Source organism: Arthrobacter sp. TRD_SC_6 (genome assembly GCF_055361185.1).
Window position 1 is genome coordinate 676,104 of the sequence record NZ_CM143953.1, and the last position, 54,587, is coordinate 730,690.

55 protein-coding genes (2 of these 55 cut by a window edge) are annotated in these 54,587 nt (G+C 63.2%); 25 read left to right on the top strand and 30 right to left on the bottom strand.

Going from position 1 to position 54,587, the window contains the following annotated elements; genetic code table 11:
* The 3 genes in view from ACWA1U_RS03315 to ACWA1U_RS03325 are tightly spaced (at most 49 nt apart) and all read left to right on the top strand, a layout consistent with a single transcriptional unit that may run on beyond the window.
* Positions 1–935, top strand: partial view of a uracil-xanthine permease family protein gene (locus ACWA1U_RS03315; RefSeq protein WP_463723930.1) — the 3' portion only. It extends 439 nt beyond the left edge of the window; the window shows 935 of its 1,374 coding nt (coding positions 440–1,374); the start codon falls outside the window, past its left edge; the stop codon is at positions 933–935.
* Complete coding sequence (locus ACWA1U_RS03320; RefSeq protein WP_463723931.1) at positions 932–2,362, top strand: amidohydrolase family protein; 1,431 nt, start codon at positions 932–934, stop codon at positions 2,360–2,362. The genes ACWA1U_RS03315 and ACWA1U_RS03320 overlap by 4 nt, the downstream gene beginning before the upstream one ends.
* A gap of 49 nt (positions 2,363–2,411) precedes the next feature.
* On the top strand, positions 2,412–3,122 hold the full coding sequence (locus ACWA1U_RS03325) for a sulfite exporter TauE/SafE family protein (protein ID WP_463723932.1): 711 nt from the start codon (positions 2,412–2,414) through the stop codon (positions 3,120–3,122).
* On the opposite strand, the gene ACWA1U_RS03330 is transcribed toward ACWA1U_RS03325, so the two are convergent.
* The 6 genes from ACWA1U_RS03330 to uraD form a co-directional block, all read right to left on the bottom strand.
* Positions 3,093–4,154: a LacI family DNA-binding transcriptional regulator gene (locus ACWA1U_RS03330; RefSeq protein WP_463723933.1), complete on the bottom strand. Its 1,062-nt coding sequence runs from the start codon at positions 4,152–4,154 to the stop codon at positions 3,093–3,095. The genes ACWA1U_RS03325 and ACWA1U_RS03330 overlap by 30 nt on opposite strands.
* A 69-nt stretch (positions 4,155–4,223) precedes the next feature.
* Positions 4,224–5,570, bottom strand: coding sequence for an 8-oxoguanine deaminase (locus tag ACWA1U_RS03335; RefSeq protein WP_463723934.1), 1,347 nt, complete (start codon positions 5,568–5,570; stop codon positions 4,224–4,226).
* Between the two features lie 185 nt (positions 5,571–5,755).
* Positions 5,756–7,309, bottom strand: a complete 1,554-nt coding sequence (locus tag ACWA1U_RS03340; RefSeq protein ID WP_463723935.1) for a nucleobase:cation symporter-2 family protein — start codon at positions 7,307–7,309, stop codon at positions 5,756–5,758.
* A gap of 144 nt (positions 7,310–7,453) precedes the next feature.
* Positions 7,454–8,395 carry a factor-independent urate hydroxylase gene (gene pucL / locus ACWA1U_RS03345; protein ID WP_463723936.1) on the bottom strand — a complete coding sequence of 314 codons (942 nt, stop codon included), beginning with the start codon at positions 8,393–8,395 and terminating at the stop codon, positions 7,454–7,456.
* A gap of 1 nt (position 8,396) precedes the next feature.
* The gene (uraH, locus tag ACWA1U_RS03350) at positions 8,397–8,738 is read right to left on the bottom strand and encodes a hydroxyisourate hydrolase (protein ID WP_463723937.1); all 342 of its coding nucleotides are present in this window, start codon (positions 8,736–8,738) and stop codon (positions 8,397–8,399) included.
* Complete coding sequence (gene uraD, locus ACWA1U_RS03355) at positions 8,735–9,229, bottom strand: 2-oxo-4-hydroxy-4-carboxy-5-ureidoimidazoline decarboxylase (RefSeq protein ID WP_463723938.1); 495 nt, start codon at positions 9,227–9,229, stop codon at positions 8,735–8,737. The genes uraH and uraD overlap by 4 nt, the downstream gene beginning before the upstream one ends.
* 333 nt (positions 9,230–9,562) lie before the next feature.
* Between uraD and ACWA1U_RS03360 the strand changes: the two genes are divergently transcribed.
* From ACWA1U_RS03360 to ACWA1U_RS03375, 4 genes are all read left to right on the top strand, one after another.
* A complete protein-coding gene (locus ACWA1U_RS03360) occupies positions 9,563–10,192 on the top strand; it encodes a DUF805 domain-containing protein (protein ID WP_463723939.1) in 630 nt (209 codons plus the stop codon).
* 107 nt (positions 10,193–10,299) lie between these two features.
* Positions 10,300–11,313, top strand: coding sequence for a PHP domain-containing protein (locus ACWA1U_RS03365; RefSeq protein WP_463723940.1), 1,014 nt, complete (start codon positions 10,300–10,302; stop codon positions 11,311–11,313).
* A gap of 46 nt (positions 11,314–11,359) precedes the next feature.
* The gene (locus ACWA1U_RS03370) at positions 11,360–12,124 is read left to right on the top strand and encodes an SDR family oxidoreductase (RefSeq protein ID WP_463723941.1); all 765 of its coding nucleotides are present in this window, start codon (positions 11,360–11,362) and stop codon (positions 12,122–12,124) included.
* A gap of 501 nt (positions 12,125–12,625) precedes the next feature.
* Positions 12,626–13,009: a helix-turn-helix domain-containing protein gene (locus ACWA1U_RS03375; RefSeq protein ID WP_463723942.1), complete on the top strand. Its 384-nt coding sequence runs from the start codon at positions 12,626–12,628 to the stop codon at positions 13,007–13,009.
* Here ACWA1U_RS03375 and ACWA1U_RS03380 read toward each other — a convergent pair.
* A complete protein-coding gene (locus ACWA1U_RS03380) occupies positions 12,989–14,200 on the bottom strand; it encodes a PucR family transcriptional regulator (protein WP_463723943.1) in 1,212 nt (403 codons plus the stop codon). The two genes, ACWA1U_RS03375 and ACWA1U_RS03380, sit on opposite strands and share 21 nt — an antisense overlap.
* Before the next feature lie 280 nt (positions 14,201–14,480).
* Between ACWA1U_RS03380 and ald the strand changes: the two genes are divergently transcribed.
* Entirely contained in the window at positions 14,481–15,593 is a 1,113-nt protein-coding gene (ald, locus tag ACWA1U_RS03385; RefSeq protein WP_463723944.1) for an alanine dehydrogenase, read from the top strand.
* On the opposite strand, the gene ACWA1U_RS03390 is transcribed toward ald, so the two are convergent.
* The gene (locus ACWA1U_RS03390; RefSeq protein ID WP_463723945.1) at positions 15,590–16,612 is read right to left on the bottom strand and encodes a Gfo/Idh/MocA family protein; all 1,023 of its coding nucleotides are present in this window, start codon (positions 16,610–16,612) and stop codon (positions 15,590–15,592) included. The genes ald and ACWA1U_RS03390 overlap by 4 nt on opposite strands.
* Positions 16,613–16,764: 152 nt before the next feature.
* Here ACWA1U_RS03390 and ACWA1U_RS03395 point away from each other — a divergent pair, with 152 nt between their 5' ends.
* Both ACWA1U_RS03395 and ACWA1U_RS03400 read left to right on the top strand, forming a co-directional pair.
* The gene (locus ACWA1U_RS03395; RefSeq protein ID WP_463723946.1) at positions 16,765–17,244 is read left to right on the top strand and encodes a MarR family winged helix-turn-helix transcriptional regulator; all 480 of its coding nucleotides are present in this window, start codon (positions 16,765–16,767) and stop codon (positions 17,242–17,244) included.
* A 130-nt stretch (positions 17,245–17,374) separates the two neighbouring features.
* The gene (locus ACWA1U_RS03400) at positions 17,375–17,938 is read left to right on the top strand and encodes an NADPH-dependent FMN reductase (protein ID WP_463723947.1); all 564 of its coding nucleotides are present in this window, start codon (positions 17,375–17,377) and stop codon (positions 17,936–17,938) included.
* 80 nt (positions 17,939–18,018) lie between these two features.
* Here the strand turns inward: ACWA1U_RS03400 and ACWA1U_RS03405 are convergent, their stop codons facing one another.
* On the bottom strand, positions 18,019–18,210 hold the full coding sequence (locus tag ACWA1U_RS03405; RefSeq protein WP_463723948.1) for a hypothetical protein: 192 nt from the start codon (positions 18,208–18,210) through the stop codon (positions 18,019–18,021).
* 49 nt (positions 18,211–18,259) lie between these two features.
* Positions 18,260–19,219, bottom strand: coding sequence for a lantibiotic dehydratase C-terminal domain-containing protein (locus ACWA1U_RS03410; protein WP_463723949.1), 960 nt, complete (start codon positions 19,217–19,219; stop codon positions 18,260–18,262).
* A gap of 609 nt (positions 19,220–19,828) precedes the next feature.
* Between ACWA1U_RS03410 and ACWA1U_RS03415 the strand changes: the two genes are divergently transcribed.
* Positions 19,829–20,797, top strand: coding sequence for a LuxR C-terminal-related transcriptional regulator (locus ACWA1U_RS03415; RefSeq protein ID WP_463723950.1), 969 nt, complete (start codon positions 19,829–19,831; stop codon positions 20,795–20,797).
* Positions 20,798–20,843: 46 nt separating this feature from the next.
* On the top strand, positions 20,844–22,130 hold the full coding sequence (locus ACWA1U_RS03420) for an aminotransferase-like domain-containing protein (protein WP_463723951.1): 1,287 nt from the start codon (positions 20,844–20,846) through the stop codon (positions 22,128–22,130).
* 80 nt (positions 22,131–22,210) lie between these two features.
* On the opposite strand, the gene ACWA1U_RS03425 is transcribed toward ACWA1U_RS03420, so the two are convergent.
* From ACWA1U_RS03425 to ACWA1U_RS03440, 4 genes are all read right to left on the bottom strand, one after another.
* Positions 22,211–23,617: a dihydrolipoamide acetyltransferase family protein gene (locus ACWA1U_RS03425; protein WP_463723952.1), complete on the bottom strand. Its 1,407-nt coding sequence runs from the start codon at positions 23,615–23,617 to the stop codon at positions 22,211–22,213.
* 9 nt (positions 23,618–23,626) lie between these two features.
* Entirely contained in the window at positions 23,627–24,628 is a 1,002-nt protein-coding gene (locus tag ACWA1U_RS03430; protein WP_463723953.1) for an alpha-ketoacid dehydrogenase subunit beta, read from the bottom strand.
* A complete protein-coding gene (locus ACWA1U_RS03435) occupies positions 24,625–25,812 on the bottom strand; it encodes a thiamine pyrophosphate-dependent dehydrogenase E1 component subunit alpha (RefSeq protein WP_463723954.1) in 1,188 nt (395 codons plus the stop codon). Before ACWA1U_RS03435 ends, ACWA1U_RS03430 begins: the two co-directional genes overlap by 4 nt.
* A 118-nt stretch (positions 25,813–25,930) precedes the next feature.
* The gene (locus tag ACWA1U_RS03440) at positions 25,931–27,067 is read right to left on the bottom strand and encodes a histidinol-phosphate transaminase (RefSeq protein ID WP_463723955.1); all 1,137 of its coding nucleotides are present in this window, start codon (positions 27,065–27,067) and stop codon (positions 25,931–25,933) included.
* 122 nt (positions 27,068–27,189) lie between these two features.
* Here ACWA1U_RS03440 and ACWA1U_RS03445 point away from each other — a divergent pair, with 122 nt between their 5' ends.
* Positions 27,190–27,597 (top strand): phage holin family protein, encoded by a 408-nt coding sequence (locus ACWA1U_RS03445; RefSeq protein ID WP_463723956.1) that lies wholly within the window; start codon positions 27,190–27,192, stop codon positions 27,595–27,597.
* Here ACWA1U_RS03445 and ACWA1U_RS03450 read toward each other — a convergent pair.
* Both ACWA1U_RS03450 and ACWA1U_RS03455 read right to left on the bottom strand, forming a co-directional pair.
* Positions 27,594–28,838 carry a hypothetical protein gene (locus tag ACWA1U_RS03450; protein WP_463723957.1) on the bottom strand — a complete coding sequence of 415 codons (1,245 nt, stop codon included), beginning with the start codon at positions 28,836–28,838 and terminating at the stop codon, positions 27,594–27,596. The two genes, ACWA1U_RS03445 and ACWA1U_RS03450, sit on opposite strands and share 4 nt — an antisense overlap.
* Complete coding sequence (locus tag ACWA1U_RS03455) at positions 28,835–29,134, bottom strand: hypothetical protein (protein WP_463723958.1); 300 nt, start codon at positions 29,132–29,134, stop codon at positions 28,835–28,837. The genes ACWA1U_RS03450 and ACWA1U_RS03455 overlap by 4 nt, the downstream gene beginning before the upstream one ends.
* A gap of 168 nt (positions 29,135–29,302) precedes the next feature.
* On the opposite strand from ACWA1U_RS03455, the gene purB reads away from it, so the two are divergent.
* The 3 genes from purB to pntB all read left to right on the top strand — a co-directional run bounded on the left by purB (position 29,303) and on the right by pntB (position 33,943).
* Positions 29,303–30,739: an adenylosuccinate lyase gene (gene purB / locus ACWA1U_RS03460; RefSeq protein WP_463723959.1), complete on the top strand. Its 1,437-nt coding sequence runs from the start codon at positions 29,303–29,305 to the stop codon at positions 30,737–30,739.
* A gap of 175 nt (positions 30,740–30,914) precedes the next feature.
* Entirely contained in the window at positions 30,915–32,471 is a 1,557-nt protein-coding gene (locus ACWA1U_RS03465; protein ID WP_463724935.1) for a Re/Si-specific NAD(P)(+) transhydrogenase subunit alpha, read from the top strand.
* A complete protein-coding gene (gene pntB / locus ACWA1U_RS03470; protein ID WP_463723960.1) occupies positions 32,468–33,943 on the top strand; it encodes a Re/Si-specific NAD(P)(+) transhydrogenase subunit beta in 1,476 nt (491 codons plus the stop codon). Before ACWA1U_RS03465 ends, pntB begins: the two co-directional genes overlap by 4 nt.
* A gap of 16 nt (positions 33,944–33,959) precedes the next feature.
* Here the strand turns inward: pntB and ACWA1U_RS03475 are convergent, their stop codons facing one another.
* The 4 genes from ACWA1U_RS03475 to ACWA1U_RS03490 all read right to left on the bottom strand — a co-directional run bounded on the left by ACWA1U_RS03475 (position 33,960) and on the right by ACWA1U_RS03490 (position 37,210).
* The gene (locus ACWA1U_RS03475; protein WP_463724936.1) at positions 33,960–34,475 is read right to left on the bottom strand and encodes a 2'-5' RNA ligase family protein; all 516 of its coding nucleotides are present in this window, start codon (positions 34,473–34,475) and stop codon (positions 33,960–33,962) included.
* 2 nt (positions 34,476–34,477) lie between these two features.
* Positions 34,478–35,374 carry an FHA domain-containing protein gene (locus ACWA1U_RS03480; RefSeq protein WP_463723961.1) on the bottom strand — a complete coding sequence of 299 codons (897 nt, stop codon included), beginning with the start codon at positions 35,372–35,374 and terminating at the stop codon, positions 34,478–34,480.
* Positions 35,375–35,377: 3 nt separating this feature from the next.
* Entirely contained in the window at positions 35,378–35,623 is a 246-nt protein-coding gene (locus ACWA1U_RS03485; protein ID WP_463723962.1) for a hypothetical protein, read from the bottom strand.
* A gap of 123 nt (positions 35,624–35,746) precedes the next feature.
* The gene (locus tag ACWA1U_RS03490) at positions 35,747–37,210 is read right to left on the bottom strand and encodes a cryptochrome/photolyase family protein (RefSeq protein ID WP_463723963.1); all 1,464 of its coding nucleotides are present in this window, start codon (positions 37,208–37,210) and stop codon (positions 35,747–35,749) included.
* A gap of 51 nt (positions 37,211–37,261) precedes the next feature.
* Here ACWA1U_RS03490 and ACWA1U_RS03495 point away from each other — a divergent pair, with 51 nt between their 5' ends.
* Positions 37,262–37,978 (top strand): AAA family ATPase, encoded by a 717-nt coding sequence (locus ACWA1U_RS03495; protein WP_463723964.1) that lies wholly within the window; start codon positions 37,262–37,264, stop codon positions 37,976–37,978.
* Positions 37,979–37,982: 4 nt separating this feature from the next.
* Here ACWA1U_RS03495 and ACWA1U_RS03500 read toward each other — a convergent pair whose 3' ends face one another.
* Positions 37,983–38,699, bottom strand: a complete 717-nt coding sequence (locus ACWA1U_RS03500) for a response regulator (protein WP_463723965.1) — start codon at positions 38,697–38,699, stop codon at positions 37,983–37,985.
* The gene (locus ACWA1U_RS03505) at positions 38,696–40,291 is read right to left on the bottom strand and encodes an ATP-binding protein (RefSeq protein WP_463723966.1); all 1,596 of its coding nucleotides are present in this window, start codon (positions 40,289–40,291) and stop codon (positions 38,696–38,698) included. Before ACWA1U_RS03505 ends, ACWA1U_RS03500 begins: the two co-directional genes overlap by 4 nt.
* A 190-nt stretch (positions 40,292–40,481) precedes the next feature.
* Here ACWA1U_RS03505 and ACWA1U_RS03510 point away from each other — a divergent pair, with 190 nt between their 5' ends.
* The 4 genes from ACWA1U_RS03510 to ACWA1U_RS03525 are packed head-to-tail and all read left to right on the top strand — an operon-like array spanning position 40,482 to position 43,975.
* Positions 40,482–41,480: a Bug family tripartite tricarboxylate transporter substrate binding protein gene (locus ACWA1U_RS03510; protein WP_463723967.1), complete on the top strand. Its 999-nt coding sequence runs from the start codon at positions 40,482–40,484 to the stop codon at positions 41,478–41,480.
* 5 nt (positions 41,481–41,485) lie between these two features.
* Positions 41,486–42,034: a tripartite tricarboxylate transporter TctB family protein gene (locus ACWA1U_RS03515; protein ID WP_463723968.1), complete on the top strand. Its 549-nt coding sequence runs from the start codon at positions 41,486–41,488 to the stop codon at positions 42,032–42,034.
* The gene (locus ACWA1U_RS03520) at positions 42,027–43,586 is read left to right on the top strand and encodes a tripartite tricarboxylate transporter permease (RefSeq protein ID WP_463723969.1); all 1,560 of its coding nucleotides are present in this window, start codon (positions 42,027–42,029) and stop codon (positions 43,584–43,586) included. Before ACWA1U_RS03515 ends, ACWA1U_RS03520 begins: the two co-directional genes overlap by 8 nt.
* Positions 43,583–43,975: a universal stress protein gene (locus ACWA1U_RS03525; protein ID WP_463723970.1), complete on the top strand. Its 393-nt coding sequence runs from the start codon at positions 43,583–43,585 to the stop codon at positions 43,973–43,975. Before ACWA1U_RS03520 ends, ACWA1U_RS03525 begins: the two co-directional genes overlap by 4 nt.
* Positions 43,976–44,025: 50 nt before the next feature.
* Here ACWA1U_RS03525 and ACWA1U_RS03530 read toward each other — a convergent pair whose 3' ends face one another.
* Entirely contained in the window at positions 44,026–44,610 is a 585-nt protein-coding gene (locus tag ACWA1U_RS03530) for a helix-turn-helix domain-containing protein (RefSeq protein ID WP_463723971.1), read from the bottom strand.
* Positions 44,611–45,023: 413 nt separating this feature from the next.
* On the opposite strand from ACWA1U_RS03530, the gene ACWA1U_RS03535 reads away from it, so the two are divergent.
* A complete protein-coding gene (locus ACWA1U_RS03535; protein WP_463723972.1) occupies positions 45,024–45,512 on the top strand; it encodes an Lrp/AsnC family transcriptional regulator in 489 nt (162 codons plus the stop codon).
* Between the two features lie 29 nt (positions 45,513–45,541).
* Here the strand turns inward: ACWA1U_RS03535 and ACWA1U_RS03540 are convergent, their stop codons facing one another.
* From ACWA1U_RS03540 to ACWA1U_RS03550, 3 genes are read right to left on the bottom strand one after another with little or no spacing between them, the layout of a single operon-like run.
* Positions 45,542–45,994, bottom strand: coding sequence for a DUF2871 domain-containing protein (locus ACWA1U_RS03540; RefSeq protein ID WP_463723973.1), 453 nt, complete (start codon positions 45,992–45,994; stop codon positions 45,542–45,544).
* Between the two features lie 31 nt (positions 45,995–46,025).
* Positions 46,026–46,727, bottom strand: coding sequence for an ABC transporter ATP-binding protein (locus ACWA1U_RS03545; protein ID WP_463723974.1), 702 nt, complete (start codon positions 46,725–46,727; stop codon positions 46,026–46,028).
* A 42-nt stretch (positions 46,728–46,769) separates the two neighbouring features.
* A complete protein-coding gene (locus ACWA1U_RS03550) occupies positions 46,770–47,846 on the bottom strand; it encodes an ABC transporter permease (protein ID WP_463723975.1) in 1,077 nt (358 codons plus the stop codon).
* A gap of 184 nt (positions 47,847–48,030) precedes the next feature.
* Between ACWA1U_RS03550 and ACWA1U_RS03555 the strand changes: the two genes are divergently transcribed.
* Together ACWA1U_RS03555 and ACWA1U_RS03560 are read left to right on the top strand one after the other, a co-directional pair.
* Entirely contained in the window at positions 48,031–49,383 is a 1,353-nt protein-coding gene (locus ACWA1U_RS03555) for a sensor histidine kinase (RefSeq protein ID WP_463723976.1), read from the top strand.
* Entirely contained in the window at positions 49,376–50,020 is a 645-nt protein-coding gene (locus ACWA1U_RS03560) for a response regulator (RefSeq protein WP_463723977.1), read from the top strand. The genes ACWA1U_RS03555 and ACWA1U_RS03560 overlap by 8 nt, the downstream gene beginning before the upstream one ends.
* Positions 50,021–51,181: 1,161 nt before the next feature.
* Here the strand turns inward: ACWA1U_RS03560 and ACWA1U_RS03565 are convergent.
* From ACWA1U_RS03565 to ACWA1U_RS03580, 4 genes are all read right to left on the bottom strand, one after another.
* Positions 51,182–51,682, bottom strand: a complete 501-nt coding sequence (locus tag ACWA1U_RS03565) for an SRPBCC family protein (protein WP_463723978.1) — start codon at positions 51,680–51,682, stop codon at positions 51,182–51,184.
* 36 nt (positions 51,683–51,718) lie between these two features.
* Positions 51,719–52,051, bottom strand: a complete 333-nt coding sequence (locus tag ACWA1U_RS03570) for an ArsR/SmtB family transcription factor (protein ID WP_463723979.1) — start codon at positions 52,049–52,051, stop codon at positions 51,719–51,721.
* 47 nt (positions 52,052–52,098) lie between these two features.
* Positions 52,099–52,638: a dihydrofolate reductase family protein gene (locus ACWA1U_RS03575; RefSeq protein ID WP_463723980.1), complete on the bottom strand. Its 540-nt coding sequence runs from the start codon at positions 52,636–52,638 to the stop codon at positions 52,099–52,101.
* A gap of 62 nt (positions 52,639–52,700) precedes the next feature.
* On the bottom strand, positions 52,701–53,267 hold the full coding sequence (locus ACWA1U_RS03580) for a TetR/AcrR family transcriptional regulator (protein WP_463723981.1): 567 nt from the start codon (positions 53,265–53,267) through the stop codon (positions 52,701–52,703).
* Between the two features lie 51 nt (positions 53,268–53,318).
* Between ACWA1U_RS03580 and ACWA1U_RS03585 the strand changes: the two genes are divergently transcribed.
* Positions 53,319–54,587: the 5' portion of an MFS transporter gene (locus tag ACWA1U_RS03585; protein WP_463723982.1), read on the top strand. The gene runs 261 nt beyond the window's last position; 1,269 of the gene's 1,530 nt are visible here — the first part of the coding sequence; the start codon lies at positions 53,319–53,321; the stop codon falls past the right edge of the window.

A 54,587-nucleotide genomic window follows, 5' to 3' on the forward strand; every position in this document is an offset into this window, starting at 1 on the left:
TCGTGAAGCATTCCGCGTTCCTGATCACCGGCCAGCCCGGCACCGAACAGTTCGGGCGTCTGGACTACCTGACCCTTGGCGTCGCCACGATCGTGCTCATCGTCCTCTTCTACCGGCTGCTGCCGTCCTCCCTGCGGCCCGTTTCGGTCCTACTCGGCATGGTGGCCGCAACACTCCTGGCAGCACCCATGGGGCTGGCAGACTTCTCCGGACTCGGTGAGGGGAACATCGTCTCCTTCCCGCAGTTCCTCCCCTTCGGCCCCCCGGAGTTCGATCTCCTGGCCTCACTTCCGCTCCTCATCTTCAGCATCGCCTCCATGGCAGAAGCCACCGGCCAGACGGTGCTCAACGGAGAAGTGGTCGGCAAGAAAGTGGTTGCGAAACAGGATGCACCCAAGACCATCCGAGGCGATGCCATCATGTCGCTCCTGGGAGGCTTTTTCGGAACGTCCCTGATCGTCACCAGCGGTGAGAACATCGGCATAGTCAAAGCAACCGGGGTGCGCTCACGTTTCGTAACCGTCGGGGCTGGGTTCATCCTCATCCTGATCGGGCTCCTCGCCCCCATTGGACAGCTCATGGCGGGTATCCCCTCAGCTGTGGTCGGTGGGACCGCCGTCGTCGTCTTCTCCATCATCATCGCGATGGGATTCCAGATGCTCCGGCGTGTGGACTTCAACGACCACCGGAACACGATCATCGCTGCGGTGGCGCTCTCAGCCGGCCTCATGCCAATCCTCGTTCCGGGTATGTACGACCAGCTCGCTCCCAACGCCCGCATCCTGCTGGGAAGTGGTGTAGCGATGACCGCCTTCGTCGGCGTGATCATGAACATCGTCTTCCTCCACCTGGGAAAACGCAGCGCTGAACCAGCCGAGCAACCCGAACCCGCCACACTTCCAGAACCTGACCATCAAGTGAAAGACAGCCTGTGAACATTCCCCTTGCGCCCAAAGCCTTCGACGGCGAAACGATGCTGCTCCTCCCGGAGCTGCTGCTTCTACCGAACGGCCCAGTCCGCGACCACGGTGTGGTGGTGAAGAACGGCGTCTTCAGCCAGGTTGGTCCGGCTTCAACCCTCATCGCCGAGAACCCCATGCTGACGCCGGTCAGGCTTGACCACCACCTGTTGATGCCGGGGTTCGTCGACACACATCACCATCTGACACAGAGCTTCGGCAAATCAATGATTTGCGGTGAGCCCTCGGAGATCTTCCGGAGGCTTTGGGTTCCGCTTGAGCAGCATCTTGATGACGAGTCGATCTACGTAGCGTCAAAACTGGCGGCCCTCGAATCTTTGCGGGGTGGATTCACCACCGTGAGCGATGCCGGGACCCGGGCAAACGTGGATGTCGGCACCGTAGCGGCAGCAACGCAGGACGTCGGACTGCGCTGCGTTCTGGGCTACATCTGCAACGATCTCTCCCCGGACGGATCCGTCACCGATCACGGCGACGTGATGCGGGGAGCTGAACGGCACCTCAGCCGGTGGGATGGCGCGTCGCTGGTCCATCCCTCGCTCGCCGTATCGATTCCCGAAGCCGCTACCGAGGAAGTTCTACGGGACACCTCCCTCCTCGCGCAGGAAGCTGCCGCTGTCTATCAGGTGCATTTGAATGAGCACCTCGCTTCCGTGGAGCGATCGATCGAACGATGCGGGTTACGTCCACTTGAGTACATGCACTCGGTCGGCGCCCTGGGTCCCCAGACCCTGGCCGCCCACGCCACGTTGGTGACCCCGCACGAATTGAGGCTGCTCGAGGAAACGGGCGCTGCAGTGAGCTACAACCCGGTGGCGAGCGCGTGGAAGGGAAATGCCGTTGCGCCGGCCCTCCACTTTGCGGAACGCATGATCCGATTTGGAATCGGCACGGACGGAACCCGTAGCGATGCGTTCCGCTTGGTGGACACCGCGGAACTGGCGCAGCGCCTTGCCTTCGGCCTGCAAACCGGTGATTCCTCAAGTGGTGGCGGCTGGACCTGGCTTCACCACGCCACGATGGGTGGGGCGGACGCTGCTGGCATCGGCGAGGTGACTGGAGAGATCGCGGTGGGCAAGTCGGCGGACTTCCTTGTGCTGGATTGGTCGGTCCCGGAAATGCAGCCTTCCTGGGACCCCACCTGGGAGCTCGTCCGGTATGCCAACCGCGACCAGATCAACGCCGTCGTCGTTGCCGGCAAGTTGAGGTTGTGGAATGGGTGGCCAGTGGATTGGGACGCCCGCGCCTTCGTTGACGAGGCAAGGGAGGTTGCACACCGTGTCATGGCCAAAGCCCCGGTCCGGCGCCTCCATGCCACGGCGTCGGAACACCAGGCGCTCAAGCAGCGCACCCGCGTTCCGGTGCCCAGCCCCGTCGGGTGATTCTGAGTGATTCAGATGTACCTGGCGAGACCCCGATTGAAGGAAACTCTTGAGCACTGAAATATTCATCCTGGTTGCTGTCACGGTAGCCATCGCGGCCCTCGTTCAGGGCAGCACGGGCATGGGCTTTGCGCTCATCGTGGCTCCGGTGGTTGGCTTCTTCGAGCCCACGCTTCTTCCCGTGCTGTTACTCATCCTCATGTTGCCGCTCAATGCCTACGTTGTGTGGCGTGAGAGGCATGCGCTTGATCTGCGGGGAGCAGGCTGGATCACGATTGGCCGTGTGGCGGGAACTGCTGGGGGGTTCTGGGTGCTGGTGGCGATCCCGCCATCCGGCCTTAGCCTTCTGATTGGCATATCAACGATCCTCGCGGCCCTGGTGTCACTGATTGTGCCGTCCTTCAAAGCAGGACGCGGCGCGCTACTCGCCGTGGGCACCGTCACCGGCGTTACGGAAACGGCCACCGGAATCGGTGGGCCGCCGCTGGTCCTGGCCTACCAGCACCGGCCCGCGCCCGTCCTGCGTTCGACGGTGGCCTTCTGCTTCCTGGTGGGCGAGCTGATGTCGCTTGCGTTGCTTGCCGGAACGGGGAACGTGCACTTCCCGCAGGTGCAGATGGCCCTCTACCTGCTGCCCGCCCTCGTGATTGGGGCCCTCGCCAGCGCCGCAATTCATCATCGCCTGGGCGGGAAGAGGATGCGCACCATCGTCCTCAGCTTCGCGCTGATTTCAGGAGTGGCGGTCCTCTTCCAGGGTTAGCCGTCCGGGCTCACGGGGTATCCGCACGGAGGATTCCCGCGGGACCAGTTCCGGGAAGGGTCCGGATACAACGTGGCGGCTCTTGTCACCCCTGCGATGTTCGAGGAGCAGGTCCACCGCGAGTCCAGCGGCGGCAGACAGGTTCAGGTTCACGGCGGTCAGCGGGGGCTGACACGTCTGGGACCGAAGGCCGTTGTACCGGGTGACCACCCTGACGTCGTCGGGCACTCTGCGGCCCTTCTCCTTCAGGGCGCGCACAACACCTACGGCGAAGGCGTCAACCAGCGCGCAGATGCCATCGACGTCGGGATGTGACTCGAGGAGGGAGAGCGCCGCGTGATACCCGCCGGCCTCTCCCTCCTCTTCGTCCACCTGAATGACAATGGGCTTCATGCCGTAATTCGCAGTGAACACCCGGTAGGCCTCGGCAACGTCAAGGTAGGAATGCCGGGGACCTGCGCCAATCAGCAGCGCTATCTGCCTGGCCCCCTGCTCGCACAGGTGTTCGAGGAGCAGTTCACCAGTTGCACGCGAGTGCATGTCAACGTACGGGATGTCTTCCTCCGCGCCGGGCTGGCGGCCGAGGCTGACCACAGGAACCCCGAGTGCTCGCAACCGGGTAGTCGCGGGATCGTTTTCCTGAGGCTCGACGACGACGGCGCCGTCGATGTCGAACTGGCCCAGCTCCAGCTGCGTCTCGAGCGGCGGGATAAGAATCATCGCGAACCCGTGCATAAGGGCTGTTTCCGCAGCCGATGCCGCCACTTCCATGAAGAATCCGAGCTTTGACGGCCCGGCAGCAACGGAGGTTGGCATCGACGCGACCAAACCAACTGTCTGGGCACTGCCCGCCCGCAGGCGTTGTGCCCGGACGCTCGGGCGGTACCCAAGTTCCTCAGCAACCTTGCGGACCTTTTCCCTGGTACGCGGGTCGACGTACCCGCGGTTATTGAGCGCGTGCGAGACCGTTGTCGGTGATACGGCAGCAACCCGTGCGACATCGGTAATAGTGGGACGTTTCCCAGTTCCCACTTACCCTCCCGCGGCCGATTTCTGCTCGACACTACCACGGGCCACCACGGCCAACCCGGTCGTTGAGGGCTAGCCCACGAGCTTCCGCGCAGCCGCCGAGTGCTCCGCGATCAACCGTTCCAGGTCAAGCCCGACGACGGCGCCGCTCTCCACGCGCCACTGACCACCGACCATGACCCGGTCTGCCCGGTCCGCGCCGCACAGCAGCAACGCGGCAAGCGGATCGTGGCTGCCGGAGAAGCGAAGGTCATCGAGCCGGTACATCGCGAGGTCCGCCTGTTTACCGACAGCCAGCTCACCGATATCCGACCGCCCCAGCGCCGCCGCAGACCCGCGGGTGGCCCAACCCAGCGCTCGCTCCGGCGTCGCCCGTTCCGCACCGTAGCGAAGGCGCTGGATATAGAGCGCCTGCCGCGCTTCGAGGATCAGGTTGGAGGCATCGTTCGACGCCGAACCGTCCACACCCAGCCCCACCGCAACACCCGCTTCCTCCAATTCCACAGCCCGGCAGAGGCCGGACGCCAGGCGCATGTTCGACGTCGGGCAGTGCGCCACTCCAACTCCTGCGGCCCCGAGCCGCGCAACCTCGGAATCGTCGAAGTGGATGCCATGGGCCAGCCAGGTGCGGGAGCCGAGCCAGCCCACGCTCTCCAGGTAATCGACGGTCCGGAGGCCGAACCGCTCCCGGCAAAAGTCCTCCTCATCCAGGGTCTCAGCCAGGTGGGTGTGGAGACGGACGTCGTGCTTCTCCGCCAACTCAGCACTGGCCCTCATGATGTCCGTGGTCACCGAGAACGGAGAGCACGGCGCCAGGCCGATCTGCACCTGCGCGCCCTCGCCACGCTCGTGGTACCGATTGATCAGCCGCTCGCTGTCTGCCAGGATTACCTCGGCTTCCTGGACTGTCCGCTGGGGCGGCAGGCCGCCGTCGTCCTCGCCGAGGGACATCGAGCCCCGGGTGAGCATGGCGCGCATCCCAAGCTCGCGGACCACGGACACCTGGACGTCTATCGACTCTTCCATGCCGCCCGGGAAGAGGTAGTGGTGGTCGGCGGCGGTGGTGCAGCCGGAGAGCAGCAGTTCGGCGAGCGCAGCCGTCGTCGCCAGTTCCAGGTCGCGTGGACTGAGCCTGGCCCACACCGGATAAAGGTTGACCAGCCAGGGGAACAGCGGCACGTTCACCACGGGCGCCCACGCGCGGGTGAGGGTTTGGTAGAAGTGGTGGTGCGTGTTGATCAGCCCGGGAAGGACCACGTGGCCGCGGGCCTCAAACACCGCATCGTAGGGCCCGGCCGGTGTTGCTCCCGAGGGCACAAGTTCGGCGATGGTGGCGCCGTCGATTACCAGGCCACCGTCGGCGTCGTCGTCGTTCGCGGTGAAGATGGCAAGTGGGTTCCGGACCCAGGTGCGTGTCATTATCGGATCTCCGTTTCAGTCGTTTCTTAACAGGATGAAACGGCACAGGACCACCGGCGACGGCGGTGTATGCCGCCAGCTCAGTGGTCCTGTCTGCTGATCCAGGTGTGGATCCCCGCCCGCCCGTGTGTGCACTCAATCCGTGTGAAGGCAGGAGTCAAGCCGGGCAGGCGGGGAAGCGTTGGTTAGGTGTGGTCGCCGGATTTCCCGTCACAGATCTTGCGGATGTCCTCGACGCCGGTGATCTCACCCTTGTCGAGCTTCTCCTTGACAACCTGGTACTGGGCAGCGGTCACCACGGGAATCTCGGTTCCGTCAGCGGCCACCAGCTTGCCGCCCTGGTAGCTGTCGCCGTCCTGCAGTGCCGCAAGCTCGTCCTCGCGGACCATGCGCGGCGGGCTTGCGACGAACACCGAGGCCCTGTCGGGATTACCTGCTTTGAGGTGGTTGAAGAGCAGGTTCAGCAGCACCGCCATGATGGCCGCCGAGCTGATGCCCGAGTGGAAGATGATGCCGAACCAGGTGGGGAACTCGTCGTAGAACGTTGGTGCCACGACGGGGATCATGCCGAAGGCCAGCGACACTGCGACGATGATCAGGTTCATGTTGTCCTGGTAGTCCACCTTCGCGAGGGTACGGATACCACTGGCTGCCACTGTGCCGAAGAGTACGATGCCGGCGCCTCCGAGCACGGGCGTCGGAACCGCTGCGACCAGGCGGCCAAGAATCGGCAGGAGCCCGAGGATCACCATGATGAGGCCACCTGCGGTCACCACATACCGGCTACGCACACCGGTGATGGCGACAAGACCGACGTTCTGCGCGAACGCTGTCTGCGCGAACGAGTTGAACACGGGTGCCAATGCGCTTGAGAGCATGTCGGCGCGGAGGCCGTCCGCAATGCGGCGGGAATCGACCTTGGTCTTCGCGATCTCGGCTACCGCGAGGATGTCCGCCGTCGTTTCCGTCATGCACACCAGGATGACGATGGTCATCGAGATGATGGCGGCGAGGTCGAAGATCGGCCATCCGAAGGCGAAGGGCTGGGGGAAGGAGAAGATTGCTCCGTTGCCGACGTTGGAGAAGTCAGCAAGCCCGAGGAGCGCTGCCACTACGGTGCCGGCGACGATCGCCAGCAGGATGGACAGTCGCGAGAGTGTGGCGTTGCCAAGCTTGCTCAGCAGCAGCACCAGGGCGAGGGTGCCTGCGGCGAGGCCGATGTTGGTCAGGCTGCCATAGTTGTCCGCTGCCGGGTTTCCGCCCATGGCCCAGTTCGCTGCTACGGGCATCAGGGTTAGGCCGATGGTTGTGATGATGACGCCGGTGACAACCGGCGGGAAGAACTTGATGATCTTGGCGAAGAACGGCGCAATGACCAGGCCGATCACCGATGCGACCAGTACTGCCCCGAAGACGGTTTCGATACCGCCTCCGCCGCTGAGGATCGCGGTCATTGTTGCGACGCCGGCGAAAGAGACACCCTGTACCAGCGGAAGCTGCGAGCCGAAGAACTTTACGCCGTAGCTCTGCAGGACTGTTGCAGCGCCACCGACGAAGAGGCAGGACGCGATGAGGACGGCGATCTCATCCTGTGACATCCCCGCGGCTGTTCCGACAATAAGGGGGACGGCGATGATTCCGCCGTACATGGTCAGGACGTGCTGGAAACCGTAAGCAAACGTGCGGCCCAGGGGCAGGCGTTCATCTTCTGGCCGTTGGGGCTTCGTATCGTGTTTCATGGAACTGACTGCTTTCATGAGTATGACTTCCTTGTCTCACATGAGTGGTTGGTGAGCGGCCGGACGCGTGCAAGGTGTCCGGCCGCTCTGTTTGGGAGGTCGCGGGCCGGTGGCCCTTGATTCTTTGGCCCGAACCTCCCGCGATCAGCAGAAGCCCGGGATGGTCTCCCAGATCGGTGCCTTGTTCGTGGAGCCCTGGGCGTCGCCTTCGCGCTCAACCGTCGCCTCGATCAGCCCGTACGGCCGGTCGGCTGCGAAGAAAACCTCGTTCGGGTTGTCGAGCCCGAACGGCTCGAGGTCCACGAGGAAGTGGTGGTTGTTCGGCAGGGAGAGCTTGACGTCAGCGATTTCGGGGTGCGCCTCAAGGACCTGCTTGCCCATCTGGAACATGGTCTGCTGCAGGGCCAGCGAGTGGGTCTGCGCGAAGGCGTCGAGCAGAATCCCGCGGACACTCGCGTAGATCGCATTGAAATCGATGTCCGTAGCGTCAGCGTTGTAGCGCCAGCGGGCCGTGACGTCGGTTGCGAGGATGCGGTCGGTGGTTTCCTTCAGGGTGGTGTACCGGTCGCGGGGGTACCCGTGGAACTCCGAACCCGTGGACTTCAGGACGGTAAGGTCCTGAATGCCCGCAACAATGTGCCGAACGTTGTTCTCAATGAGCAGGACTGCGGTGCGGGTCTCCGACTTGTTGCGCGAAAAGGCGTGATCGTGGTCGTTGATCCTGTCCCAGAAATACTGCTCGGCTGCCCAGCGGCCACCGTTTACCCATTCGAAGCTCTCGGTGAAGTGCTTTCCGAGGCGTAGGAGGAACGCCTCCGGTGAGCCGACGCCGTCGCGGGCGAACGCGTAGACGGTGTTCTTCTGCGTGTCCGTGGCGACGACCTGCGCGTTGTCCCCGACTGTGTGCGCTGCTTCGAAGTCTCCGTGAAGCTGCGATGTCACGTTGAGGTCTTCAATCTGGTGCCGTGCGGTGTCGCGGGTGATCTTGACGAGGCGGCACTCAGCCTTGCCGTACTGGTTGCGTCCGAGCACAATCCGGCCGGTGGCAGCGGTGCGAACGTTTGAATCCGTGAATGTTGCAGTCATGTCAGCTTCCTCGGTAGGTGGAATAGGCAAATGGGCTAATCAAAAGCGGCACGTGGTAGTGCTGTGCCGGGTCGGTGAGTTCAAAAATCAGGGAGACCGACGGGAAGAAGGTCGGCGTGTCCGTGGAGGCGAAGTACTTACCGGTCTCGAATTCGATCCGGTAGGTTCCCGGCTCCAGGGCAACGGGTCCCAGGGAGGCGATGCGGCCGTCGTCGTCGGTGATTCCACCGGCGACTTCGTGCCAACCCTCAGGCGAGAGCCCGTCGAGGCGGGCGACGACGCCGACGGCGGGACGCCCGGTTCCGGTGTCCAGCACGTGGGTGGTGATGTGACTGCGGCTCATGCTGCAAGGACCCCTTTGAGTCGAAGGATGGCAATTTCGCGGAGCTGCCCGGCGATGATGGGCAGTTCCTGTTCGGGCGTGTTACCCAGGCGTTCGTGAAGCGCGGCAAGGATTTCTTCGGCGCTGCGGCCCGCGGCGCGGATCAGGAAGACGCGGCCGAACTTTTCCTCGTAGGCATGGTTCCCCTCGAGGAGCGCGGTTTGGGTTTCGACGGCGGTGCTTACGCCAGCCTGCTCACCGCGGGACATGGTGGCCTCCGCGGTGTTCCCCTCGGCGCGTTCGCCGATGCGCGGGTGGTGGGCGAGGGCGCCGTCTATCTCGCTCGTCGACCAGGGGGATGCAGCCTGTTCGGCGAAGGCGATGAGATCAGCCTCGGAAGAGAACGGCCGGGCATCAACGATTGCGTTGACCCAGCGCGGGATGTCGACGCAGGGCTTCAGGATTCCGGCGGCGTCTGCAGGAGTTGATGCGTTGAGGGTGTTCAGGCTCATGGGTGTCAGCTTTCTGTAGAGCGCTATCGCCGGCGCTGAACACCCTTACCCTCGAACGAATTCGATTTGACTCGATGTTTCCGGCGATAGATTGGATACTGCTTTGGATCCTGGTTTTGTGCTGTAGCTATTTTTACATCGTGGAAGTTTTATTCCACTTTTATTGTAGCTCCCGTCACAGTCCTCCTGTCAAGGGTTTCGCTCCAGGGGATCCGATGTTGCGTAGCTCACATCTTATTCCTGCGTGGTTGTCCTTGGTATAGGTCTGCCCATCTGCTTTTCCACCACAACTGGATAGTGTGTCCCTGACAGTCACACCTGAAAGGTTCACGCATGAGCTACCCGAGCAGCTACCCCGCCACTACAGGTTCCCAGGTCCCACTGCATCTTCCGTTGCATGGCGCCTCCTTCGGCGTCGCAGTGAAGCGCTTCTTCAGCAAGTACGCCACATTCTCCGGCCGCGCGAGCCGGAGCGAATACTGGTGGGCGGCACTGTTCAATGTCCTCGTCAGCATGGTGCTGTCCGTGGTGATGATTGCCGGGGCTTTCATCGGCATGGATCCTGAGACGGGCATGCCCGGCCGCGGGATCATCCTGGGAGTTGTGCTGCTGAGTGTCTTCAGCTTGGCGATCATCATTCCGAGCATCGCCCTTACCGTTCGCCGCCTGCACGACGGCAACTTCAGCGGCTGGTGGTACCTGCTCAACCTCACACCCGCCAGCATCGTCGTGCTGGTCTTCATGTTCATGCCCAGCAACCCTGAGGGCGCCCGTTTCGACGAGAACGGCGGTTACGGCCAGGGAGGGTACGGGCAGGGCGGTTACGGCCAGGGAGGGTACGGGCAGGGCGGTTACGGCCAGGCACCCTACGGCCAGCCGGGTTACGGCCAGGCGCCCTACGGCCAGCCGGGCCAGGCTTCCACCAACCAGCCCGGTCACGGCCAGGCACCCACCAACCAGTAGCCCGCGACATTGGGTGGCCACTAGGTGTTTTCCCGACATAGTCCGAACACTTACTCAGCGCCCCCTCGATCACGGATCCCACTTCCGCCATGGTGCAGAATGGGCGCATGGACGCCACCGCAGCCCTGAACGAGATCGCTTTCTGGCTCGAACGCGAGCTCGCCCCAAGCTTCAAGGTGCAGGCATTCCGCAGGGCAGCCGAAACCATCGCGGACCTCGAGCCCCAGGAGCTCGCCGCCCGTGCCCGCGATGGGCGGCTCAAGCGCATGAAGGGAATCGGCGCCCGCTCCTTCGAGGTCATCAGCCAGGCGCTCGACGGCGAGGTACCCGCGTACCTGGCTGACCTCCGCGAGCGGTCCAAAGAAGCACTGGCCGACGGCGGCGCCGAGTTACGCGCCAAACTGCGCGGCGACCTGCACAGCCACAGCGACTGGTCCGACGGCGGCAGCCCCATCCCGCTGATGGTGGACGCCGCTCGTGCGCTCGGCCACGAGTACCTCGCCCTCACCGACCACTCCCCCAACCTCAAAATCGCCAACGGTTTGAGTGCCGAGCGGCTGACTGAGCAACTCGCCATTGTGGAGGGAATCAACGACGACGGCGCCTTCCGCCTTCTCAAAGGCATTGAAGTGGACATCCTCGAGGACGGCACACTCGACCAGTCTGGGGAAATGCTCGATCAGCTCGACATCGTCGTGGCGAGCATCCATTCAAAGCTGCGCTCGGACCGCCGGACCATGACCGAACGCATGCTCGGCGGCATCCGCGACCCGCACACCAACGTCCTCGGCCACTGCACCGGGCGGTTGGTGCAGGGTTCCCGTGGCCAGCGCCCACAGTCCGAGTTCGACGCCGAGAAGATCTTCGCAGCCTGCGCCGAGAATAACGTGGCCGTCGAGATCAACTCCCGCCCCGAACGCCAGGATCCGCCGGACGACCTCATTCAGCTCGCGCTTGAGGCTGGTTGCCTGTTCAGCATCGACAGTGACGCCCACGCCCCGGGCCAACTCGACTTCCTCCAGTACGGTGCCGAGCGCGCCGAAGCAAACGGGGTGCCGCCGGAACGGATCATCACGACCTGGCCACTCGGGAAACTCCTCGAGTGGGCTCGCCCATCCTGACCCGTTCCACGGCAGCCCGCACTTATCCCAATCAACAAGGAGCACCATGAACCATTCCGCCGCAGAACGCCCCCTTGTCGCCGTGGTTACGGGAGCCGGCTCGGGCATCGGCCGCGCGGTGGCGCACGCGTTCCTGGAGGCGGGTCACGCCGTCGTACTTGCCGGCCGGCGTCGGGAGCCCCTCGAGGAGACCGCCCGTGGCTGGGAGCTCGCGCAGGTTATCCCCGCGGACGTATCAAAGCACGACGACGTCGCGAACCTCTTCGCGAGCGCCCACGAGCGCTGGGGTCGCCTGGACGTGCTGTTCAACAACGCGGGGATCTTCGGACCGGCCGGTGCGGTGGACGAAATCGACGTCGGCGAGTGGACCACCACAGTCGCGATCAACGTGACCGGCTCGTTCCTCTGCGCCGCCGAGGCGTTCCGGCTCATGAAGAACCAGAATCCGCAGGGCGGGCGCATCATCAACAACGGTTCCATAGCCGCGCACTCTCCCCGTCCGCGGTCCGCCGCCTATACAACCACCAAGCACGCAATCACGGGCCTGACGAAGTCGATCGAGCTGGACGGGCGTCCCTACGGAATCACCTGCGGCCAGATCGACATCGGGAACACGCACACTGATCTGATGGAGACCCTCGGCGTCGGGGAAGGGGCCGTCCAGGCCGACGGAACCAGGCGTGTCGAGCCCACCTTCCCCGTTGAGGAAGCAGCGCGCACGGTGCTGCACATGGCGCAGCTGCCGCCGTCGGCGAGCATCGGCACCGTGGTGCTGACCGCAAGCGGGATGCCGTTCATTGGGAGAGGCTGACCGACCCAGGCACGAAAAAGCCCTCCGCTCGCAAGGAGCGGAGGGCTTCGCCGGTTCCACACTGAAACGGTCAGCTGTACCAGAACCACTGGGGCGGGCTCCACATCGGAGGAACCTGGTGACCGTTGAATGAGCCGCAGACCGAGCATGAATAGCTCACACTCGCTGGGATGAGGTCGCGTCCCTCGGAGGAAACGCGCGCCGGCACAAAATCTTCGTAAATCAGGAACTCGTCCGTTCCGCATCGCTCGCACCACGGCAAGGCGCTGTCGCGCTCGGCCAGTTGCCCACTGAATGGGCGTGATCCGCTGCTATGGTCCGGATTGATAATCGTCATTGTTTTCCACCGTTCCATCCGCATGTAACTACAGGGAGTTATGTGAGGGAAACCAAGCTGAACATATAAGCTCGCTTAGTTAAGGTGACATAACGATACCCTTGGCTCTTGAATTCCGTAAGCCCCGGCGCCGGAAATCCCCACGTATTGGCACAATGGGGCTTATGATGCACGCCCGCTCCCGCACCGCCCCTCCCCTGTCGGATTCCCAGCGAAGTTCGCTCGCCCGCGCGATCAGCGGAAACGACGACGTCACTGTCTTCGTCGACGGCACGGCCGTGAAGCTTCCGGACCCGGCGAGGGACGCCGTCGTCGACCTCCTGAAGCGCCTCGCTGCAGGGGATTCGGTGACGGTCACCTCGGTCGCGGAAACGCTGACCACCTCACAGGCGGCCGAAGCTGCGGGCATTTCCCACACCTACCTGCGCAACCTCACAGACGCTGGCGTCATCCCGGTCGAATACCGCGGCACGCACCGCCGTATCCGCAAGGACGCAATCGACGCCTGGCTCGCCACTCAGCGGAAGTCAGATACGGGGACGACGTGACCAGCGCCGGGCCTTGAGGGCCAGGTGCAGTTCGAGCCGGACCTGCCCACCCAACGGGTCCGCGCCGATGATCGACCGCACGCGTGCCAGCCGGTTGTAGACGCTGCTGCGGTGCAGGTGCAGTTGGTCCGCGACCTCCTGCACAGAGCCGTTCTTGTCGAAGAGCAGCTCCAGCACCGGCAGTAGTTCGGAGTTCGGGTCATTGTCCTCAATCTCCCCGTAGTAAACCGACCGCGCCGTCGCCGCCTGCCATCCTCCGCCGGCAAGGAACTGGTAGGCCCCGCAGGCCCGGTAATCAACGGCGGCGCCCAATTGACCGTCCACCGCAGCCGCCTGAACAGCGCAGCGTGCCTGTCCATAAGCGTCAGCGAGGCGGTCGGGGGCTGCGAACGGCTCGCTGGTTCCGCTCAGCAACCGCTCGATCGGCCTGCCTGTCAACGTTTCGAGGCGCTCCCCATAACGACGCCGGATCTCCCCCCTGCCTCCCTGCCCGGCGACATCCCGGAACAGCAGCACGGCGTGGGACCCGGTTCCGGCGCTGAAGACCACCGCGTCCGCTCCAACTGTCGCCTGCAGTGCCGCTGTTCGCCGCGCAAGAGTGTTCGCGTCAGGGTCCACAGGCTGCTCCGGTTGGGACTGGTCCAACAGCAAGGTGAGGTGCCATGGTGCGGTGGCCTGCAGCTCGGGCCACCCCGCGAAGTCCTCAGTGGCTGGCCCGTCCCGTTCGAGAGTCGCCAGGAACACTGCCTCCCTCCGGGTACGGTGCTCTGAGCCTGCCGTGTTTTCTTCGAGCAGCAGTGCGGCGAGCCGGTCCAGGTCTTCGCGAACGCTGGGCAGCTGCTCCAGGATGTGCTGCGCCGTACCTTCATGCGCCTCCTGCTGCACCCAGAGGTAGCCGACGCGAAACCCGCGCACCAGCAGGGGAACGCAAACCCGTCCGAGCATCCCGAGATCCTCATTGGCCGGCACTGCCACGGGCCGCACTGCCCGCGCGATCCCGTGCCGCAACTGCCAGGCGCTGACGTCCGCTGGAACCTTCTTACTCAGCAGGAAGTTGACCCGCACACGGTCCGCCGACGACTGGTGGCTGCTATAGGCGAGCAGCACGCCGTCGAGATCCTCGAGGGAGAGCCCGCGGCCTAGCCGGGTGCCTATCCGCTCGACCTCCCGCTCAACATCCGTTGTCTGCACTCCTCCATCCTAGGTACGCCTGGACGACTTTTGGCCTTCCAGAACTCGACAGTTGTCGAGTGGCCCACGTGAACCCCCCGTGTTAGTGAGCGCCGTCACACACTGTGTCTTCCGCGGCAGGGAGCGGAAAAGCAGCGGGCACGACGGCGGCACGCCCGGCCGTCGTCGTCGTCCTTCCTCTTCCGGACGTCATACGGCCCTGTCCGGGCGCGCAAAGCGCTCGTATTCTGGAAGCACCGGCCAAAAGCCGCCACAACACCTGCGAGCGACGGAGAATCCCGTGATTATCGGCGTCCCCAAAGAAGTGAAGAACAACGAGTTCCGCGTGGCCATCACCGCCTCGGGTGTCCACGAGTTCCGCACCCACGGGCACACCGTGCTCGTGCAGAAGTCCGCTGGCGTCGGATCCAACATCACCGACGCCGAGTACGTTGCCGCCGGGGCTGAAATCGTGGAGGACGCCGACGACCTCTGGGCGCGCGCCGACATGGTCATGAAGGTCAAGGAACCCATCGCCGAGGAGTACCACCGCTTCCGCAAGGGCCTGGTGCTGTTCACTTACCTGCACCTCGCTGCCGAGCCCAAGCTGACCCACGCACTGATGGAGTCCGGAGTGACGGCGATCGCTTACGAGACCGTGCAGGAGGGCCGCGCGCTTCCGCTCCTCGCACCCATGTCAGAGGTTGCAGGCCGCCTCTCGGTGCAGGTCGGCGCGCAGGTCATGACGGCGCCGTCGGGCGGACCGGGCCTCCTGCTCGGCGGCGTTCCGGGCGTTCGGCCAGCGAAGGTAGTGGTGCTGGGCGCTGGAGTTGCCGGGACCAATGCGGCGGCGATGGCCGTGGGCTCCGGTGCCGACGTCACCATCCTCGACATCAACATCGCCCGTCTGCGCGACCTCGACGCGCAGTACGCCGGCCGGGTCAAGACCATTGCGTCCAACGCGTTCGAGATTGAGCGGGCAGTCCTCGACGCGGACCTGGTAATCGGTTCCGTCCTCATCCCCGGGGCCAAAGCGCCCAAGCTCGTGACCAACGACATGGTGTCACGGATGAAGCCGGGCAGCGTGCTGGTGGATATCGCCGTAGACCAGGGCGGCTGCTTCGAAGACTCGCACGTCACCACGCACGAGGATCCAACCTTCACGGTCCACCAGTCCCTGTTCTATTGCGTGGGCAACATGCCTGGCGCTGTTCCGAACACGTCCACCTACGCGCTGACCAACGTCACGCTGCGGTACGCGGTAGCCCTCGCTAACCAGGGTGTGCGGCAGGCGTTCGAGAACATTCCGGCATTGGCTCACGGGCTGAACATCGCCGGCGGCGCCGTGACGCACCATTCCGTCTCGGACGCCCATGGCCTCGAGCTCAACGAGGACTGGCGCCAACTGGTCTAGAAGCGGTGCGCGGCTTCTATGATGCGCTGTGCCTTGAGGCTGTCCGCCGGGTCCACCGGCACCGGTCCGCCGTCGAGCAGAGCCGAGGCCAACTGTTCGTAGAAGTCCGGGTATGCGCCGTTCTCGGTGCGTACCCGCTCCGCCTCATGGTCGAAGCCCAGCAGTCCCCAGGAAAGGCTGTCCTCCACCCCGTAGTTCGGGTCCGTGGGCAGCATCCCGGCGTCCACCGCGGCCTCCTGCACATCCTTGCCCCACTTGGTGTAGGCCGAGGTTGATCCGGTCACCCGATACCGGGGCGCGGCCTGCGGAGCGAGTCCGTTCATCCACAGATGGCTGATCACACCGGAGTGGTGGTGGAGGGCGAGGAAGACGTCATCGTCGGGTCCGTTCCCCTCCCGGTGAGCCGCGAGCTCCACGTGGGCCAGTTCGGCGTCGCCGAAGAGCTGCAGGGCCTGATCAATCAGGTGCGGGCCGAGGTCAAACAGAATGCCGCCGCCCTCACTCGGTGGAGTATTGACCTTCCACGGTTTCGTTACGAGCGGTTTGTAGGACTCGAGGCGGGATTCGAAGCGCCGCACGGTGCCCAGTGCGCCCTCCTGCAGCAGCTTCCTGATGGTGAGGTAGCCGCCGTCCCACCGGCTGTTCTGGAAGACGGTCAGCAACTGGCCCTTCTCGCGGGCGAGCTCGACGAGCCGCTCGCCATCCGCCGATTGGGCCACGAAGGGTTTGTCAACGACGACGGCGGCCCCCGCCAACAGCCCCGCCTCCGCCAGTGGAGCGTGAGTGGCAGGCGGGGTGGTGACCACCACGAGGTCAAGCTCATCAGAGAGGGTCCATAATTCGTCCGCCGACCGGACGATGCGCGCCTCGGGGTACAGCTGACGCACCTGCGCGATCCGGCCCTCATCCGAGGTAACAACTGCATCGAGGGAATACCTCGGATTCGCCGCGATGAACGGTGCATGAAACACGCGCCCGCCAAGGCCGAATCCGATGATTGCCGTCCTGATCCTGAACATGTACCTACTTTATGACGTGAACTCGCATGGCGCCCTGGTACCCCCGTGCTCGCTCGCCATGCGTCCTGTGCGGATTTACACGCCGCGGAGCCCGTACTATGGTCATGAACCGGTCAAGCAGTGGCCACGGAATCCTCGTACCTAAGGACCCCATGGACACCGTTCAAGGCCCCCACTCGCCTGCCTTCCCTGAACCGCTTGAAGATACGGCGGAACTCCTCGCAACGGACACACCATCTGCTGTTGCCCAATCAACGCGGATCATGCTCACCACCGCCGCTCACTTTGTCCAGCAGCACCTGCATGATCAGCTTGCCGAGCTTGGCCTGACCCCTCTGGGACTCTCCGTGCTGAGCGGGCTCGAGGAAGTTGAGCAGGCAACGGTTGAGGAACTCGCCAAGTGCTGCCTGCTTCCCGAAGCGACGGTCAGGATCACACTCCAGGAACTGTTGGGCTCAGGCCTGATAGACCGGGAAGATGGCCTTTATAGGCTCACGCCCTCCGGCAAGTCCGCCCTCGCTGAATCGCATGAGCTGGAGGAGACGCTCTTCGCCGAAAAGAGCACCACCCTTCGCCTGGAACTGGGTGCGTTAATCGAGCGGTTGCGCCAAAGCGGCGCCCTCCCCGAGTAGGCAAGGGGTAGAGGGTCACCAACGTCACACCGTTGACCGGAATAGCGTGCAGCACTCGGCAGTTTTCTGAAGCTGTAAGCCAACACCTGCGGGTCCAGTACCTGCCACACCGTTCAACAGGAGCTACTGCATGGCGAAGTTCACCGTTCTCACCCTCGTGGGAAGCCTGCGGGAGGGGTCGATCAACCGCCAACTGGCGGAAGCTGCCGCTCTCAACACTTCGGAGGATGTCGAGTTGGTGATGTTTGACCACCTCGCCGACATTCCGTTCTACAACGAGGACAAAGATAACGACGCCGACCGTCACCCAGCCGGAGCAGCCCTCCGCACGGCCGCCTCTAGCGCCGACGCCATTCTCGTGATCTCCCCCGAGTACAACGGGACCATGCCTGCACTGTTGAAGAACGCCATCGACTGGCTTTCCCGCCCCTTCGGCGCCGGAGCCATCAACGGGAAGCCCGCCGCCGTCATCGGCTCGGCTTTCGGGCAGTACGGCGGCGTGTGGGCGCATGACGATGCCCGCCGTTCCCTGGGGGTTGCGGGTGCTGCAGTGGTCGAGGACGCGAAGCTATCCATCCCAGGCTCGATCACCCGGTTCGCAGAGGTGCATCCGAAGGACGATCAGGAGATCGTCGAGCAGCTTGCTGCCGTCGTCGTCGCACTTGAAGGCGCCGCGGCCCGCGCTGCCGCCTGAGCTCTTTATACAACAGGAAGCCCGGATTGCATTCTTGCAGTCCGGGCTTCCTTCAAGTTTTTTGGCTTATTGCGGTTATTTCAGCGCCAGAGGCTGTCCGCCCAGGCGACGTCCCGGAGGTAATCACGGGCGGCACCTACATCCCACAACTCGCCCTGTGAGGCAATGACTCCCATACCGCGAAGGTCTTCCACGGTGTCAGGGGAGCACCCAAGGGCCTCGCTGAGGTCGCTGGGGTCAGTGGCGAGAATAACGTCTTCGTTCCTGGCCATGGCGTAACTTCCTTTCTCGCCCTGTGATGACGATGAGGCGCTGGGGGAATCAGTTTCGGTTGAAAAGGATGCGCTCGCGGTCGACTGTCCAAGTCCGTGCGTAGAGGCCAATGATTGCTTCCTCGCGAGGCGTGAACCCGAGACGGTTGAGCGTCATGTGGGCTTGATGGACCGTCAGGTGCTGTGCGCTACGGCTGACGCGTGCTTTGTCAGCGCGGTACAGGTAAGTGTCGAGGGCGCGGAACCAACGGCGCCGCCAGTTGTGGACCGCGGATTCCGCAGCGGTGGCCGCCATCAGCCCGTGAAATCCGGGAACTTTGGCATTCACCTGGGTCATCATGGCTTCGCGGACAGCAGCACCGCGGGGTCCAAGATCCGGAGTGCAGGTCTTGAGGTGGCTGTCCCAGTAGTAGTCCCAGGTGATCCGGCGGCGGTCTGGCCAGCTGGCGGAGCGTGGGCCCTTCATCATGCTGCGGGAGGAATCGAACAGGATCAGTGCCGCGAAGGCTGAGCGGTTGTGCATTTTCCCGAACCGCTGGGTTGCCCAGGCAGCGAGCTCGGAGGAAAGCTCGAAGACTTCCTCGGCGAGCTGGAGGCCCTCAACTCCCCCGTACTTGAACAACTCGGCCTCCAACTGTGGGTCGGAGTCTTCAACTCCGCGAAGGTAGTAGCGGCTGCCCGCAGGGGTAGAGCAGTGCTGCTTCGAGGGGAGGGCTGCCAAGCCCTTATCGCCGCGCTTCACAAGGGCCTGGTGGAAGGTTTGCAGCCGCTCGATGGTGTCCGGTTGGGCCAGGACGTGCAGACGCACTTGTACGGCAGATGGTTCAACACTCCGTGAGTAGAACCATCTGCCGGCCCGCAGTACCTGAGCCTGCGCCGCCAGCGGGGTAACCAGATCTCCAATGATGCCGTCCGCTACATCGAAGTCACCTGCTTGTGTGGAGAGATGCCACCATTGAGCGCCAACTGCTGTTCGTGAGGCGGTTCGAACTGCGGTTAGCTGACTCATGACATCCTCCTTCGGGCTTTGGTTACCCACGCTGGGGCGAGTCTTGTGTTGGTTCGGTTCGCTGTGCGGACCGAACGCTATTTAGTTGGGCCTACTTTGGCCAGTCCCAGCTTGCAACTACAGTCTTTGGCCAGTCCCAGCTTGCGGCCCCCATAGCCGGTGAAGCCGGTGCAAGGACTGCTGCTGCGACGAGGAGACTAGCGGCTGCGCCGATGATCTTCTTCATAAGGTGTTCCCTTCCGTCAGGTGCATGTGACGCGCTCCCGCTCGCCATCGAGCCGGTAGACCCAGCATGGGGTCCAGTGGAACGGGCTGTCCAGCGGGAGGGGCGCCCTCTTCAGGCCATGTCCTGAAGAGGACATCGGCGGGAGAAAGTTGGTTCAGGCCTCGCTGAGCGCACCACGGGCACTGTGCATGTTTCCGCGTGATTTAGGGCTAAAAGTGCAAACTTGAAGCATTTATGATGTGCTTGTCATTAAGTGGACATGTCATGTATTTACATGTCGTTTTTTACCTGAAATCCGCGCGATTCCCGAAAATTCTGTCCAGACCGGACAGACGGGGTCTGTAGGCTACCGGTAACAAGCGGACATCCGGAAAGGGACGCCGATGCTCGATGGCATATGCATAGAGCTATACCGCTACGCCGTGGGTAATCCAGGCTGGACCCGATCCGAGGCTTCAGAGGCGCTTGGCTACACCCTACGGGACATAGACTCCGCGATGGAAGTGCTTATTGAGCGCAGATTGTTGAGCGCCCAATCGGCCAAGGAGCACGCTTTTGTGGCCATTTCGCCGGACGTTGCCCTGGCCGATCTCGTCGATGCCGATGAGCGCGCAGTCCAGGACCTTCGCACACGCATTAGTGCCCGGAGGAGGGAGCTGTCGACACTGGTTCCCACCTATCTGGAGGCCAGGAAAGGTGTCATCACCAGCTCCGCCGTCGAGACCCTCGAAGATCCACACCTCATCCATCGCGTTCTGGTTGACTACGGCCGGGATGTCACTGAGAAGGTGCTCATCGCACAACCTGGCCAGGGTTCCACTGCCGACGTCCAGGAGGAAAACGTCCGCAAGGACCTCGAACTGCTGAACAAGGGAGTTGAGCGCCGCACGCTCTACGACATCAGCATTCGTGACCATGTACCGACCAGGAAGGCCGTTGCCGCGATCACCGCCGGCGGTGGGCAGTTTGGCGCCCTGCCCCGCGTTCCCCTGCGCATGCTGATCTTCGATCGGAAGCTCGCGCTCGTCGCCCGGCAACTCAGGCATGATGACAAGGCTGCCCTCGTGGTGCGGGACCCCCATCTGATTCACATCTTCACCCAGTTGTTCGATTTCGCCTGGGAGTTGAGCGAACCGTTCCTGATTGACGAACCAACTCCCTCACCTCTCAACGGCACCCAGCAAGCCATCCTCAAGGGCCTGGCCTCAGGTTATTCCGATGAAGTGATCGCCCGGCGGCTTGAGCTCAACGTCAGGACCTGCCGGCGCCATATCGCCTGGATGCTTGAGCAGCTCAACGCGGACAGTCGCTTCCAGGCAGGCATCAAGGCTCACCAGGCCGGATGGATTTAGAAAACTTCCGTTGTCTATGAGGCAACCCGTCCCTTAGACTCGTCGGGTGACCTCCCAGGATGAACTGAACTCGACGTTTCTGCCGGCCGAAACCGAAGTCGCCCTCGAAAGAGCGGTTGAATCGGCCCACCGCCACGAAGAGCTGTTCTCTGAACGTGCCGCCAACATCAAGCAGTCAGCTGTCCGGGACGTTTTCGACATCTCCATCCGCCCAGGCCTCGTGTCCCTCGCCGGCGGCAGCCCCTACCTGAAATCGCTTCCCCTCGCCGAGCTGGGCAAGACGGCAGAACGCATTGTCGCCGAACATGGCCTCGAAGCGCTTCAGTACGGCGGCGGTCAGGGGATGGAACGGCTTCGCCAGCAGATCTGCGAGGTGATGGCAGCCGAGGGGATCATGGACGCTGACCCCGCCGACATTGTTGTCACCACCGGTTCCCAGTCCGCACAGGATGTCGCGGCCAAGGTCTTCTGCGATCCCGGAGATGTGATTCTCTGCGAGGATCCCACCTACGTCGGCGCCCTCAACACCTTCGAGGCCTACCAGGTGGATGTCCAGGCCGTCCCGATGGATGATCAGGGCCTGATCCCGGAGCAACTCCAGCAAAGCATTGACGATCTGCTCGCGCAGGGTCGCCGCGTGAAGCTGCTGTATACGATCCCCAGCTTCAACAACCCGAGCGGGATCACGATGGCCGCCGATCGGCGCCAGCGGATAGTCGAGATCTGCCGCGCGAACAACATCCTCATCCTCGAGGACAACCCGTACGGACTGCTCCGCTTCGACGGCCATCCGCTGCCGCCCATGCGCGCAGCAAACCCCGACGACGTCATCTACCTTGGTTCGTTCTCGAAGATTTTCGCTCCGGGCGTGCGCCTTGGCTGGGCCCTCGTGCCAAAACACCTGCACCGCCGTTTCTATCTCGCCTGCGAAGCAGTGGTGCTCTGCCCATCGCCACTGACGCAGATGCTGGTTTCCGCCTACCTCGACGAATATGACTGGCAGGGGCACCTGCAAAACACCCGGGCCCTCTACAGCGAGCGTTGCAGCACCATGCTGAAGGCACTCGCTGAGCACCTTCCGGAAGGGGTTTCCTGGACCACCCCCGACGGCGGCTTTTTCGTGTGGGTGACCCTGCCCGAAGGAGTGGACACCTACCCGCTGCTGTATCAGGCGATCGACGCCGGAGTGGTCTTCATCCCCGGTGCCGCCTTCACGCCGTCGGACGAGCCGTCCAACAAGCTGCGCCTCGCGTTCAGTGCGGTCTCACCCGAGGACATCGAGGAGGGCATCAGCCGCCTCGCCCCGATCCTGAAAGCAGCGATCAACGTCTAGCTCTCTGGCGTTGGGTATTCAGATCACCACCAAATTACGGCTGATTACGGTGATTATCTGAATACTCAACGGGGCCATCTCTAGTCCAGCAGGAGCGCCGGCTCCTCAAGGATGGACGCGACGTCGGCCATGAACCGGGCGCTGAGGTCGCCGTCGACCACCCGGTGGTCGAAAGATCCGCCGAGCGTGGTGATCCAGCGCGGAATGACCTCGCCGTCCAGCACCCATGGCTTCTGCTTGATGGTACCGAACGCCACGATCGCCACCTCACCCGGATTGATGATCGGCGTACCGGTATCAATACCAAGCGCGCCAATATTCGTGACCGTTAGGGTGCCACCCTGCATCTCGGACGGCTGGGTCTTGCCCGCGCGGGCGCGCGCAGCCAGCTCGTTGAGGGCAAGTGCCAGTTCCTTCAATGAAAGGTCCTGGGCATCCTTGATGTTGGGCACCATCAGCCCGCGCGGGGTGGCAGCCGCAATGCCCAGGTTCATAAAGTGCTTGACCAGGATCTCGTCATCGGTCCACGTCGCGTTCACTGATGGGTTGCGGGCGGCAGCCCAAATCACCGCCTTGGCCAGGATGAGCAGCGGCGAAACCCTGATCCCCTCGAAGTCGCGGGAGGCCTTGAGCCGCTTCACGAACTCCATGGTGCGGGAAGCATCGACATCCACGAAGATGCTCACGTGCGGGGCGGAAAACGCGCTTTCGACCATGGCTTTTGCAGTGGCCCTGCGGACGCCCTTGACGGGAATGCGCTCGATGCGTTCGTCCTGCGGGCGGGTGGACACACCCCAGAACGACGGCGCCGAGTCCTGTTCAGCGTCACGCTGGGCCTGATAACTCATGAGGTCCTGTTTGGTCACTTCTCCTGCAGCGCCGGTGGCTGGAACGTCAGCGAGATCGATTCCCAGGTCGCGTGCCGCCTTCCGCACCGGCGGTTTCGCGAGCGCACGCGCAGCTGACCCGGACGGTAGGACGTGGGCGACGGCGGCCGGCACCGTGGCGAGAGGAGCCGCGGAAGTTGCTGGCGCCGTCGTCGTCGTGTTTATTGTTGCGTGCGGGCGGAGGGGGCGGTCTGTGCGGGGGCGGCGGCGGGCGGAATCGGCCTTGGGTCCGGTGCCGACCAGTGAGGTTCCGCCTTCTTCCGCGGCCGACGACGGCGGGGCGGCCTGCGCGGGCGGGGTCACCAGCTCGCCGGGAACGTGGTCGGCGGCGGGTGGAGTGTCGATGGGACCTGCGGCCCCCGATGGTGAGACGGAGATGATGGGCGTACCCACCGGGACTGTCTCGCCCTCCTGGACGAGAAGCTCTGCGACCGTGCCGGCATAGGGCGAGGGCAGTTCCACGAGCGACTTGGCTGTTTCGATCTCGACGATGACGTCGTTGACGGCCACGCTTGCGCCGGGAGCCACCATCCAGCGGACGATCTCGGCTTCGGTGAGGCCCTCTCCCACGTCCGGGAGTTTGAAGGTATTCAGCGTCATGAGTTCCTTCTAGTAAGCGAGTGCGGCGTCGAGCGAGTGCAGGATGCGGTCGATGTCCGGGAGGTAATGCTCCTCCGTGCGGGCCGTCGGGTAGGGCAGGTGGAAACCGCCCACTCGCTGGACCGGGGCTTCGAGGGAGAGGAACGCACGTTCGGTCACGCGGGCGGCGATTTCCCCACCGATACCCCCGAAGGTCGGTGCCTCATGGGCGATCACAAGCCGGCCGGTTTTTTGCACTGAAGCGGTCACTGTGTCGAAGTCGATCGGTGAGATGGAGCGGAGGTCAATGACCTCGACGCTCGTGCCGTCCTCCGCTGCGGCAGCCGCAGCGGCCAGCGCCGTGGGCACCAACGGGCCGTACGCGACGACGGTGGCGTCGGTTCCCTCCCGCAGGATCTTCGCCTCAAACGGGCTAACTGGTACCGCTTCGGTATCGACCTCGCCCTTGAGCCAATAGCGGCGCTTGGGCTCGAACACGATCACAGGGTCGGTGCAGTCGACGGCCTGCTGGATCATCCAGTAGGCATCGTGCGGGTTGGAAGGGGTAATGATCCTAAGCCCCGCGGTGTGGGCGAACAGGGCCTCCGGAGACTCCGAATGGTGTTCGATGCTGCCGATTCCACCGCCGTACGGGATCCGGATGACCACGGGTGCGGTCAACTGGCCGTCACTGCGTGCGTGGATCTTGGCCAGCTGTGTGGTGATCTGGTTGAACGCGGGGAAGACGAAGCCGTCGAACTGGATCTCACACACCGGACGGTAGCCGCGCAGCGCCAGGCCGATGGCCGTTCCGATGATGCCGGACTCCGCAAGCGGCGTATCCACTACTCGGTCCGCCCCGAATTCTGCCTTGAGGCCCTCCGTCACGCGGTACACGCCGCCGAGGTCCCCAATGTCCTCTCCCATGAGCAGCGCGGTGGGGTGGGTGGTCAGTGCCGCACGCAGACCCTCATTGATTGCTTTGGCGATGGTCATGGTGGTTGAGGTGGTTACTGCGTTCAACGTGGTCATCCCTGCTCCCCCTCCTGCGCCCCAAACCCGGCTTCATACGCCCGCCAGGCCTTTAGCTCTTCCTGCACGAGTGGGTGGGCTTCGGCGTAGGTGGTGGCGAAGCGGTGCTCGAGGCCCGGTGACTGCATGGCCAGGACGTCGGCGCGCAGCTTCTTGCCAAGTTCCACCGCCTCCCGCTCCAGCTCGTCGAAGAAGTCATCCCCGGTGCCCGTGGCGCGCAGTCGCAGCTCAACGCGGGTAAGGGGGTCCCGGGGAATCCACTCGTGTTCTTCGGCGAGCTGGCGGTACTTGGTGGGGTCATCCGCAGTCGTATGGGCACTCATGCGGTAGGTGAACGCCTCGATCAGCACCGGCCCCCCGCCGTTCCGTGCATGTTCCAGCGCCCATTCGGTGACTGCGCGCACGGCCAGTATGTCGTTGCCGTCCACTCGTATGCCCGGAAAACCGTAACCCTGGGCGCGGTGGGCCAGCGGGACGCGCGACTGGACTTCAGTAGGAACGGAGATTGCCCAGTGGTTGTTCTGGCAGAAGAAGACAACCGGTGCGTTGAACGACGCCGCGAAGACCATCGACTCGTGGATGTCCCCTTCCGAGCTGGCTCCGTCGCCGAAGTAGGCCACTGTGGCGGCCTTGGGCAGCTGCGGTTGAGCTGCCTGGTCCCGCTGCATTCCCATCGCGTATCCCACAGCGTGCGGGGCCTGCGCTGCGAGCACCAGCGTGTAGAGGTGGAAGTTCGAGTCCTTGGGATTCCACCCGCCGTTGGTGATGCCGCGGAACAGCTTCAGCAGGTCGGCGTACTCCACTCCGCGAGCCACTGCCACAGCGTGCTCGCGGTAGGTGGGAAACACGTAGTCCTGCGGCAGGAGTGCTGCCGCAGAGCCCACCTGGGCGGCTTCCTGGCCGCGCATCTGGACCCACAGGGCCAGCTCTCCCTGGCGCTGCAGGGCAGTAGCTTCCTGGTCAAAACGCCTGATGAGGTACATCTCGCGGTAAAGCGATTGAAGGTCCACTTCCCGGGGCTCGTAGCCGTTGAAGTGTCCCGAACGGAGTTCACCCTCCGGCGTGAGGAACTGCACCATGTCGGGTTGGCTCTGGGCGGACCCCGGCGCGAGCGTCGAGGCCCGGTGCGCGTCCGACTGCTCCTCGGCGTCGAACTCGGCCGCTGGTAAGCGTGATGATCCCATTGGTTCCTCGCCGATCATATTCCGTCTCGGGTATACAGTCCCGGGTTTCATGCGCGAAGGCGCATTTTCCGTTCTACCAGACTAACGACGACTGCGGTGACCACCTATTTATGAAGTGCTAGGAAACTCCGGGTCCCTTTGTGTAGGTTGCACAAAGCTCGAGGAAGCGGGAGTTGGCCTCCGGTTCGCCGATGCTGACGCGGATGCCCTCCGTCCCGAACGCCCTGACGGACAGTGCCTGCTGCGCCGCAAGCGCGGCGAATTCCGGCGTGTTCCCGCCGAGGGCCAACCAGACGAAGTTTCCCTCAGCCTCGGGGATCGTCCAGCCCAAGCTCCGGAGGCCGGCGACCACCCTGGCCCTCTCATCGACGATGGTTTGAACGCGCTGACGGACTTCACCGATGCTGCGCAGCGAGGTAACCGCAGCGTGCTCCGCCACCTGCGAAACGGCGAATGGGGTGGCGCTGACGCGAAGGTGCTGGGTCAGTTCCGGCTGCGAAATGGAGTACCCCACCCTCAGGCCGGCAAGCCCGTGTGCCTTGGAGAAGGTGCGGAGAACGATGACGTTCGGATAGTCGCGGTACAGCGGAAGCCCCTGGACCGCTTCGGGATTGCGCACGAATTCGAGGTAGGCCTCATCAAGCACCACCACCACATGGCTGGGGACCTGTGTCAGGAAGTTGCGGACCTGTTCCTCGGTGAGGGCCGGCCCCGTGGGGTTGTTGGGGGTACACAGCAGGATGACCCTGGTGCGGTCGGTGATCGCTGCGGCCATTGCTTCAAGGTTGTGGGTGGCATCCTCGTTGAGGGGAATCTGGACGCTCTTCGCGCCGGCCAGTCCCACGCAGATGGGGTAGGCCTCGAAGGAGCGCCACGGGTAGATGACTTCATCGGGAGCGTCGAAGTCATTCTGGCCAGCGAACGCAGCGAGGATCTGGTTGAGCGCGCCAAGGCTGCCTGCGCCGGTGACGATGTCCTCGGCCGGCACACCAAGGAAGGTGCTGAGTTCGGCGCGGAGGGCTGTGGTCATGGGGTCCGGGTAGCGGTTGATCGCCGTCTGCTGCGCGATTGCCTCCAGCACGGCGGGCAGCGGTGGGAGCGGGTTCTCGTTGGAGGAAAGCTTGAAACTCTCAAGCCCTTCGATTGCGACCGGAGGCTTGCCGGCGGCGTACCGGGGAAGCCGTCCCAGCACGCTACGCGGCGGGATGCCGGAGGCCTGGTCCGCAGCAACATTGGTGTGGTTTTCAGCGCTCATGCCCTCAAGCGTACTGGCGAGCTGGCCGAGGGGCCCGCGCCGAGCGCCAGCGAGGAGATGGGAGGCGAGGGAGCGCGTACTGGCCGAGGGGGGCGCACAGAGACATGTGAAAACATGGATGCATGCTTAAGTTCATCGTGAGGGTCGGAATCAACGCAGTTGCACTCCTGGCAGCAGCGTGGCTCCTGCCCGGTATCGAGCTAGGGTCCGAAGCGGCCACCGAGGCTTCGGGCAACGATGTGGCCGGCGGCGTGCTGTCCTATCTGTTCGTCGGTTTGGTGTTCGGGGTGGTGAACGCGCTGGTCAGGCCCATTATCTCCCTGCTCTCGCTGCCCCTGACCATCCTCACCCTCGGACTGTTCACCGTGGTGATCAACGCAGCCATGCTGATGCTCACTGCGTGGCTGACCTCCTTCACGCCCATCCAGTTCACCGTCGACAGCTTCTTCTGGACTGCGATTCTTGGCGCGATCATCATCAGCCTCGTCTCACTGGTTGCCGGTGCCATCACCGGAAACAACAAGCGCTAACGGCCCAGATTCCGGACCCGGTGGCCGCCGGGCTTGCCTGCCCCCGTCCCGGAAGGTGAAGGCCTGGGCGGCGCCAAGGGCGGCCGGGCAACAGAGAAGACATGCCGTTTCGCGACCCCTCCGGCGAGCGCTGCACCGAGTGCTGCGGTAACGGGCGCCACGGAAGGGTGTGTGCTGGCGTCAACGGCGCTCGCACCCGTCTGGTAGGACTGCAGCTTATGCGCTGGCCCCAACCCGAATTCTTCGCCGGGAGCCAGGTACACCGGATTATCGAGAAGCACCGACACCTGGTTCCGCGCGTCCACCGCCCGTGCCAGGTCACCCTCAGGCACCAGATCCAACCTGTGCTTCAGATGGAGGTAGTTGGTACCAGCTGGTGCCACCTCATCATCAGTGGGTGATCCAGCAGTGATGACTGTGCTCACGCTGTAGTTTTCCTGCACAGGACCACTGTTGGCCAGGTTCATGGCGTGCATGCCGCCCTGGCTGTAGCCGACCAGTACAACGTTGGCGCCCTCCGGTGCACCAACCTCCGCTAGTCCGCGGGCCACCGCATTGTTCACGTAGCGACTGTCTGCCTGCTCTGCTTCCAGGATGCCGAAATTGCTGAACGGGTCTTCCCACTCCGAACCCTCGGTGCCTTGAAGCACCACCACGAAGGTCGGCCCGTCCTCTCCCTCCACTTCCAGGACCTCAAAAGCTGAACCCGGCTCCTCCCGGACCGCCGGCACACGGGCTAAGAGAGCTCCCACCGTCCCGCTCAGGCAGATCTCTGAGGTTTTTGTCTCGGTGATGGCCAGTGGAAGTGAGAGGAACGGCAAAGCGTTGGCGCTGGAGTTGAGATCCCGGAAAACAGCGGCGCCAGCCGCGAACTGGAGGCCCAAACTCAGCTCCGCCATTTCATACGCAACCCGGCTGAGGCGGATCCTGGTTATCGCTCCCTCCAGCTCTGACTTGGCGGTCAGCAACCCTGCCTGCGCTAGGTGATGCGCCTCGAGCGCGAGTGATCCGGCCGTGTGAGCCTGAGCGCCGGCTGGCGTGTTCTGCATGTTGGTGATTCCCACGGCCATCCAGCCGGTGCCATCGACCACCTCACGCAAGCGCTCCACCGCACCCTCAATAGCCAGTGCCCCCCGGTCAAGCTCGTCAAACTGGAAGCGTATGCCGCCGACGCCGCCAATAACCCAGGCCATGGCATCCTGGTCCGGAGGATTGTCAAGGGGGAGGTAGTCCTGGCTCATTGCCCGACCGTCTCAGTAGCTTCGGCCGCCCGCAGCGCGGCGCTGTAGGCATCGAGTGAAACTGCGGCCTCGCGCATGAGTAAAGCGGCATCGGCAACTGCCCGAATCCGCTCGTCGAGGTACTCCTTGAACCTCCGCCCGGCCGGTGACTCCCAGGAGATGTCCCGGACGCCACGAAGACGCGAGCGAACCTCTTCAAGGGTCTCCGCATGGACACGCAGATTCCCCGCATACCCAGCTACCAGCTCACTGGACGCACCACCATCCCCAAGCGCCGCCGTCGTAGTCTGATACATCCTTCCGCCCCCTTCACTCCGTGTCCCGCCCTTCTTCAAACCGTAGGCAGGCGGGCAACGGGCGACGGCGGGAGTCCGGGCTATGTGCGTAAGTCGCCCGTAATTGGTGGCTGTTGAGTAGGAGTCATGCAATCTGGAAAAGACGCGGGTCGTGGAAGAATTGGGATCATGCCTACAACTCCTTCCCGGGTAAACCTTGCTTCCGTGTCGATACACCAGGGTGAAAGCCAGGTGCCCATCGCGCTGGGCCCGCTCGATGGCAGGTACCGGCCGGCATCGGCTACACTGGTTGACTACCTGTCGGAAGCGGCCCTCAACCGCGACCGTGTGCACGTTGAAGTTGAGTGGCTCATCCACCTGACCCAGAATGCAGTGTTGCCCGGCACCGCTGCGCTCTCAGCCGACCAGGAAGCGGCGCTGCGGGAGATCGTCACCTCATTCGATGGGGCGTCCGTGAGCGAACTGGCGGAAATCGAGCGCGTCACGGTTCACGATGTGAAGGCCGTTGAGTACTTCATTGGCAGCCGTCTCGAGGGCATCGGCATTTCCAACCTGAAGGCCCTGGTCCATTTCGGATGCACCTCCGAAGACATCAACAACCTCTCCTACGCCCTCGGAGTGAAGGGTGCTGTCGAGGACGTCTGGCTGCCTGCTGCCGCTTCCCTGGTGGAGCAGATCGCCGCGATGGCAGAGGAGTCCCGCTCCGTGCCGATGCTCTCGCGGACGCACGGGCAACCCGCCACGCCAACCACGCTCGGCAAGGAACTCGCCGTCGTCGCGCACCGGCTGAACCGGCAACTTGAGCGCATCCACCGCACCGAATACCTCGGCAAGATCAACGGCGCCACCGGCACCTACGCGGCTCATGTCGCTTCCGTTCCAGGCGCGGACTGGGAGCAGGTCGCACGGGACTTCGTTGAAGGGCTCGGGCTCACCTGGAACCCGCTCACCACGCAGATCGAATCCCACGACTGGCAGGCCGAGCTCTACGCAGACGTAGCCCGGTTCAACCGCATCCTCCACAACTTCTGCACTGATGTGTGGAGCTACATTTCCATCGGCTACTTCGCGCAGGTGCCCGTGGCTGGGGCCACCGGCTCATCCACCATGCCGCACAAGGTCAACCCGATCCGCTTCGAAAACGCGGAAGCGAACCTCGAGATTTCGTGCTCCCTGCTGGACGTCCTTGGCTCCACCCTCGTCACCTCCCGTTGGCAGCGGGACCTCACGGACTCCTCATCGCAGCGCAACATCGGTGTTGCATTCGGGCACTCGCTGCTCGCCATCTCGAACGTGGCCAAGGGACTTGAGCGCCTCGACGTAGCCGACGCCGTCCTCGCGGCTGATCTCGACACCAACTGGGAGGTGCTCGGCGAGGCGGTTCAGATGGTGATGCGTGCCGAGGCGATCGCGGGTGTGCCGGGCATGGAAGACCCCTACGAGCGGGTCAAGGACCTGACCCGCGGGCATCGTGTTGATGGTGAGCGGATGCGGGAATTTGTGCTCGGGCTGGGATTGTCGCCCGACGCCGAGCAGCGCCTGCTCGCCCTGACCCCCGGCACGTACACCGGTATCGCCGGCAGCCTGGTCGACCACCTGCGCTAACCCGCGTCGGTAAGAAGGGGCAGCAGCCGGGGCATCACTCTCGCAGGGAAAATTGAACAACACCCTCGAGGGCGCCAGGAGGCGGATTCCTTTCTTAATGCTTTCCTAAAAGAAGAATCTTTCAGTGTGCCGGGCAACGATGCCTAAGGCCGTCGGTTGATGAGAGTGAGTGAACGTGACGCGTATCGGCGTTGTGGCTGAGTTGGGCCGCGAGACAAGGGTGGCGGCGACGCCTGCCACCGTGAAGCAGTTGTTGGGTTTGGGCTACGAGGTTGTGGTCGAGAAGGGTGCGGGGACGTCAGCTTCGTTCCGCGATGAGTCCTATGCCGAGGCTGGTGCGCTCATTGTTGGTGCAGATGAGGCGTGGGGGTCTGAGGTGGTGCTGCGGGTCAATCCGCCCACTGACGACGAAATCGGGCGTTTGGCTGAGGGCGCGACGCTGATTGGATCGTTGGCGCCTGGTTTGCGGCCTGAGTTGGTGGAGGCGTTGGCGGCGCGGCCGATCACGGCGTTGGCGTTGGATGCCGTGCCCCGAATCTCGCGGGCGCAGTCGATGGACGTGCTCAGTTCGATGGCGAACATTGCCGGGTACCGTGCCGTCATTGAGGCCGCGCACGAGTTCGGCCGGTTCTTCACCGGACAGGTAACCGCTGCGGGCAAGGTTCCGCCTGCCAAGGTTCTGGTGGCCGGCGCCGGTGTCGCCGGGCTGGCGGCGATCGGTGCCGCGTCCAGTCTGGGCGCTATTGTGCGCGCGACGGACCCACGGCCGGAGGTCGCCGAACAGGTGAAGTCCATCGGCGGCACTTACCTCAAGGTTGAGGTGGAGGAGGAAATGAAGTCCTCCGACGGGTACGCGAAAGCCACGTCCGAGGCGTACAACGCCCGGGCTGCGCAGATCTACTCGGACCAGGCAGCTGATGTGGACATCATCATCACCACCGCCCTCATCCCGGGGCGTCCAGCACCGAAGCTACTCACAGCCGAAGACGTAGCGGCGATGAAGTCCGGCAGCGTGATCGTGGACATGGCGGCGGGACAGGGCGGGAACGTCGAAGGCTCTGTCGCCGGGGAACGCGTCGTCACTGACAATGGTGTGGTGATCCTGGGTTACACGGATCTCCCGGCCCGGTTGCCGGCACAGGCATCCCAGCTCTACGGGACAAACCTGGTGAACCTGCTTAAGCTCCTGACCCCGGACAAAGACGGGCAGCTGCGGATCAACTTCGAGGACGTCGTGCAGCGTTCGGTGACCGTGGTCCGGGAAGGGGAGAAGACCTGGCCGCCGCCCCCGGTCCAGGTTTCCGCCGCACCCGCAGCCACCACGCAGGCACCGGCCGCCGAAAGCACTGCGCCAAAGAAGAAGGAAGGCCTCAGCGCACGCGCCAAAGCCGGGCTCTTCGCCGTCGGGATCGCGGTTCTTTTCGCGATCAACGCGGTCGCTCCGGCGCCGCTGCCCCAGCACTTCACGGTTTTGATGCTTTCCATCGTGGTCGGCTTCTACGTCATCGGGAAGGTCCACCACGCCCTGCACACCCCGCTGATGTCCGTCACGAACGCGATCTCGGGGATCATCGTCGTCGGTGCGCTGCTGCAGGTTACTTCGGAGAGCCCGGTCATGCAGATTCTCGCGGCCGTTGCTGTGCTGCTGGCCAGCATCAACATCTTCGGCGGGTTTGCCGTCACCCGGCGCATGCTCGCCATGTTCTCCCGCGGAAACGGGGCACGTAAATGAGCGCCGCAACCGAAATAGCAGCAGGAAATCTGACCAGGAGCTTCACCGTGCCCGACGCCATCTCCGGTCCGCTGACCGCAGAATCCATCGCGGGGGCGGCCTACATCGTCGCGGCCCTGCTGTTCATCCTCAGCCTCGCAGGGCTGAGCAAGCATGAGAAGGCCAAGGCAGGTGTCGTTTACGGCATCGCAGGGATGGGCATTGCCCTCGCCGCGACGATCTGGCTGACCCTTCAGGACGCTTGGGGCACCGGCCACTCCCTGACCGGCTTGGGGCTGCTCGTCGCGGCGGTCGTGGTCGGCGGTGCCATCGGGCTCTGGCGCGCGCGTGTCGTCGAGATGACGGGCATGCCTGAGCTGATCGCGTTGCTGCACAGCTTCGTGGGTCTCGCTGCGGTGCTCGTAGGGTGGAACGGACACCTCGAAGCCCCGGAACTCACTGGCGCCCTGAACGATATCCACCACGCAGAAGTCTTCATCGGGGTCTTCATCGGCGCCGTGACGTTCACCGGCTCCATCGTGGCCTATCTGAAACTCTCCGCCAGGATGAAGTCCTCACCCTTGACGCTGCCCGGCAAGAACGTGATCAACCTCGGTGCCCTCGCCGCGTTCGTCGCCCTGACCGTCTGGTACGTCAATGATTCCCAACTGTGGCTCCTCGTCGTCGTCACCTTGCTGGCCCTCGGACTGGGCTGGCACCTGGTGGCCTCCATCGGCGGCGGCGACATGCCCGTCGTCGTCTCCATGCTCAACAGTTACTCCGGCTGGGCTGCGGCAGCTGCGGGCTTCCTGCTCAACAACGACCTGCTCATCATCACCGGCGCCCTCGTCGGATCCTCTGGCGCTTACCTGTCTTACATCATGTGCAAGGCCATGAACCGGTCCTTCATCTCCGTGATTGCCGGTGGGTTCGGCATCGCTGCACCTGCGGCAACGGACGCCGAGCACGGCGAGCACCGCGAAATCACTGCCGAGGCAGCCGCTGAGATGCTCACCAACGCCTCCACCGTGGTCATCACCCCCGGGTACGGCATGGCAGTCGCCCAAGCCCAATACCCCGTCGCTGAACTCGCTGACCAACTGCGCGAACGGGGGGTGGATGTGAAATTCGGCATCCATCCCGTTGCCGGCCGCCTGCCCGGGCACATGAACGTACTTCTCGCTGAAGCCAAGGTGCCGTACGACATCGTCCTGGAGATGGACGAAATCAACGATGACCTCGGCGGCACCTCCGTGGTGCTGGTCATCGGGGCGAATGACACGGTCAACCCGTCGGCAGCAGAAGATCCGAACAGCCCCATCGCCGGTATGCCCGTGCTCCGCGTCTGGGAAGCCGACAACGTCATTGTCTTCAAACGCTCCATGGCCGCAGGGTACGCCGGTGTTCAGAACCCCCTGTTCTTCCGCGACAACTCGCAAATGCTGTTCGGCGACGCCAAACAACGTGTCGAAGACATCCTCCGCGCCTTCTAGGAGCAGACACCTTCAGTCAGGAGGCGAGCGCCGTCGTCGTTTTCAGGTTGCTGTCCCAGCGCCGCAGGTGGGTGAACGTGACTCCGCTGGGGTCAGGTGGGAGGAGTTCGACGGCGCGCGCGAGCTGTTCCGAGCTCAACCCGCGGGCCAGCGTGATGTGCGGGACCCAGCGGCCGGGGAGGCTGGTGGCTGCGGTCTTCGGATCCTCCGGTAGTGCCGCGTGCACCCGGCGGTGCAGATCGAGTAACGAACCGCCGACGACGACGAGTCGCGCCAGCACGAAGCCTTTCCCCGTGCGGAACGTGACCAGTCCTGCACAGGACGCTTCTACCGGAAGCAGGGCGCCGAGTTCGCCGAGCCCGGCATCCTGATCCGATGGGATGGACGGGGCTGCAACGAGCGTGACGTGCGGACGGTTCGAGGCCGCGGTGTGCCGTGCCTGCGACGGGAGGCCAGCCTCCAGCAGCATGTTCCAGTCCGTCAGGACGGACTCCTCGGATGCCGGGTCCAGGAGCAATTCGACGCTATCCATGCTCACCGCGGATTTTGGCGGTAATCACCGTATCCGATTGATCCATCCTCCTCGACCGAGCCCGTTCGGGGATCGAACTGCGGCCGCTGGTAAGCCAGCTCGCCGCCGCTCCTACCGCCGAAGGGACGGCCGTGGTCCGCATACTCTTCGCGGAAGTAGGCAAAACACCAGTCCCCGAGGTGCACACGCGCTCCCGTCCGGAGGATGGTGGGGCCCAACGAGCTGACGCTTCCGCTCACTGGTCCAACCGGAACAAGAACGTATTCGTCGTTGGCGTTGTGTTCCACTGTCGCGTGGACCGGGAGCAGCCCGGGTAACACCAGGTCGGAGTCCGGCGCGCTCCCCATCACGGTGCTGACCTCGCCGAGATTGAACTCCCTGGGGATCTGCCCGCTGTAGCGTTCGGAGTTCTGGACGAAGATCAGCCGCGGGCGCCCGCTGCCGGGGGCGGCATGGGTGGTAGTCACCTGCCGCTTGATCCTGCGGTTGACCGTCGGAACAAGTGGGAACGGGGTCGAAGGGGGCAGTTGGGGAGAGTTGTTGCTCCTGCCGCGCGTCCGGATCAGGGGCGCCAACGCAGCCGGGGAACCAACGCGGATGTGTGGGGACCGGGTCATCAGGCGCTGCACCATGGAAGTATCCACCGTGCCGATGCTGACGATGGTGCCGCTCGGGCCCGTCACGGTGACTGTGAGGCCCTGCTCGGCGAGCCCGGCTGCCAGATTGCGGACGCTGTCCAGAGAACCTGCTCCACCGAAGGAAGCGACGGATGGGTCCTCGCAGAAGATGGTGACCTCAGTGCCGGCCGCTTTCACGGTTCCGCTCTGGGTCCCGCCGTCGTCGGACTGGTCCGTGACGGAAAAGGCGAGGTCGATGTCCAGCCGGACCCGGCGTGGCATGGATTAACCCCGGTGGGCGTCTGAACCCTGGGCGTCATTGTCGCTGGTGGTCACGCGCAATGTTCCGTTCAGTTTCCAGGTGGCGCGTGGCGCGTCGGGGCCGATGTCGCGAGGCACTTCGACCGTCATGTCGATGAAGCTGTAATTGACAGCAGCACCCTTGCCGGTCAGGTAGGACCACATTTCTTCAGCGAGATCTGCCCAGTCGCGGATGTTGTGACTGGTATCAGGAGAGGTATTTTCAGACATGGTGAGTTCCTTGCGTCTTCGATGCATCTTCGCTATGTCTGGCGCCCTCTACCCGCCTGACCTTACCGTTCGAGCCTAGCCCGGATGCCCGCCCGTGGATACCGTTCTGCTACCCGGACTCACTCAGGTAAGCCAACGCTTCGCCTCAACGGCCAACTCGTCGCGACGGGTCTCGTCCATCCGGTCAAGGAGGCGCACACTCATGCTCGACCGGGGATTCCGCGCCAGCAACTCGCGGTAATCCGCGACGAACTGCCAGTACAGCGCATCCCACGTGAGTTGCCAATCCCCCTTTGGCAGGTCGCTCATCTTCCTCAGGTAGTTGCTGCCGCTGACGTATGGCTTGGTGGTGATGGCGTTGCCGACGGCGAACTGGCTCATCGCGTAGACGTTAGGGACCATCACCCAGTCATAGGCGTCGATGAACATGGTCATGAACCACTCGTAGGTGTCATCCGGGTGGATCCGGAGCAGGGCTGCCGCGTTTCCCAGCACCATGAGCCGCTCGATGTGATGGGCGTAGGCGGTTTTGAGAACCCGTCGGATGACCGTGTCCATAGGCTCGATGCCCGTGGTGCCCTCGTACCAGGAGCCATCCAGCCGTCTGGTCATGCCGAGGCGGTTCCCGCTGCGGATCTGCCTGCCATGCAGCGCGTAGGACGCCCGCATGTACTCGCGCCACCCGATGATCTGGCGCACGAAACCCTCGACACTCGCGATGGGAGTGTTGTGCCGCGCAGCGAAGTCGAGGGCGAGTTCGACGACGTCGGCCGGGTTGAGCAGCCCCGTGTTGAGGCTTGAGCTGAGGGCTGAGTGGAACAGGTAGGAGTGGGGTTCGGAGATAGCGTCCTCATAGGGACCGAAGAGCTCGAAGCGCTCCGCAAGGAAGGCCTCCAGGGCGTCGGACGCTGCATCGTGCGTGACCGGCCAATTGAAATTGTCGGCAGATCCCGGATTGTCCGGAAACTCTTCCCCGACCCATTCCCGGGCGAACCTGACGTCGTCGTCGTTCTCGTTAAAGGTTGGGAGGACGGGCACCATGAGCTTCTTCGGCAGCTTTTTGCGGTTCTCGGTGTCGAAGCTCCACCGTCCGCCAGTTGGGCCGCCATCCTCCTCGATGAGCACGCCGAGGCGTTTGCGCTGCCATTCGTAGAAGTTCTGCATGCGCCAGCCGTTACCGGAAAAGTACTGCTGCAGGTCAGGCATGCTGCAGATGAAGGACGGGCTCTCCTCGACGGTTGGTTCGATTCCCAGCTGCCCCAGCGTATGGGTAAGGCGCTGCTGCAGCCAGTCGTCGACGACGTCGTAATAGGTGCAGGTGGTTGCCCCGGCACTACGCAATAATTCAACGAGCCGCTCCTGGCTTGGCTGGGTTGAGCTGGACTCGACATACTCGACCTCGCGGCCCGATTTCTCCAGCCGGCGCGCGAAGGCTTTCATGCTCGCCCGGTGCAGGATCAGTTTCTGTACGTGAAATGCGTACTGGCGGAAGAACAGGTCATCCTCCACGAGGATGTAGCGCCTGGACGCGGGGGCCAGCAGATGTTCCTCGAAGAGTTGGTGCGGGAAGATCAGCTGAACGTCCATGTGCTCAGGGTAGTACCGCAGCGTGTCGGCGGGGGCTGCAAGACTGGGGTCATGGCATTCGACCGGTACCCCATTCGGCGGCTTGAGGAGCGGCAGGCAGAGCCTCTCGAGCGCGGTAAGTGGCCGGCCACGCTGCCACCAGTTGCACAGCTGCTCGAGAAGGGCCTGGACCTCGGACCTGCGACAATCTTCGTCGGAGAGAACGGGTCAGGTAAGTCCACACTGGTGGAGGCAATCGCGGCTGCGTACGGGCTTTCGGTGGAAGGCGGCTCGACGGGCGCGATGCACCGTACGCGGGCTTCCGAGTCTGAGCTGTCCGAGCACCTGCAGCTGGTCCGCAACGCCGGGACCACCCGGCGTGGGTACTTCCTCCGGGCCGAAACCATGCACGGGTTCTTCACCTACCTGGAGAAGAATCCTGGGCCGCGTGACGCGGCTTTCCACGAGATGTCACACGGCGAATCCTTCCTCGAGCTCGCCGTGGACCGGTTCCGTGGAGCGGGGCTCTGGGTGCTCGATGAGCCCGAGTCAGCGCTGTCCTTTTCCGGCTGCCTTGCCCTGGCGGGGGTCCTGAAACAGTTGCTCGCGGAAGGGAAGTCGCAGGTGATTCTGTCCACGCACTCGCCCCTGCTCGCCGCCCTGCCAGGTGCGCGCATCCTCGAAGTGGGTGACTGGGGCTTGCGGGAGCGAGCCTGGGAGGACCTGGACCTCGTCCACAACTGGCGCGAGTTCCTGAAAGCGCCTGAGCGGTACCTGCGACACGTCTGAATGTTTACGCGCGCGTCCAGACGTAGAACTTTTCCGGCCGTCCCGCCGTCCCGTACTTCGGCACAATGCGCGCGCTGCCCTGGGTAACGAGAAACTCGAGGTACCGGCGCGCGCTCACCCTCGCAAGGCCTAACCGAGTTGCGATCTCGGACGCTGACGCACCGTCCGGCGCCGAACGCAGCGCTCCGATCACTGATTCCAGGGTCGGTTCCGAGAGCCCTTTGGGCACTCCCCGGGAGATGGGCGGACGGCCTGCGGGACCACCGTCTGGCACAGTTGCCAGCAACCTGTCGATTCTCTCCTGATCAAGGCCCGACTTCGAGGAGCTATGCTCCAGGATCCTCGTCCGGTGCTGCACGTAGTCGTCGAGCCGTTGCATCAGCACGCGCGAATTGAACGGCTTCACCAGATAGTGCAGCACCCCACCTGCCATGGCCGCGCGAACAGTTTCGAGCTCCCGCGCCGCGGTGATGGCGATGATGTCCACGGGTTCGCCAGGCAGATTCCTCGCGGCGCGCAGCACCTCGATCCCGGAAATATCCGGCAAGTGGATATCGAGCAGCACCAACTCCGGCTTCAGCGCGCGGATCTTCGCCAGCGCGGCCTCCCCCGAGTGGACGACGCCGACGACCTCGAAGCCGCCATGCGCCAGCAGGAACCCCGTGTGAACACCGGCAATTTCCTGGTCGTCATCGACGACCAGCGTCCTGATGGCCCTCACAGCACCAGCGGTTCCCGGTGGGCCGTCCGTGCCGCGCGGTCATCAGTCGGGTCGGGGCCCAGTGTGACAGTTATCTCCGCACCCCCGAGCACGGACTCTTCGATGATCACAGCACCATTTCGGCGTTGCGCGACCCGCTGGACCAGTGCCAGGCCGAATCCGCGCGAGCCCGCCCCCGCGGATTCCTTCGTCGAGAAACCGGAGGAAAAGATGCGCTCGTGCAGCTCCTCAGGAATGCCGGGACCGTTGTCCGACACCGTAAGCGAGCATCCCTGCTCATGGGTATCGAGCCGAACATGAATGACACCGTTGGACCCGATCGCTTCCATCGCGTTGTCAATCAGGTTGCCGAGCACCGTCACTGGGTCAGTGCTGCCGTCCGGGTCAAGGGTGGAACCTTCATCCACCAGCAGGGAAATGCCCTTCTCCGCGCAGATGGTGCTCTTGGCCATGAGCAGGCTCGCGACGTCAGGGTCCGTCACTCCCGGTGACAGTTCACCGGAGACAACCGAGCCGCCGTGGCCGGAACGGGAAATGAAGTCCACCGCCTGGCTGGTGCGCCCAAGTTCCAACAGCCCGGAAATGACGTGCATCTTGTTGGCGAACTCGTGGGCCTGGCTTCGCAGCGCCTGGGTGACGTCGCGGGCGCCGTCGAGGTCCAGCAGTAGCTGGTGCAGTTCGGTCCGGTCACGCAGGATGAGGACGCTGCCCACCCGGCGACCGTCGACGACGGCGTCACTCGCCCGTGCGAGGAGCACCCGCTCCCCCACGAGGACCGTTTCATCAGCATCGCCCGCCAAACCGAACATCCGGTCCAGCGCGGGCTCAAGTACGTCCCTGGCGAGCCGCCCCTGGGCGTCGTCCCCGAGATCGAGCAATCTCTTGGCTTCGTCATTGAGCACCGCGATCCGGCCCTGCTCGTCAACTGCGACGACGCCCTCCCCGATCCCGTGAATCATGGCGTCCCGGGTTTCCAGCAGCCCGGCTATCTCTTCCGGTTCAAGCTGGTAGATCCTCAGCCAGATCAGGCGGGAGATCCAGATTGAACCGGCGGTTCCGGCGAGCGCAGCAATGACCAGCCACCCGAGGAGCTCCGGCAGGTCTTCCTGCAGGTCGGCAGCGAGGGTTGACTCGAGCGTTCCCACGGACGCGGTCCCGATGATGGTTCCGTCGTCAGCCCAGATCGGCACCTTCACCCGCCAGGATTCTCCGAGCGTTCCGGTCTGCGTGCCGATGAAGGTCTCACCGGACAGCGGAACGGACGGGTCTGTGGAGACCATCCGCCCAATCAGGTCCGGGTTGGGGTGCGAGTAGCGGATCCCGGCGTCGTCGGTCACCACTACGTAGGTGACGCCGGTTGCCTGGGTGGTGAGCTCGGCGATGGGCTGGATCACCGAACTGGGGTCGGGGTCATCAAAGGCGTCAACGACAGACGGCAACTGGGCAACAGAGCGGGCTACTCCGACCATTCGCGACTGGTAGGCGTCGCGGATCTGCTGCTCCTGCATCCGCACCGCCACTGAACCGGCTACAAGCACAACGACCAGCACGATCAGCAGTTGCAGGAAGAACAACTGTGATCTAAGCGACATTGACCGGATCATCTTTACATTTTGGCACGTAGAACGGTATGGAGGGCCGTTGATTCCATGTTCATAAAGACCACTAAGCACGTTGTGACCGTATGGTTCCTAAACCAAATTCCCCTCCCTACGCTTGACCAGAACCTGTGGTGAGGCACATCACATGTTCTGACCCGTTCTAGGAAGGAACCCCGTCACAATGAAGCTCGATAGCACAATGAAGCGCTTTTCGGCTGTGGGCACCATCGGCCTCGCATCTGTCCTCGCCCTGTCCGCATGCGGCAGCTCCACCGGCGGTGGATCTGAGGAGGCCGGTATCGATCGGCTCAACATCATCGTTCCCGCCGATCCCGGTGGCGGTTGGGACCAGACCGGGCGTGCAATGCAGAAGGACCTGCAGGAAAACGACTTGGTGGGCAACGCGTCCGTCGTGAACGTAGGCGGTGCGGGCGGCACAAACGGCCTGGCACAGCTGGCGACCGAGCAGAACCCTGACACGTTGATGGTCATGGGTTACGTCATGGTCGGTGCCGTGGAAACCAACGCAGCAGCCAACCGGATCGAGGACACCACACCGATTGCCAGGCTCACGGAAGAGCCGCTGATCGTCGTCGTACCCGCGGACTCCCCTTTCGAAACCATCGATGATCTCCTCTCAGCCATTAAGGCAGACGGCCAGGGCGTCGCGGTGACCGGTGGATCCGCCGGTGGAGCTGACCACATCCTGGCCGGCCAGATGCTGAAGGAATCCGGTATCAGCCCGGAGAACCTCAACTACATTCCCTACTCGGGTGGTGGAGAATCGCTCGCCGCGCTGCTGGGCAACAAGGTGCAGGCCGGCATTTCCGGTGTGGGTGAATACGCAGAGCAGGTGAAGGCCGGCAAGCTCCGCGCACTCGCCGTATCGGGTGAGGAGCCAGCCGCCCAGCTTCCCGATGTCCCAACTCTCACTGACGAGGGTGTGGACCTCGTCCTGACCAACTGGCGCGGCGTAGTCGCACCGGGAAACATCGACGAGGCGAAGGCTGCTGAGCTGACGGCACTGGTCACCGAAATGGCGGAAACCGAGACCTGGAAGGCCACCCTCGAAACGAACGCGTGGTCGGACGCATTCCTCGCCGGAGATGAATTCGGTACCTTCCTCGAAGAGGACATCGCCACGGTCAAGACCACGCTCACCGAGATCGGCCTGCTGTAACAGTCATGAGCGTTCCCACCAAGCAGTCGCCGGGCGGAAACGGTGTTGACGCCGCACCCGCCCGGCCTATCGGAGAACTCGTCTTCGCGGGGATCATCGTCCTGATCGGAGTCATCGGCTTCGTTGCCGGGGCAGGTATTCCCGTTCCCCCATCCGCTGGCGTGGTGGGTCCCAAGGTCTTCCCGTTCATCGTGTCGGGGATCCTCGTGGTGATCGGGGTCGGTCTCGTCATCCAGTTGCTGCGCGGACACACCGGCGCAGCCGAAGAGGGCGAGGATATTGATCCCAATGTGAAGACGGACTGGCTCACCGTCGGCAAGCTCGTCGGGTTCCTTGCGGTCCACATCGCGCTCATCGTCCCGCTGGGCTGGCCCGTGGCGGCGGCCGTGCTGTTCTTTGGCGCCGCCTGGTCCCTCGGAGCCAAGCCCTGGTGGCGTAACGCGATTATCGCCGTCGTACTCGCCCTGATCCTTCAGTTCGTCTTCGCCGGGCTGCTCGGCGTCTCCCTGCCGCCGGGGTTCCTCCTGGAAGGGGTGGAAATCTTCAATGGATAACTTCCTTGCACTGCTTGAGGGCTTCAGTGTCGCCATGCAGCCCATCTACCTGCTGTATGCGCTGGGCGGAGTGCTCGTTGGAACCGCCGTCGGCGTGCTGCCCGGTATCGGTCCGGCAATGACCGTTGCCCTGCTGATGCCCATCACCTACAGCCTCGACCCCACGGCGGCGATCATCGTCTTCGCGGGGATCTACTACGGCGGTATGTACGGCGGCTCCACCACCTCGATCCTGCTCAACACACCCGGCGAATCAGCGTCCATTGTCACAGCCCTCGAGGGCAACAAGATGGCGAAGGCGGGCCGGGGAGCTGCAGCGCTTGCGACGGCGGCGATCGGCTCCTTCATCGCGGGGACGATCGCCACGGTGCTGCTGAGCTTCGTCGCTCCCTACGTTGCCGAATTCGCGGTGCAGATCGGGCCGACCGAGTACGTGGCCCTGATGATCGTTGCTTTCCTGACCGTCGGTGCGTTGCTCGGGGCCTCAGCGTTGCGGGGCCTGGCGTCCCTGGCACTTGGCCTGTTCATCGCCCTCATGGGCGTCGACGCCCTTACCGCGCAGCAGCGCTATACATTCGGTAGCCCCTTCCTCGCGGACGGGATCGACGTCGTCCTGGTTGCGGTGGCGCTCTTCGCCGTCGGCGAGGCACTCTACGTCGCTTCACGGCTACGCCACGGTCCGGTCAAGGTGATCCCGGTTGCGGGACGCTGGACCAGCTGGATGCGGCGCGAAGACTGGAAACGCTCGTGGAAGCCCTGGCTGCGCGGAACCTTCATCGGCTTCCCGGTCGGCACCATCCCGGCCGGAGGGGCCGACGTCGCCACCTTCCTTTCCTATGCGTCGGAACGAAAGCTTGCCAAGGGTGAGCGGCGCAAGCAGTTCGGCAAGGGTGCCATCGAAGGAGTTGCCGGTCCGGAGGCCGCGAACAATGCGGCTGCGGCTGGCGTGCTGGTCCCCCTGCTGACCCTGGGTATTCCGACGACGGCGACAGCAGCAATGATGCTCGTCGCGTTCCAGCGCTACAACATCCAGCCCGGTCCGCTGCTGTTCGAGGTCGAGGGCGCGCTGGTATGGGCACTCATCGCAAGCCTCTATGTAGGCAACCTGATGCTGTTGGTGCTGAACCTGCCGCTCGTGGGCATCTGGGTGAAGATCCTCCAGATCCCCCGCCCTTATCTCTATGCAGGGATTCTCGTTTTCGCAGCGATGGGGGCCTTCTCGGTCAACTTCACGCCCGTGGACGTTTTCATCCTGCTCATTGTCGGTGTTCTGGGATTCTTCATGCGCCGCTATGGCTATCCCATTGCACCGCTGGTAGTCGGGATCATCCTCGGCCCCATCTTTGAGGATCAGCTGCGGCGGTCGCTGGCAATCTCTCAGGGTGACCCAATCGCCCTGGTCAGCACGCCGATCGCGGCGGGAATCTATATAGCACTCCTGGTCATTTTCGCCCTGTCCTTCTGGCTTAGGCGCAGGCAGCAGGCGATGGAATCAGAGGTCGCCACTGAGCCTCATACCGAAGCAGTCAACGTGAAGGACGGAGAACGATGAGCTCGATCGTGCTCGGCTATGTGCCGAACGCACTTGGCGATGCTGCGGCTGCCGCAGCAATCGGTGAGGCGAAGCAACGGGGCGGTGCCGTCGTCGTCGTCAATACCACCCGGGCCGACCGCCTGGTGGACCCGGCCTACGCCGACGACGACGACATGGCCCGGATTCAGGAGATCTTTCGGGATGCGGGGGTCGAGTTCACAGTGGATCACGGTACCTCTCGGGACACCGCTGCGGAGGTGGTACTTGAGGCGGCGGAGCGTCACTCAGCAGACCTCATCGTCATCGGGCTCCGCCACCGCACCCCGGTTGGCAAACTGATCATGGGATCGACGGCGCAAGCCATACTGCTGGGATCGAAGTGCAACGTGCTGGCGGTCAAGGCCTGATCTGTCGCTGACCCCGGTCCTGACCCGGCTTCGGCCGGGGTCAGGACACTTCAGGACAGTTTCGGCCGGGCGCGGACATGCATGCGTTCGCCCTGTTGGCCGAAGAGGCTGATGAACTCCACCGCCTGGCCGTTGGCGCTCGCGAACCAGTGCGGTGTGTGGGTGTCGAACTCGGCGGCCTCGCCCGGCCCGAGCACGAAATCATTCTCGCCAAGTACCAGCCGCAGTGATCCGTTCAGGATGTACAGCCACTCGTAACCCTCGTGGACCTGCAGGTTCGGCTCGGTGCCACGCGCGTTTCCGGGGAGCACCATCTTGAAGGCCTGGACGCCGCCGGGGCGCCGCGTCAGGGGAATGGCCGTCATGCCGTGGTGCTCTATGGGCCGCAGGTGGATCCGCGGATCGCCGGTTAGCGGAGCGCCAACCAGATCGTCGAGCGGTACGCCGTACAACTGCGCAATAGGCAGGAGCAGCTCGAGGTTAGGGCGCCGCTGGCCGGACTCGAGACGGGACAGGGTGCTCACCGACACCCCCGATGCTGCAGACACGTCATTGAGCGTCAGGTTGCGTTGAACCCTCAGCGCGCGGAGGCGTGGACCGACGGCGTCGAGGACGGATTCGTAGTCTGAGGTCATCGCTCAATTTTGCCACGGCGGCAAACAGTTTTGCGAATATGGAGCGCCAATTCTGTGCACCGTCGTTTGCGGACAGTCCATTTGCTTGGGGGAAAATCGCTTTCAGTGGTAGGCATATTCTTCCCGCGAGGCAACCGGAAGGTGAGGTGGTGGGAAACCGTGCAGGGATGACGCAGCGGACGGACGGTAACTCGTCGTAGGAGCACACTTCCAGCAACCGAGGAGGAGGTGTGCTCCTCGAATGCTTCCCGAAACCCAAAAAAAGCTGTACCTTTCCGGGCGTTCTGTCACCTATCTAGCCGGAAAATCGATTGTCTGTGCAACAGTAGGGACAAGTACTGGTCAATCTGACTACGCCTCAGTCCGCTAGATCGTCAAAACTGGTCACCCTGACCGCGAGAAGAAGGAAAGCCATGGTTGTCGACAAAGCAGGACGCCCGATTAATGACGCGATCGATCGTGCTGTCCTCGAGGCGCTGGACGCTGATCCCAGAATGACCATCCTCGCGATCGCACATCGCACAGGTCTCGCCCGCGGAACCGTTCAAGCCCGCTTGGAACGGTACGAGCGCTTGGGAGTGCTCAGGGCCAACAGCGTCCGGATCGATCCAGCAGCCCTCGGCATGGGTATCTCCGCCCATGTAGCGGCCGAGCTTGACCAACACAGGATCGACATTGCAGTGGAGGGCTTGCGTGCCATCCCGGAAGTCATCGAATGCCTCGCCCCGGCGGGAGAAACAGACCTTCTCTGCCGGGTAGTGGCACGGGACCCCGATGATCTGTACCGGGTATCAGAGGAAATACGACTCTGCCCAGGAATCCTCCGAACCAGAACAAGCATGTTCCTTCGCCAACCCATTCCCTACCGGATAAGCCCGCTACTAGCCACCCTCGCCAAATAGACTCAGTGCGGAGCTGTGAATTGGATATCTCAGCCGGTTTGATGAGTTTCGCTAAAGGGCTTCGTGATGCTCATTCTTTTGTCCTTTACCCTCGGCCCTAGTGTGAGGAAGAGGCAGATCAGGCCAGTAGTAAGAAGGATGTGTCCTATCCCCGCTATGCCAGCGATAGCCGCGGATGTTTCCGCGGTGCCTCGGACTTCGTTAATTCCGTTGACGGTCAGCATGGCGACTGTTGTGAGTAGGCCGGCGTTGTAGAGCCAGAAGAACCAACTAAACAGCTTGGATTCAGATAGCGAGAATTGTTTGTCCAGGGTGAGGACGATCAGGAACATGAGCATGCCAAGCGCCAGGATGTGGGTGTGGGTGACTGTGAGCTGGGTGTCCCCGGTGTAGTCGTTTGTTTTGGTGAATTCGCGGTAGAACAGGCCTGCGGCCAGTCCCAGGATCATGTAGGTGAGGGCAGCGTAGTAGAGGCGTTTCATGGTCTTCCTTAGTTTGGTTCCGTGAGGGTTGTTAGGAGGAGATGAGCTCGGATGCGGAGAGCCTGCCGTCGCGCATGACGGCGACAGCGTCGGTAAGCGGAACGAATTCGGTGTCGTGGGTGACCATGACCGTCGCGACCTGAAATTCTCGGGTGATTCTGCAGAGCAACCGGATGATCGAGTCGGATCGTTCGTGGTCCAGGGCCGCGGTGGGTTCATCGACTAGCAGTACCGTTGGTTCGCCCATGAGGGCCCGGGCTATGTTGACGCGTTGACGTTGTCCGCCCGATAGCTGATGTGGGCGGCGGCCGGCGGCATCGGAAAGGCCAACCGTTTCGAGCATTTCCATTGCGCGGGGGCGGGCGGCTCGAGGGGCGGTACCACGCAGGTGTTCCCCCACAATCAATTGCTCCATGGCGGTCAGCGATGCCAGGAGGTTTGGTTGTTGAAAAATGATGCCGACCTCTTCGCGGCGCAGTGTTGTTCGGTCTTGATCGGTCAGCGTGGTCGCATCGATTCCGTTGATAGTGATGTGTCCGCTGGTTGGGCGGACAAGGGTCGCCGCGACCGCCAGAAGACTGGACTTACCGGAGCCCGAGGGCCCGACGAGTGAGGTGAGTGTTCCTGCGGAGGCTGAGAGGTTGACGTTGTCTAGGGCTTTGAGGGTGCCTGAGTCGCCATCGGAGTATTCAAGGGTCACGTTGACCAGGTTCAGGGTAGGTGTGCCGTTCATGGGGTTTCCCTTTTCGTTTGCTGGGTGAGGCCTGTGGATGGTTTAGTTGCCGCCGAGGGCGATCAGCGGGTCGATTTTGGTGACGCGGCGGACCGCTAGCACCGATCCGGCCAAGCCCAGCAGGACGATGCCGATGATGGGGACGAGTGTGGTGGCGGGTGAGATCGTGAAGGGCGCGGCCTGGATGGCTATCAGTCCGCCCCCCAGCCCCAGGATCCCTCCGACGCTGGTGCCTGCAATAAGGACAATTGCTGCCTGGGTCATCGCGTCCCCAAGGATGTACTTGTTTGACCCGCCCAGGGCTTTGAGAACGGCGATGTCACGGGTGCGTTGGACTGTCCAAACAGTCAGGAACGCGACTATTACCAGAGCCGAAATCCCATAGAGGAAGCCCTGCATCATCTTTAGCGATCCGTTCTCCGACCCGAAGGAGGCCAGGGCGCTGAAGCTCTCCGTCGTGGTGGCACTGGTTGTTCCGGCCGTCCGGTCAATGTCTGTCAGCTGGCCCGCGGCGTCGTCGTACGTGGCGGCGATGACGGTGCCGATGACATCCGTGTCTGCGGAGGCACGGGATAGGTCCTGCCAATCCGTCAGGGTGGTCCAAACCACCGGGGTATGGCTGTACCACTGGTCTTCGATGATCGCCGCAACCCGGAGGTCGGTGCCGTTAATACTGGCAGTGTCCCCGACAGCGAGTCCTAGATCGATGGCTAGCTGGTTGCTGACAACGGCGCTGCCTGTGCTCAGTTGATCTGGTGCCAGCGCACCATCTGGAATCGATCCGAAGACTGCAGCGTTGGCGGTTCCCCCGGATTGGATTCGAGCCTGGCTGATACCCAGAGCTTCCGCGTTCACTACCCCGTCGGCCTGTTGCCAGGCGCGGAGTTGATCAGCGCTCACCTGCGATTCGGTGTAGGAAGCTTTCGGCTCGTCGCCCTCGGGAGCGCCGAATGCGATGGTCGTCGCGTTAAGCTCCTCGATGCCAGAGGTCGACTGGTTTGCCAGTCCGGCGGTGAGACCGGAGAGCATGACGAGCAGAAGCGTGATCAGCGCAACTACGGATCCCATCAGGGCAAAACGGCCCTTCGCGAAGCGAATATCTCGTAGTGCTAAGTACATGCTGTGTTCCTCTTCCGCAGGTGATCTGGTTCGTTGGTACGCCTTTTAAGGCGTACTTCCACTCTGCGACGGATAGGATTCGGGCACATCGTGATCCCGGTTGATTGGTCGACGTTGCAGGGTTGATTCAGTGGTCAACCGTTTGGTTGATGCCTACCCGATACCGCGCCGATAAAGTGGACACATGCCTGACCATGCCGACGCCGGAGCGACTAAGGCCGTCGGCAGTACTCGGGAAACAGAGAGAAAAGCTTCTTCTGCTGCGGTACCCGAACCTCTTGCAGGAGCAGCAGTGTTGAAGGTGCTGCGCGTGACCCTTCATGTGGGGTTCGCAACACTCCTCGTCGTCGGCGCTGCCGGCACAATGATGACCCCACACCGGGCGGCCAGCTGGTTTGCCCTCATGATTTCCGTGGTTCTGGCTGCCCTCTATCTCGCCGGGACACTCGTCGAAAAGCGTGTGGCCGACGGAGCGGCGCCCCTCTGGGACTTGGACCCACGCCGTTACAGCAAAGTTTGGCTGGCCAGTATCACCGCACTGTGGTTGATCCTGCTAATTCTCAGCGCAGACTTTTCATGGCTCGCTTTTCCACTATTCTTTCTTCACCTTCATCTGCTCACCACGAAACACGCCATTGTGGCCGTCCTCCTGATGACTGGCGCGGTATCAGCGGCGCAATGGAATCAAAGCGGGGAACTACACGCGGCAATGATCCTCGGGCCCAGCTTCGGTGCCGTGTTCGCAGTGGTCATGGCGATCGTCTACCAGAGCCTCTACTCCGAGGGAGTCAACCAGCGCCGAGCGCTCGATGAACTTCGCAACACCAGAGCAGCCCTTGCCCGAACCCAGCACGAATCGGGAGTCATCGCTGAACGCGAACGACTTGCCCGAGAGATTCACGACACGCTGGCCCAAGGCCTGTCCAGTATCGTCCTGATTTCCCGCGCCGCCGAAAAGTCACTCGATACCGGGACAACTGCGCTCACAAAGGAAAGAATCCGAACTATTCAGTCCGTTGCTTCCGAGAACCTCGATGAAGCACGACGTTTCGTACGCGGGCTAAGCTCCTACGACGCCGGCGCAGAGTCATTGATTGTTAGGCTGCGCCGTGTCTGCGCTAACACCGAGCGTGAGGCTGCAGCACAAGGTTCGACCCTACGGTGCCGGTTCGAACTCGACGGAGACCCCGTTCCGTTGCCCCCACCGTACGAAATCACTCTGCTGCGGATCGCACAATCAACCCTGTCCAACGTAGCCCAGCATGCCCACGCCAGCACTGCTGTCCTGACACTCGGATTCATCGGCTCGGACGTCACCATGGATATTTACGACAATGGCTCCGGCTTCGACGCCCCCGCTGCTCTCGCAAAGCCGACGGTTCGGCTAGACGGCACAGGATTCGGTCTCCGATCTGTGCGTGAACGGGTCACTTCCATGGGCGGAATCGTAGAAATCGAATCAGCCCCGGGTGAGGGAACGGTTGTTGCTATCCGGATGCCCCTGGACCCCCTCGAAAGCGAACAATCCCATGGCTGAGATCAAGGTCCTCCTCGTAGACGATCATCCCGTGGTCCGTGCCGGGCTACGAGCCATGCTCAGCGACTTCGAAGGAATCACGGTTGTAGCGGAAGCTTCCGACGGAACCGAAGCGATATCCGCCCTGAAAAAAGCAATCAGCCTGTCCCAACGAGTGGACGTCGTTCTCATGGACCTCCAAATGGGGGAAGGAATGGACGGAGTAACTGCAACCAGGGAAATCAAAAAACTCACCGCCGCACCACCTGTGCTCATCCTGACTACGTATGACTCGGACGCCGACATCATGGCCGCAGTTGAAGCCGGCGCCAGCGGATACATGCTCAAGGACGCGCCACCAGAACAAATCTGCCAGGCCGTGCAGTCAGCCGCGATCGGCCAGACCGCTCTCGCACCCAAAGTGGCGGCCAGGATAATGGGTCGAATTCAAAATCCTGCGCCGTCACTGAGTAGCCGGGAGATCCAAATCCTAGGACTCCTCGCAACGGGAATGCCCAATCGCCAGATTGCCAAAGAGCTCTTCATCAGTGAAGCAACCGTCAAAACCCACCTCGTCCACATCTACGAAAAGCTAGGCGTCGACAACCGCACCGCAGCCATCTCCACTGCACGAGAACAACGCGTCATCCGGGGATAGCCCTGCATGGCCCACTCTATTTCGACGACTACGGTGCGGGTGAGAACCTAGCCCCATTCGAATCACAGGTCCCAAAGGCTACCGTCCGCGACGGCGTGGCACGGTTAGCAGCACGTATCGCACTTTCGACGTCTCAAAACCCAGCGTTCGCGAGACACCTTTCAGCGGCCGAGAATCGGCTGGTGCCCGATGTGTGAGTCATCTCTGAAACTGTGCGTACATCTGCTGCATAAATCTGCAACCAACGTCACTGCAACGCAGTAACGGTTCTTCCTGACGCGTTACATATGGGTGTACCCCAATGCCACACCTCCCAAATCAACCAACCCGACCGAGCGGCTACGGATTCGACCGACTCTCATCTCCCGTTCGCGAGTCATAGAAGCAACGCAGGCTGTCCGTACGGGCCGGCTAGCGTGGCTGGTATAGAGGATCTGTCGCGCGACGCCGTCTGGCATAAGAGATGGTGACTACAGCGAGCAATGGACCCCAAGCGACCAGGGGGAGGTACAGAAGCCCGACCAGGTTCGCTCCGGACACAGTCATGTCAGGGTGGGGGGTACTCCACCAAAAGAGCAGTGGAGTCCACAGGAAGGTCAACAAAGCGGCGCCGGTGAGGGCCACGGAAACCACCGGAACCTTAGGGACCAGACGCCCGCCAACCAACGGCACCCAACGAGGTAAAACCTCCCCCCATGGCTTGATGAGACCAAGGGTCAACAAAGCGAAAAACTCTGTCAGCAGGCTGAGCACCAAAAGGTAAGCCCATCCCCATCCGGCTACATCGAGGTCGATTAATCCCTGCTCGGTGAATCCGCCCGAGAACCCAAAGATCAAAGAGATTCGCCAGATAGCGGACGGAAGAGGCGCCAGCGCCGCAGCATGCGCGGCGACACGCACCCATCGTGGGGGATCCAAAAACGATATTCGGGATCGTGGAACATTCGACGTCGAGGTCACGTCCCCAACCCTAGGTCGGCGCCGCGGAACTTACGTCAGCATTGAGGAGTAATTGGTGACGCTCGATGCACTGCTTCAGTTGTTTGTCACCATCCCTCAGGGCATAAACCATTCACTTCACCGGAGCCTGGACACTGAAATCCCGGCGTGTCTCTTCAGACGCGCCGGGATTCCGGATCTCACCTGCGAGCTTCGGCTCCGCTACACCGAAGCGCGCTCGGCGAGGATGGCGTCAATCTGCCCCATCGCCTGCTTCATGCCCTCTTCCATGCCCATCTCGACCATTTGCTGCAACTGTTCCACGCTCTCGAAAGTCGATCTGATGGTCATGCGGGTGCGGCCGCCGTCAGCCTCTTCCAGGCGTACGACGGCGTGGGTCTCGCCCATCGACTCGTTCGGCGCGTAGTTTTCATCGGCGAATCCGTCATCGAACGCGAGGGTCCGGGGAGCGTCGATTGACGTGAACTTCCACCAGCCGCGGCTCTTCTCCCCGTCCGGTCCGGTCATGAAATAGTGCGCATCGCCGTCGGGCTGGAACTCGAACTTCTCGAACGTGGCAGGCCAGGTCGGCGGGCCCCACCAGCGCTCGAGCTGCCGGGGATCCTCCCAGATCTGCCAGACACGCTCGACGCCGGCGTCGAACTCCGCGACCAACTCAAGGCTCAGGGCCTCAAGATCCTCTTTCGTACTGATTACAGCCATGGTTACTGCCCTCTCTGCTGACTTTCGGTTGTAGTGCTACTTCTCCGCAAGAATGTCGGCGATCCGGTCCACCCGGTCCCGCCAGATCTTCTCGAACTCGTCCAGCAGCTTCCGCGCCCTGCGTACTGCATCCAGGTTGGCCCGCACAATCTGCTCCCGTCCGCGCTTCTCCTTCGTGACAAGGGAGGCCCGCTCCAGCACCGCAACGTGCTTCTGCACCGCTGCGAAACTCATGGCGTAGTGGGCGGCCAGCGCCGATACTGAGTGGTCCCCGCTGATGGCACGGGCGACTATGTCCCGACGCGTGGCATCCGCCAGCGCGTGGAACAGCTGATCGACCTCGGCATCTGAAAGCTCATCTACAACCATTTGGTTGTAGATTATGGCAGTACGACGACGGCGTCAAGGGCTGTGCGTCAAAGTACTGTATAGCGCGTCTGGACAGCGCCGCCCTTGAATTCCTTCACCTCATCGAGGCGCAGCTGGAGGTCACCCGGCAAAGCCCCAAAAAGCGGTTTGCCCGCGCCTATCAGCACTGGGACCCGGGTCAGCGTGAGCGTCCGGATGAGCCCGGCCGCAAGGAAGGTCCGCACCGTCCTGCCGCCGTCGACGTAGACGTTGCGGGCGCCGTCGTCGTCGAGCACTGCCACCGCTTCCTCAAGCGAACGCACCACACGCACCCGGGGGTCTTCGGTCTGCAAGGACGAACTCAGCACCAGGACGGGCGTATCCCCGTAGAACCATTCACCCATTGCCAGGACGACCTCATAGGTGCTGCGGCCCATGACCATATGGTCAACCGATTGCATGAACTCAACGAAGCCCGACTCCTGCGGGTCATCCGCCTCGCCGGCGGCGCCGCCGGTCAGCCAGTCGAGGCTGTCATCCTCCCGCGCGATCATGCCGTCGACGCTCATTCCGATGAACACGTGCCCTGCCCACGTTCGCTCAGTCATGGGTGCATCGTAGACCCGCAGCAGGGCCGGCGCACGGGCCCAGGTCAGTTCCGTGGGCCGGGTTAGGCGCCGCCCGGCATGGAGCCCTCGCGCACAATCAGGTCAACGATCGACAGGACGTCCCGGAGATCCGCTTCGGTCTGACGCTCCGAGCCTGCGCCGTCAAAGAAGGCGGCGTCGTAGTAAAGGCCGTCGCCTATCAGCTTGATGGCCCGCGCAACCTGACGGCTCCCCAGGTGCTGCTCGAGCGCGTTCAGCCACTCCTCCTGAATCAGCGTGAAGGTGGCCTGCGCCTTGGGGTGACCCTGCTGCGCCAGCCGTGCCATGGCCACCAGAGCACGGTCCAACGGGCTGTTCTCGTACATGGATGTACGCACGTAGAAGCGGGCCGGCCCTTCCGGATCTGCCGCCATGAGCTCACGGTCGCGGGTGGCGAGTGCTTCGAGCCGCTCAGCCAGCCCATCCACCAGCGCCTCTTTCGACCGGAAATGGTAGAGCAGTCCGCCCTTGGAGACTTCAGCGGCGGCAGCAACGGACTCCATGGTTGCGCTGCGTTCACCGTCCCGGATAAGGATGTCTTCGTAACTGTCGAGGATCCGTTCACGGGCACTGGCCATGAGGTTCATCATACTGGCGATCTTCGACTTTACTGTACCGGCTGGACGGTATAGCTTTAACTCATGACGCAGTACATCGACGCCCCGAACATCATTACCGCCGCTCCCCGCGCCGGCCGCCGCGAATGGCTGGCCCTGGCTGCCCTGATGCTGCCCGTACTCCTGGTGGCTGTCGATAACACCGTGCTCAGCTTCGCCATGCCGGAAATCTCGCTGGCATTCAACACCAGCGGCACCACGCTCCTGTGGATCATCGACAGCTACCCCCTCGTGCTTGCCGGCCTCCTGGTGGCCATGGGCAGTTTCGGCGACCGATTCGGCCGGCGTCGGCTCCTCATGATCGGCGCAACCGGCTTCGCCCTGTTCTCGGTAGCTGCGGCCTTCTCGCCGACCGCCGAATTCCTCGTCGCTGCCCGCGTCGGCCTGGGTGTCTTCGGGGCCATGCTGATGCCCTCGACCCTCTCGCTCATCCGCAACATCTTCCTCGACCGCAACCAGCGGCGGGTTGCGATTGCCGTCTGGGCTGCAGGTTTCTCCGCCGGCGCGGCCCTCGGCCCCCTGGTCGGCGGCGCGCTCCTCGAGCACTTCTGGTGGGGCTCGGTATTCCTCCTCGCCGTCCCCGTGCTGCTGGTCCTCCTCGCCGTCACGCCGTCGCTGGTGCCCGAGTCCTCCGACCCGAATCCTGGCCGCGTCGACTACGCGAGCATCGTCCTTTCGGTAGGCACCATGCTGCCGATCGTGTTTGCCATCAAGACCTTCGCCAAAGGCGGGTCGACGGCGGTAGCCGTTGCCGCCGTCGTCGTCGGCCTGGTGGCGGGCACCATGTTCGTGCGGCGGCAGCTCACGCGTGAGAACCCCATGCTGGACGTTCGGCTCTTCGCCGTCCGCCCGTTCACCGGCGCCGTGCTGGTGAACCTGCTGGCGATCTTCGCGCTGGTCGGATTCCTGTACTTCGTATCGCAGCACCTTCAGTTGGTGCTCGGGCACAGCCCGCTTGAGGCCGGCATGATCCTGATGCCAGGCCTGGTCATGACGATTGCCGCCGGTCTGGGCGTGGTGCCGATCGTCAAGCGGGTTCCTCCGCACATTGTGGTGCCTGCGGCGCTGCTGCTCTCGGCGCTGGCGTACGTGCTTGTCGCGGTGAGCGGCCAGGACGGCTCCGTAGCCACACTCATGACGGCTTTCGTCCTGCTGGGCACGGGCGTCGGCGCTTCGGAAACTATTTCCAACGACCTGATCCTCGCCAGCGTCCCGGCACCCAAGGCCGGCGCGGCGTCAGCGGTCTCCGAAACCGCGTACGAGGTCGGTTCCGTCTTCGGCACCGCCCTCCTC

What these genes read in the sequence shown, in the direction of transcription:
- ACWA1U_RS03335 (WP_463723934.1), bottom strand. Translation starts at nt 5,570, where the DNA reads ATGACACGCACCTGGGTCCGGAACCCACTTGCCATCTTCACCGCGAAC.
- ACWA1U_RS03340 (WP_463723935.1), bottom strand. Translation starts at nt 7,309, where the DNA reads ATGAAACACGATACGAAGCCCCAACGGCCAGAAGATGAACGCCTGCCC.
- pucL (WP_463723936.1), bottom strand. Translation starts at nt 8,395, where the DNA reads ATGACTGCAACATTCACGGATTCAAACGTTCGCACCGCTGCCACCGGC.
- uraH (WP_463723937.1), bottom strand. Translation starts at nt 8,738, where the DNA reads ATGAGCCGCAGTCACATCACCACCCACGTGCTGGACACCGGAACCGGG.
- uraD (WP_463723938.1), bottom strand. Translation starts at nt 9,229, where the DNA reads ATGAGCCTGAACACCCTCAACGCATCAACTCCTGCAGACGCCGCCGGA.
- ACWA1U_RS03360 (WP_463723939.1), top strand. Translation starts at nt 9,563, where the DNA reads ATGAGCTACCCGAGCAGCTACCCCGCCACTACAGGTTCCCAGGTCCCA.
- ACWA1U_RS03365 (WP_463723940.1), top strand. Translation starts at nt 10,300, where the DNA reads ATGGACGCCACCGCAGCCCTGAACGAGATCGCTTTCTGGCTCGAACGC.
- ACWA1U_RS03370 (WP_463723941.1), top strand. Translation starts at nt 11,360, where the DNA reads ATGAACCATTCCGCCGCAGAACGCCCCCTTGTCGCCGTGGTTACGGGA.
- ACWA1U_RS03375 (WP_463723942.1), top strand. Translation starts at nt 12,626, where the DNA reads ATGATGCACGCCCGCTCCCGCACCGCCCCTCCCCTGTCGGATTCCCAG.
- ACWA1U_RS03390 (WP_463723945.1), bottom strand. Translation starts at nt 16,612, where the DNA reads ATGTTCAGGATCAGGACGGCAATCATCGGATTCGGCCTTGGCGGGCGC.
- ACWA1U_RS03395 (WP_463723946.1), top strand. Translation starts at nt 16,765, where the DNA reads ATGGACACCGTTCAAGGCCCCCACTCGCCTGCCTTCCCTGAACCGCTT.
- ACWA1U_RS03400 (WP_463723947.1), top strand. Translation starts at nt 17,375, where the DNA reads ATGGCGAAGTTCACCGTTCTCACCCTCGTGGGAAGCCTGCGGGAGGGG.
- ACWA1U_RS03405 (WP_463723948.1), bottom strand. Translation starts at nt 18,210, where the DNA reads ATGGCCAGGAACGAAGACGTTATTCTCGCCACTGACCCCAGCGACCTC.
- ACWA1U_RS03410 (WP_463723949.1), bottom strand. Translation starts at nt 19,219, where the DNA reads ATGAGTCAGCTAACCGCAGTTCGAACCGCCTCACGAACAGCAGTTGGC.
- ACWA1U_RS03415 (WP_463723950.1), top strand. Translation starts at nt 19,829, where the DNA reads ATGCTCGATGGCATATGCATAGAGCTATACCGCTACGCCGTGGGTAAT.
- ACWA1U_RS03425 (WP_463723952.1), bottom strand. Translation starts at nt 23,617, where the DNA reads ATGACGCTGAATACCTTCAAACTCCCGGACGTGGGAGAGGGCCTCACC.
- ACWA1U_RS03430 (WP_463723953.1), bottom strand. Translation starts at nt 24,628, where the DNA reads ATGACCACGTTGAACGCAGTAACCACCTCAACCACCATGACCATCGCC.
- ACWA1U_RS03435 (WP_463723954.1), bottom strand. Translation starts at nt 25,812, where the DNA reads ATGGGATCATCACGCTTACCAGCGGCCGAGTTCGACGCCGAGGAGCAG.
- ACWA1U_RS03440 (WP_463723955.1), bottom strand. Translation starts at nt 27,067, where the DNA reads ATGAGCGCTGAAAACCACACCAATGTTGCTGCGGACCAGGCCTCCGGC.
- ACWA1U_RS03445 (WP_463723956.1), top strand. Translation starts at nt 27,190, where the DNA reads ATGCTTAAGTTCATCGTGAGGGTCGGAATCAACGCAGTTGCACTCCTG.
- ACWA1U_RS03450 (WP_463723957.1), bottom strand. Translation starts at nt 28,838, where the DNA reads ATGAGCCAGGACTACCTCCCCCTTGACAATCCTCCGGACCAGGATGCC.
- ACWA1U_RS03455 (WP_463723958.1), bottom strand. Translation starts at nt 29,134, where the DNA reads ATGTATCAGACTACGACGGCGGCGCTTGGGGATGGTGGTGCGTCCAGT.
- purB (WP_463723959.1), top strand. Translation starts at nt 29,303, where the DNA reads ATGCCTACAACTCCTTCCCGGGTAAACCTTGCTTCCGTGTCGATACAC.
- pntB (WP_463723960.1), top strand. Translation starts at nt 32,468, where the DNA reads ATGAGCGCCGCAACCGAAATAGCAGCAGGAAATCTGACCAGGAGCTTC.
- ACWA1U_RS03475 (WP_463724936.1), bottom strand. Translation starts at nt 34,475, where the DNA reads ATGGATAGCGTCGAATTGCTCCTGGACCCGGCATCCGAGGAGTCCGTC.
- ACWA1U_RS03480 (WP_463723961.1), bottom strand. Translation starts at nt 35,374, where the DNA reads ATGCCACGCCGGGTCCGGCTGGACATCGACCTCGCCTTTTCCGTCACG.
- ACWA1U_RS03485 (WP_463723962.1), bottom strand. Translation starts at nt 35,623, where the DNA reads ATGTCTGAAAATACCTCTCCTGATACCAGTCACAACATCCGCGACTGG.
- ACWA1U_RS03490 (WP_463723963.1), bottom strand. Translation starts at nt 37,210, where the DNA reads ATGGACGTTCAGCTGATCTTCCCGCACCAACTCTTCGAGGAACATCTG.
- ACWA1U_RS03495 (WP_463723964.1), top strand. Translation starts at nt 37,262, where the DNA reads ATGGCATTCGACCGGTACCCCATTCGGCGGCTTGAGGAGCGGCAGGCA.
- ACWA1U_RS03505 (WP_463723966.1), bottom strand. Translation starts at nt 40,291, where the DNA reads ATGTCGCTTAGATCACAGTTGTTCTTCCTGCAACTGCTGATCGTGCTG.
- ACWA1U_RS03510 (WP_463723967.1), top strand. Translation starts at nt 40,482, where the DNA reads ATGAAGCTCGATAGCACAATGAAGCGCTTTTCGGCTGTGGGCACCATC.
- ACWA1U_RS03515 (WP_463723968.1), top strand. Translation starts at nt 41,486, where the DNA reads ATGAGCGTTCCCACCAAGCAGTCGCCGGGCGGAAACGGTGTTGACGCC.
- ACWA1U_RS03520 (WP_463723969.1), top strand. Translation starts at nt 42,027, where the DNA reads ATGGATAACTTCCTTGCACTGCTTGAGGGCTTCAGTGTCGCCATGCAG.
- ACWA1U_RS03525 (WP_463723970.1), top strand. Translation starts at nt 43,583, where the DNA reads ATGAGCTCGATCGTGCTCGGCTATGTGCCGAACGCACTTGGCGATGCT.
- ACWA1U_RS03530 (WP_463723971.1), bottom strand. Translation starts at nt 44,610, where the DNA reads ATGACCTCAGACTACGAATCCGTCCTCGACGCCGTCGGTCCACGCCTC.
- ACWA1U_RS03535 (WP_463723972.1), top strand. Translation starts at nt 45,024, where the DNA reads ATGGTTGTCGACAAAGCAGGACGCCCGATTAATGACGCGATCGATCGT.
- ACWA1U_RS03540 (WP_463723973.1), bottom strand. Translation starts at nt 45,994, where the DNA reads ATGAAACGCCTCTACTACGCTGCCCTCACCTACATGATCCTGGGACTG.
- ACWA1U_RS03545 (WP_463723974.1), bottom strand. Translation starts at nt 46,727, where the DNA reads ATGAACGGCACACCTACCCTGAACCTGGTCAACGTGACCCTTGAATAC.
- ACWA1U_RS03550 (WP_463723975.1), bottom strand. Translation starts at nt 47,846, where the DNA reads ATGTACTTAGCACTACGAGATATTCGCTTCGCGAAGGGCCGTTTTGCC.
- ACWA1U_RS03555 (WP_463723976.1), top strand. Translation starts at nt 48,031, where the DNA reads ATGCCTGACCATGCCGACGCCGGAGCGACTAAGGCCGTCGGCAGTACT.
- ACWA1U_RS03560 (WP_463723977.1), top strand. Translation starts at nt 49,376, where the DNA reads ATGGCTGAGATCAAGGTCCTCCTCGTAGACGATCATCCCGTGGTCCGT.
- ACWA1U_RS03565 (WP_463723978.1), bottom strand. Translation starts at nt 51,682, where the DNA reads ATGGCTGTAATCAGTACGAAAGAGGATCTTGAGGCCCTGAGCCTTGAG.
- ACWA1U_RS03570 (WP_463723979.1), bottom strand. Translation starts at nt 52,051, where the DNA reads ATGGTTGTAGATGAGCTTTCAGATGCCGAGGTCGATCAGCTGTTCCAC.
- ACWA1U_RS03575 (WP_463723980.1), bottom strand. Translation starts at nt 52,638, where the DNA reads ATGACTGAGCGAACGTGGGCAGGGCACGTGTTCATCGGAATGAGCGTC.
- ACWA1U_RS03580 (WP_463723981.1), bottom strand. Translation starts at nt 53,267, where the DNA reads ATGATGAACCTCATGGCCAGTGCCCGTGAACGGATCCTCGACAGTTAC.